This window comes from Actinacidiphila cocklensis (genome assembly GCF_907177275.1).
GTDB classification, from domain to species: domain Bacteria; phylum Actinomycetota; class Actinomycetes; order Streptomycetales; family Streptomycetaceae; genus Actinacidiphila; species Actinacidiphila cocklensis.
The window spans coordinates 56,704-113,462 of sequence record NZ_CAJSLV010000050.1 but is presented as its reverse complement, the minus strand read 5'-3'; the positions used below and the strand labels follow the sequence as shown (position 1 = coordinate 113,462).

50 protein-coding genes, 1 tRNA gene and 8 pseudogenes (2 of these 59 only partly in view) are annotated in these 56,759 nt (G+C 70.6%); 30 read left to right on the top strand and 29 right to left on the bottom strand.

Annotated elements, in window-relative coordinates:
• Positions 1-629 carry the 5' portion of an MFS transporter gene (locus NFU81_RS14290; protein WP_251489569.1) on the bottom strand. It extends 844 nt beyond the left edge of the window, so 629 of the gene's 1,473 nt are visible here — the first part of the coding sequence; it begins with the start codon at positions 627-629; its stop codon lies off the left edge, out of view.
• 454 nt (positions 630-1,083) lie between these two features.
• Between NFU81_RS14290 and NFU81_RS14285 the strand changes: the two genes are divergently transcribed.
• The 5 genes from NFU81_RS14285 (at position 1,084) to NFU81_RS14265 (ending at position 6,663) form a co-directional block, all read left to right on the top strand.
• Positions 1,084-2,577 carry a glycoside hydrolase family 6 protein gene (locus tag NFU81_RS14285; protein ID WP_251489568.1) on the top strand — a complete coding sequence of 498 codons (1,494 nt, stop codon included), beginning with the start codon at positions 1,084-1,086 and terminating at the stop codon, positions 2,575-2,577.
• A gap of 209 nt (positions 2,578-2,786) precedes the next feature.
• Positions 2,787-3,929: a hypothetical protein gene (locus tag NFU81_RS14280; RefSeq protein WP_251489567.1), complete on the top strand. Its 1,143-nt coding sequence runs from the start codon at positions 2,787-2,789 to the stop codon at positions 3,927-3,929.
• A 91-nt stretch (positions 3,930-4,020) separates the two neighbouring features.
• Positions 4,021-4,698 (top strand): NAD(P)-dependent oxidoreductase, encoded by a 678-nt coding sequence (locus NFU81_RS14275; RefSeq protein WP_251489566.1) that lies wholly within the window; start codon positions 4,021-4,023, stop codon positions 4,696-4,698.
• A gap of 254 nt (positions 4,699-4,952) precedes the next feature.
• Positions 4,953-5,810, top strand: coding sequence for an SAM-dependent methyltransferase (locus NFU81_RS14270; protein ID WP_274038146.1), 858 nt, complete (start codon positions 4,953-4,955; stop codon positions 5,808-5,810).
• Between the two features lie 124 nt (positions 5,811-5,934).
• Positions 5,935-6,663, top strand: a complete 729-nt coding sequence (locus NFU81_RS14265; RefSeq protein WP_251489565.1) for an SDR family NAD(P)-dependent oxidoreductase — start codon at positions 5,935-5,937, stop codon at positions 6,661-6,663.
• Positions 6,664-6,696: 33 nt separating this feature from the next.
• On the opposite strand, the gene NFU81_RS14260 is transcribed toward NFU81_RS14265, so the two are convergent.
• A complete protein-coding gene (locus tag NFU81_RS14260) occupies positions 6,697-7,314 on the bottom strand; it encodes a TetR/AcrR family transcriptional regulator (protein WP_251489564.1) in 618 nt (205 codons plus the stop codon).
• 121 nt (positions 7,315-7,435) lie between these two features.
• On the opposite strand from NFU81_RS14260, the gene NFU81_RS14255 reads away from it, so the two are divergent.
• Together NFU81_RS14255 and NFU81_RS14250 are read left to right on the top strand one after the other, a co-directional pair.
• On the top strand, positions 7,436-8,317 hold the full coding sequence (locus tag NFU81_RS14255) for an NmrA family NAD(P)-binding protein (protein WP_251489563.1): 882 nt from the start codon (positions 7,436-7,438) through the stop codon (positions 8,315-8,317).
• 51 nt (positions 8,318-8,368) lie between these two features.
• On the top strand, positions 8,369-8,878 hold the full coding sequence (locus tag NFU81_RS14250; protein WP_251489562.1) for an FBP domain-containing protein: 510 nt from the start codon (positions 8,369-8,371) through the stop codon (positions 8,876-8,878).
• 22 nt (positions 8,879-8,900) lie between these two features.
• On the opposite strand, the gene NFU81_RS14245 is transcribed toward NFU81_RS14250, so the two are convergent.
• Complete coding sequence (locus NFU81_RS14245; protein WP_251489561.1) at positions 8,901-9,821, bottom strand: alpha/beta fold hydrolase; 921 nt, start codon at positions 9,819-9,821, stop codon at positions 8,901-8,903.
• A gap of 158 nt (positions 9,822-9,979) precedes the next feature.
• On the opposite strand from NFU81_RS14245, the gene NFU81_RS14240 reads away from it, so the two are divergent.
• Positions 9,980-10,471, top strand: a complete 492-nt coding sequence (locus NFU81_RS14240; RefSeq protein WP_251489560.1) for a hypothetical protein — start codon at positions 9,980-9,982, stop codon at positions 10,469-10,471.
• A gap of 16 nt (positions 10,472-10,487) precedes the next feature.
• Here the strand turns inward: NFU81_RS14240 and NFU81_RS14235 are convergent, their stop codons facing one another.
• Complete coding sequence (locus NFU81_RS14235) at positions 10,488-11,393, bottom strand: aldo/keto reductase (protein ID WP_251489559.1); 906 nt, start codon at positions 11,391-11,393, stop codon at positions 10,488-10,490.
• A 109-nt stretch (positions 11,394-11,502) separates the two neighbouring features.
• Positions 11,503-12,273, bottom strand: a complete 771-nt coding sequence (locus tag NFU81_RS14230) for an MBL fold metallo-hydrolase (protein ID WP_251489558.1) — start codon at positions 12,271-12,273, stop codon at positions 11,503-11,505.
• A gap of 472 nt (positions 12,274-12,745) precedes the next feature.
• Here NFU81_RS14230 and NFU81_RS14225 point away from each other — a divergent pair, with 472 nt between their 5' ends.
• Complete coding sequence (locus tag NFU81_RS14225) at positions 12,746-13,201, top strand: lamin tail domain-containing protein (protein WP_308208285.1); 456 nt, start codon at positions 12,746-12,748, stop codon at positions 13,199-13,201.
• Between the two features lie 1,106 nt (positions 13,202-14,307).
• Here the strand turns inward: NFU81_RS14225 and NFU81_RS14220 are convergent.
• Positions 14,308-15,417, bottom strand: a complete 1,110-nt coding sequence (locus NFU81_RS14220; RefSeq protein ID WP_251489556.1) for an amidohydrolase family protein — start codon at positions 15,415-15,417, stop codon at positions 14,308-14,310.
• Positions 15,418-15,849: 432 nt separating this feature from the next.
• Here NFU81_RS14220 and NFU81_RS14215 point away from each other — a divergent pair, with 432 nt between their 5' ends.
• From NFU81_RS14215 to NFU81_RS14190, 6 genes are all read left to right on the top strand, one after another.
• On the top strand, positions 15,850-16,062 hold the full coding sequence (locus tag NFU81_RS14215; RefSeq protein ID WP_251489555.1) for a DUF4287 domain-containing protein: 213 nt from the start codon (positions 15,850-15,852) through the stop codon (positions 16,060-16,062).
• Between the two features lie 117 nt (positions 16,063-16,179).
• Positions 16,180-16,422, top strand: a complete 243-nt coding sequence (locus NFU81_RS14210; protein WP_251489554.1) for a hypothetical protein — start codon at positions 16,180-16,182, stop codon at positions 16,420-16,422.
• Positions 16,423-16,628: 206 nt separating this feature from the next.
• Positions 16,629-17,063 carry a VOC family protein gene (locus NFU81_RS14205; RefSeq protein WP_251489553.1) on the top strand — a complete coding sequence of 145 codons (435 nt, stop codon included), beginning with the start codon at positions 16,629-16,631 and terminating at the stop codon, positions 17,061-17,063.
• A 234-nt stretch (positions 17,064-17,297) separates the two neighbouring features.
• Complete coding sequence (locus NFU81_RS14200; RefSeq protein WP_251489552.1) at positions 17,298-17,774, top strand: RICIN domain-containing protein; 477 nt, start codon at positions 17,298-17,300, stop codon at positions 17,772-17,774.
• Between the two features lie 512 nt (positions 17,775-18,286).
• Positions 18,287-25,111 (top strand): glycoside hydrolase domain-containing protein, encoded by a 6,825-nt coding sequence (locus NFU81_RS14195; protein WP_422665201.1) that lies wholly within the window; start codon positions 18,287-18,289, stop codon positions 25,109-25,111.
• 164 nt (positions 25,112-25,275) lie between these two features.
• Complete coding sequence (locus tag NFU81_RS14190; protein WP_251489551.1) at positions 25,276-26,346, top strand: BUD32 family EKC/KEOPS complex subunit; 1,071 nt, start codon at positions 25,276-25,278, stop codon at positions 26,344-26,346.
• A gap of 39 nt (positions 26,347-26,385) precedes the next feature.
• Here the strand turns inward: NFU81_RS14190 and NFU81_RS14185 are convergent, their stop codons facing one another.
• Complete coding sequence (locus tag NFU81_RS14185; RefSeq protein WP_251489549.1) at positions 26,386-27,642, bottom strand: MFS transporter; 1,257 nt, start codon at positions 27,640-27,642, stop codon at positions 26,386-26,388.
• A 206-nt stretch (positions 27,643-27,848) separates the two neighbouring features.
• Between NFU81_RS14185 and NFU81_RS14180 the strand changes: the two genes are divergently transcribed.
• Entirely contained in the window at positions 27,849-28,052 is a 204-nt protein-coding gene (locus NFU81_RS14180) for a hypothetical protein (protein ID WP_251489548.1), read from the top strand.
• A 214-nt stretch (positions 28,053-28,266) separates the two neighbouring features.
• Here the strand turns inward: NFU81_RS14180 and NFU81_RS14175 are convergent, their stop codons facing one another.
• Complete coding sequence (locus NFU81_RS14175) at positions 28,267-28,788, bottom strand: GNAT family N-acetyltransferase (RefSeq protein ID WP_251489547.1); 522 nt, start codon at positions 28,786-28,788, stop codon at positions 28,267-28,269.
• 32 nt (positions 28,789-28,820) lie between these two features.
• Here NFU81_RS14175 and NFU81_RS14170 point away from each other — a divergent pair, with 32 nt between their 5' ends.
• Positions 28,821-29,315 (top strand): C45 family peptidase, encoded by a 495-nt coding sequence (locus NFU81_RS14170; RefSeq protein ID WP_251489526.1) that lies wholly within the window; start codon positions 28,821-28,823, stop codon positions 29,313-29,315.
• Positions 29,316-29,552: 237 nt separating this feature from the next.
• A complete protein-coding gene (locus NFU81_RS14165; RefSeq protein ID WP_251489524.1) occupies positions 29,553-30,479 on the top strand; it encodes a phage baseplate protein in 927 nt (308 codons plus the stop codon).
• 33 nt (positions 30,480-30,512) lie between these two features.
• Here the strand turns inward: NFU81_RS14165 and NFU81_RS14160 are convergent, their stop codons facing one another.
• From NFU81_RS14160 to NFU81_RS14150, 3 genes are all read right to left on the bottom strand, one after another.
• Entirely contained in the window at positions 30,513-31,529 is a 1,017-nt protein-coding gene (locus tag NFU81_RS14160) for a YihY/virulence factor BrkB family protein (protein ID WP_251489523.1), read from the bottom strand.
• 322 nt (positions 31,530-31,851) lie between these two features.
• On the bottom strand, positions 31,852-33,480 hold the full coding sequence (locus NFU81_RS14155; RefSeq protein ID WP_251489521.1) for an extracellular catalytic domain type 1 short-chain-length polyhydroxyalkanoate depolymerase: 1,629 nt from the start codon (positions 33,478-33,480) through the stop codon (positions 31,852-31,854).
• 411 nt (positions 33,481-33,891) lie between these two features.
• Positions 33,892-34,302 (bottom strand): winged helix-turn-helix transcriptional regulator, encoded by a 411-nt coding sequence (locus NFU81_RS14150; RefSeq protein ID WP_251489519.1) that lies wholly within the window; start codon positions 34,300-34,302, stop codon positions 33,892-33,894.
• Positions 34,303-34,403: 101 nt separating this feature from the next.
• Between NFU81_RS14150 and NFU81_RS14145 the strand changes: the two genes are divergently transcribed.
• Positions 34,404-35,273 carry an alpha/beta fold hydrolase gene (locus NFU81_RS14145; RefSeq protein ID WP_251489517.1) on the top strand — a complete coding sequence of 290 codons (870 nt, stop codon included), beginning with the start codon at positions 34,404-34,406 and terminating at the stop codon, positions 35,271-35,273.
• Positions 35,274-35,277: 4 nt separating this feature from the next.
• Here the strand turns inward: NFU81_RS14145 and NFU81_RS41295 are convergent.
• The 3 pseudogenes from NFU81_RS41295 to NFU81_RS41285 all read right to left on the bottom strand — a co-directional run.
• Positions 35,278-35,841: pseudogene (locus tag NFU81_RS41295) on the bottom strand (DDE-type integrase/transposase/recombinase); the annotation flags it as partial.
• Between the two features lie 10 nt (positions 35,842-35,851).
• Positions 35,852-36,009, bottom strand: a pseudogene (locus NFU81_RS41290) (IS3-like element ISRhosp5 family transposase); the annotation flags it as partial.
• Between the two features lie 30 nt (positions 36,010-36,039).
• Positions 36,040-36,273, bottom strand: a pseudogene (locus tag NFU81_RS41285) (transposase); the annotation flags it as partial.
• Between the two features lie 225 nt (positions 36,274-36,498).
• Here NFU81_RS41285 and NFU81_RS14130 point away from each other — a divergent pair.
• From NFU81_RS14130 to NFU81_RS14115, 4 genes and pseudogenes are all read left to right on the top strand, one after another.
• A complete protein-coding gene (locus NFU81_RS14130) occupies positions 36,499-36,804 on the top strand; it encodes a hypothetical protein (protein WP_251489515.1) in 306 nt (101 codons plus the stop codon).
• An 80-nt stretch (positions 36,805-36,884) separates the two neighbouring features.
• Positions 36,885-37,115, top strand: coding sequence for a hypothetical protein (locus tag NFU81_RS14125; RefSeq protein WP_251489513.1), 231 nt, complete (start codon positions 36,885-36,887; stop codon positions 37,113-37,115).
• Positions 37,112-38,443 (top strand): DUF6262 family protein, encoded by a 1,332-nt coding sequence (locus tag NFU81_RS14120; RefSeq protein WP_251489511.1) that lies wholly within the window; start codon positions 37,112-37,114, stop codon positions 38,441-38,443. Before NFU81_RS14125 ends, NFU81_RS14120 begins: the two co-directional genes overlap by 4 nt.
• 103 nt (positions 38,444-38,546) lie before the next feature.
• Positions 38,547-38,995: pseudogene (locus NFU81_RS14115) on the top strand (NAD(P)H-dependent glycerol-3-phosphate dehydrogenase); the annotation flags it as partial.
• 347 nt (positions 38,996-39,342) lie between these two features.
• Here the strand turns inward: NFU81_RS14115 and NFU81_RS14110 are convergent.
• Positions 39,343-41,691 (bottom strand): hypothetical protein, encoded by a 2,349-nt coding sequence (locus NFU81_RS14110; protein WP_251489510.1) that lies wholly within the window; start codon positions 41,689-41,691, stop codon positions 39,343-39,345.
• A 2-nt stretch (positions 41,692-41,693) separates the two neighbouring features.
• Positions 41,694-41,766 (bottom strand) — tRNA-Lys (locus NFU81_RS14105).
• A gap of 746 nt (positions 41,767-42,512) precedes the next feature.
• Here NFU81_RS14105 and NFU81_RS14100 point away from each other — a divergent pair.
• Both NFU81_RS14100 and NFU81_RS14095 read left to right on the top strand, forming a co-directional pair.
• Positions 42,513-43,391, top strand: a complete 879-nt coding sequence (locus NFU81_RS14100) for a sigma-70 family RNA polymerase sigma factor (RefSeq protein WP_251489507.1) — start codon at positions 42,513-42,515, stop codon at positions 43,389-43,391.
• An 85-nt stretch (positions 43,392-43,476) separates the two neighbouring features.
• Positions 43,477-43,947, top strand: a complete 471-nt coding sequence (locus tag NFU81_RS14095; RefSeq protein WP_251489505.1) for a carboxymuconolactone decarboxylase family protein — start codon at positions 43,477-43,479, stop codon at positions 43,945-43,947.
• Between the two features lie 384 nt (positions 43,948-44,331).
• Here the strand turns inward: NFU81_RS14095 and NFU81_RS14090 are convergent, their stop codons facing one another.
• The 9 genes and pseudogenes from NFU81_RS14090 to NFU81_RS14050 all read right to left on the bottom strand — a co-directional run bounded on the left by NFU81_RS14090 (position 44,332) and on the right by NFU81_RS14050 (position 50,824).
• Entirely contained in the window at positions 44,332-44,625 is a 294-nt protein-coding gene (locus NFU81_RS14090; protein WP_251489503.1) for a DUF1330 domain-containing protein, read from the bottom strand.
• A gap of 112 nt (positions 44,626-44,737) precedes the next feature.
• The gene (locus NFU81_RS14085; RefSeq protein ID WP_251489501.1) at positions 44,738-46,192 is read right to left on the bottom strand and encodes an MFS transporter; all 1,455 of its coding nucleotides are present in this window, start codon (positions 46,190-46,192) and stop codon (positions 44,738-44,740) included.
• 26 nt (positions 46,193-46,218) lie between these two features.
• A complete protein-coding gene (locus NFU81_RS14080) occupies positions 46,219-46,677 on the bottom strand; it encodes a MarR family winged helix-turn-helix transcriptional regulator (protein ID WP_251489499.1) in 459 nt (152 codons plus the stop codon).
• A 472-nt stretch (positions 46,678-47,149) separates the two neighbouring features.
• Positions 47,150-47,323: pseudogene (locus NFU81_RS14075) on the bottom strand (thioredoxin-disulfide reductase); the annotation flags it as partial.
• 58 nt (positions 47,324-47,381) lie between these two features.
• Positions 47,382-47,528 carry a hypothetical protein gene (locus NFU81_RS14070; RefSeq protein ID WP_251489497.1) on the bottom strand — a complete coding sequence of 49 codons (147 nt, stop codon included), beginning with the start codon at positions 47,526-47,528 and terminating at the stop codon, positions 47,382-47,384.
• A 5-nt stretch (positions 47,529-47,533) separates the two neighbouring features.
• Positions 47,534-48,205: an HAD family hydrolase gene (locus NFU81_RS14065; RefSeq protein WP_251489495.1), complete on the bottom strand. Its 672-nt coding sequence runs from the start codon at positions 48,203-48,205 to the stop codon at positions 47,534-47,536.
• The gene (locus NFU81_RS14060; RefSeq protein WP_251489493.1) at positions 48,202-48,840 is read right to left on the bottom strand and encodes a hypothetical protein; all 639 of its coding nucleotides are present in this window, start codon (positions 48,838-48,840) and stop codon (positions 48,202-48,204) included. Before NFU81_RS14060 ends, NFU81_RS14065 begins: the two co-directional genes overlap by 4 nt.
• Before the next feature lie 565 nt (positions 48,841-49,405).
• Positions 49,406-49,912, bottom strand: a complete 507-nt coding sequence (locus tag NFU81_RS14055) for a DUF6233 domain-containing protein (protein ID WP_251489491.1) — start codon at positions 49,910-49,912, stop codon at positions 49,406-49,408.
• Positions 49,913-50,092: 180 nt separating this feature from the next.
• Positions 50,093-50,824 (bottom strand): phosphotransferase family protein, encoded by a 732-nt coding sequence (locus NFU81_RS14050; RefSeq protein WP_251489490.1) that lies wholly within the window; start codon positions 50,822-50,824, stop codon positions 50,093-50,095.
• Between the two features lie 57 nt (positions 50,825-50,881).
• On the opposite strand from NFU81_RS14050, the pseudogene NFU81_RS14045 reads away from it, so the two are divergent.
• Positions 50,882-51,355: pseudogene (locus NFU81_RS14045) on the top strand (transposase); the annotation flags it as partial.
• Between the two features lie 732 nt (positions 51,356-52,087).
• Here NFU81_RS14045 and NFU81_RS14040 read toward each other — a convergent pair.
• From NFU81_RS14040 to NFU81_RS14030, 3 genes are all read right to left on the bottom strand, one after another.
• Complete coding sequence (locus NFU81_RS14040) at positions 52,088-52,813, bottom strand: DUF2625 family protein (RefSeq protein WP_251489489.1); 726 nt, start codon at positions 52,811-52,813, stop codon at positions 52,088-52,090.
• Between the two features lie 104 nt (positions 52,814-52,917).
• Positions 52,918-53,352, bottom strand: a complete 435-nt coding sequence (locus NFU81_RS14035; protein WP_251489487.1) for a hypothetical protein — start codon at positions 53,350-53,352, stop codon at positions 52,918-52,920.
• 54 nt (positions 53,353-53,406) lie between these two features.
• Positions 53,407-53,853 (bottom strand): hypothetical protein, encoded by a 447-nt coding sequence (locus tag NFU81_RS14030; RefSeq protein WP_251489485.1) that lies wholly within the window; start codon positions 53,851-53,853, stop codon positions 53,407-53,409.
• A 51-nt stretch (positions 53,854-53,904) separates the two neighbouring features.
• Between NFU81_RS14030 and NFU81_RS14025 the strand changes: the two are divergent.
• A pseudogene (locus NFU81_RS14025) lies at positions 53,905-54,084 on the top strand (transposase); the annotation flags it as partial.
• A 306-nt stretch (positions 54,085-54,390) separates the two neighbouring features.
• Here NFU81_RS14025 and NFU81_RS14020 read toward each other — a convergent pair.
• Positions 54,391-54,651, bottom strand: a complete 261-nt coding sequence (locus tag NFU81_RS14020; protein WP_251489483.1) for a helicase associated domain-containing protein — start codon at positions 54,649-54,651, stop codon at positions 54,391-54,393.
• Positions 54,652-54,726: 75 nt separating this feature from the next.
• Between NFU81_RS14020 and NFU81_RS14015 the strand changes: the two are divergent.
• The 3 genes and pseudogenes from NFU81_RS14015 to NFU81_RS40825 form a co-directional block, all read left to right on the top strand.
• Positions 54,727-55,140 (top strand): annotated as a pseudogene (locus tag NFU81_RS14015) (SDR family NAD(P)-dependent oxidoreductase); the annotation flags it as partial.
• A 481-nt stretch (positions 55,141-55,621) separates the two neighbouring features.
• Positions 55,622-56,449, top strand: coding sequence for an alpha/beta fold hydrolase (locus NFU81_RS14010; protein ID WP_251489481.1), 828 nt, complete (start codon positions 55,622-55,624; stop codon positions 56,447-56,449).
• Positions 56,450-56,525: 76 nt separating this feature from the next.
• A protein-coding gene (locus NFU81_RS40825; RefSeq protein WP_308208288.1) for a fluoride efflux transporter FluC crosses the window boundary here: on the top strand, positions 56,526-56,759 show its beginning. 237 nt of this gene lie beyond the right edge of the window; 234 of the gene's 471 nt are visible here — the first part of the coding sequence; it begins with the start codon at positions 56,526-56,528; its stop codon lies off the right edge, out of view.

Here is a 56,759-nt window from a genome sequence, read left to right as displayed (position 1 = left end):
CCGACGGTGGCCAGGCCCAGCGCGATGAAGTCGATGGGGGTGCCGGGGTTGGCCGGCGGGGTGTCGCGGAAGGTCAGGAGGGACAGTACGAGCGCCGCCACGGCGATTCCCGCGATGATCCAGAACAGCGGGCGCCAGCCGTGGGAGGAGGCCTGGGCGCCGCCGACGACAGGCCCGAGCGCGACCGCGCCGAAGATGCACACGTTGAGGATCACGACGGTCTCGCGCAGCCTGGCCGCGGGATAGTCGATGATCAGCGGTGGTACCGCGGCGATGAGCAGCAGGCTGGTGCACAGTCCCTGCAGGACGTGCCCGACGATGAACATCGCCGGGTCGACCGCCGCCGCGGTGAGCACCGAGCCGATCACGAGCAGAACGCCGTAGACGATCAGCATCCGCCGCTGCGGCAGGTGCTGGGCGAACTGCACCGCCAGGACCGTGCCCACCGCGTAGCCGGCGTTGGCCATGCCCGACGTCACGTTCATCGCCTGCAGGCTCATGCCGAGCTCCCGGGCGATGAGCGGCGTGAGGGGCCCCAGCGCGGCGGACAGCGCCAGGTACGGCACCAGGGCGAAGACGACCATCGCCGCCACCACCGGATAGCGGCCGGCCAGCGGACCTCGTGCCATCCGTCGACTTCTCCTTGTTCGGGCTGAACACCGCGGGGTACACGGCGTGCGTGTGATCCCCATGGTGGTCCGCCGGCTGCCCTCTTCGGCCGAACGCAGCCGTACGTGTCACCCGATCGGAGCGCACGCCCGTCCGGCCCACCGCGCCGGCGGAAGCGTCACCGTCCCGCCGAGGGCGAACAGCGCGGCGGGCACCGCCGAGCCGACCCGGCCGGTGGCGCCGAGGATTTAGCGGGCCGGCCGCAAGGATTTCGTGGATCGGCGGCGAGGCGATCGAGGCTCGGGATGGGAGCGCTCCCATTTTCATGAAATTGCGTTCCCCGCAAGGGATGACGCACCTCCGTCCCGCTGGCTAGGCTCAGCCAGAATGCGCGGGAGCGCTCCCACAACTCCCGCCGCATTCAGCCCTCATCACCGAGGGCACTCTCCCCCCACGAGAGCACGGAGGACGACTGTGACACCCCCCGACCGCACCCCGCCTCCCACCGGGGCGGCCGCGCCCCCCGCGCGCGGGTCGCGACTGCGCAAGGCCATGGCGCTCGGCCTGGCCACAGGCCTCGCCGCCGCCGGTATCGCGCTGAGCACCCAGATCACCGCGGGCGCCGCGGTGCAGGGCAGCCTCCCCACCGGCACCCAGCTCTTCAAGGACCCCAACTCCCAGGTCGCCCGCTGGGTCGCCGCCAATCCCGGAGACTCCCGCCAGCCGGTCATCTCCCGGCGGATCGCCTCCCAGCCGCAGGCGATCTGGTTCTCCAACTACAGCCCCTCCACCGTCACCAACGACGTCAGGACGGTCACCTCGGCCGCGGCCACCGCGGGACAGGTGCCGGTACTGGCCGTGTACGAGATCCCCAACCGTGACTGCGGCGGCGCCTCCGCCGGTGGTGCGCCGGACCTGGCCTCGTACGACGCCTGGGTGCGCAGCTTCGCCGCGGGGCTGGGCAGCGGCCAGTCGATCATCATCCTGGAGCCCGACTCCATCGCACTGACGACCTGCCTGTCCGGGCAGCAGCAGGCCGACCGGTTCGCCTCGCTCTCCCGGGCGGGCGCCGCCATCCACGCGGCCTCGCCCAACGCCAAGGTCTACCTGGACGGCGGCCACTCGGCCTGGAACAGCGCCTCGGAACAGGCCAACAGGCTGCGCAGTGCCGGCATCCTGACCAACGCCGACGGCCTCTTCACCAACGTCTCCAACTTCAACACCACGTCGAACGAGGTCAACTTCGCCAAGAACGTGCTGGGCGCGCTGGGCAACCCGGCCAACCTGCACGCTGTGGTGGACACCAGCCGCAACGGCAACGGTCCGGCCGGCGGCGGGGCGTGGTGCGATCCGTCCGGCCGGGCGATCGGCGCCTACCCCACCACCAACACCGGCGACCCGGCGATCGACGCCTTCCTCTGGGTGAAGCCGCCCGGTGAGGCGGACGGCTGCGCCGGCGCCGCGGGTACCTTCCTGCCGGACGTGGCCTACGCGCTGGCCTCCGCCGGAGCGTCGGACCCGACCACCCCGCCCACGACCCCGCCGACCACCCCGCCCACGACTCCTCCGACCACCCCGCCGACGACTCCTCCCACGACGCCGCCCACGACACCTCCCACGACCCCGCCCACCAGCACTCCGCCCGCCGTCGCGGCCTGCTCCGTCAGCTACAAGGTCGCCAGCGCCTGGACGGGCGGCTTCACCGCGGACGTGACCCTGCGCAACACCGGCAGCAGCGCCGTCAACGGCTGGTCGCTCAAGTGGACGTTCCCGGCCGACCAGCAGATCACCAGCGCCTGGAACGCCAAGACCACCCAGTCCGGCGCGACCGTGACGGCCACCGACCTGGGCTACAACGGGACCGTCCCGGCGGGCGGCTCCACCGGCTTCGGGTTCCAGGGGACGGGCACCGGAACCTCCTCGCCCACCGCCTTCACCCTCAACGGTGCCGTCTGCACCGTGTCCTGACGCACTGCCCGCTCCACGCGGCGGCCGGCCCGGATCCGTCCGGGCCGGCGCGCTGCACACCCACGGCGAGCACGCCGCCCGCCGCCTCGGCCGCCGAGCAGCCCGATTTTCCTGCCGCACCCCCGTCGGCCGGGGCAACCGGCTTGTTCGGCTGCTCCAGGCAGAGCAATTCTGCAAGGAAGTGGTGCGCTCCAGGGAAGTACCAAGGCATGAGCCGACTGGCGGGGATGATCAAAGATCGGGTGAGTGAGTGGCGGCAGGAGCGGCGCTCTTGGGAACTCAGAGAAGAGGGTCACGCGAATGTGAGCAAGTTCCGGGCACTCGTGGAGGCGAGAGAGAAAATCCCCTCTCTCGACGAAGACGCCCGAGAAATGTTGAAAGCAGCTGAAGTGGAGCTGGCGTCGGCCGATCAGTTGCTCGATTTCGGTGATCACCGCAGGGCGTCCCTGGGGTCGCATGTGACTGCTGCTCAGATTCATGTCAATGCCGCCAGGCTGTTCTGGGTGAAATCATTTTTCGCGACCCCGGAGAAAATTTCCCCCTATCTTCCGAGTCTGCAAGAGGTCGTCAGAGAGCACCTTCCTGCCCGTGATGGGCGCAGGAAGTCCGTCGAGGGAATCGACGTCGTTTCGACTCCGGATCAGCTGGTCAAGCTCACGGAGGCGGTGGAAGCCGCCAACTCGGTCGCCCTTCACGAGAAGCTGCGTGCTGCCAGCTTCGTACGCCTCGTTTGGCGGGTGGCCGGTTCCCTGTTCTTCCTTGCGGTCGCGGTCGCCGTACTCACCGCTCACTGGTCGAACGTGGTACCTCTCTGCTTCAACCCCGCCAAGTCGGTCGGCATGGTCCAGGCGCTCCCGAACCCCAAATCACCTGTCGTCGACTACACGGTGGTCTGTCCGACGGGAAGTGACGAATTTCCCCGTACCCGGGACCTTGACGACAATTTCGCGGCTGTCGCATCCTGGGGCGATTACCTCGTGGTCGAAGTGGTCGGACTTGTGGCCGCCGGGCTCGCCGCAGCCGCATCTCTGCGGAATATCAGAGGAACGGCTACTCCGTTCCGGCTGCCCGTGGCCTTGGCCATGCTGAAACTGCCGGCCGGTGCGCTCACCGCGGTGCTGGGGATCCTCCTCATGCGAGGTGCGTTCGTGCCGGGACTCAGCGCGCTGGACTCCTCGGCGCAAATCATCGCCTGGGCCGTCATTTTCGGTTACTCGCAGGAGCTGTTCACCAAGTTCGTGGACAGGCGGGGCCAGATGGTGCTGGACGCGGTGCGTGGCCCCACCAGCCCGCCGCTGGTGAACTCCGGTTCCGGAGGCACTCGCCCGGCAGCCGGCGGAGCCGGTACCTGACGCCCCGGATGTCACATCCTCGGGGCCGGGAGCACTCCTGGTCGCAGTGGGTCTCGACCAGCGAGACCGTGGACAGAGAGTCGGAGCGCACATGAACCTCACCATTTTCGCCGCGACAGGCGGCGTCGGCAGGAACCTGCTCGCGCAGGCCCTCGCGGCCGGCCACGAGGTGACCGCCGTGGTCCGCGACCCCGGCAAGCTCGGGGAGCGGGCAGGTCCGAAGGTCCGCGTCGTCACCGCCGACCTGTCATCGCCCGACCCGGACGCGCTGCGGACCGCCGTCGACGGCGCCGACGCCGTACTGTCCGGCTTCGGCCCGCACGGGCAGGCGGACGCCGGGCACACCGGATCCGGTACCCGGGCGATCGTGGCGGCGATGCGGGCGACCGGGGTGCGGCGGATCGTCGCCGTCAGCGCGGCGCCCGTCTCGACGACCCCCTCTCCCGGCCGCCCGCGCCCGCCCCGGCACGACCCGGGTGACAGCGCGGCGATGCGCTACGTCGCCGCCCCGCTCGGCCGCCTCTTCCTCGGCAAGGTCTTCGCGGACCTCGCGGTCATGGAGGACGTCCTGCGTGCCAGCGGACTCGACTGGACGGTGGTCCGCCCGCCCCGCCTCACGGACAAACCCCTGACCGCCGGCTACCGCACCGCCGTCGACCGCAATCTCAAGGGCGGTTCCACCGTGCCGCGCGCCGACGTCGCCCACCTGATGCTCCACTGCCTCACCGACCCCGCGACCGTCCACCACGCCCTCGGCATCGCCACCTGAGCGACTGAGCGACTGAGCGGCGGCCCGCCCGGCACTCGGCGGCGACCGAGGGCTGACGCCCCGGCAGCAAAGAACGCGACAGGCGGGTCATGTTGCCCGCAAAACGGGTTTTTCGAGGTCAACAGCCCTTGCGCGTCGGGGTGTTGGGCGGGTCGACGTGCAGATCCGCCCGCGGCCGGGCCTATGATGGGCCGCGAGAATACCGGTGGTTACCGGGGGTCGGCCCCGGGTCCGAGTGGCGACGGGTTGTGGACATGGCAGACGGGACAGCGCTCGACGACTCCGAGTCGGAGTCGGCAGCAGACATACAGGCCAGCATCCGTACCGACATTCCGCACAGCGCACGGATGTACGACTACTACCTCGGCGGGCGCACCAACTACCGCCCCGACCGCGAGGCCGCGGACGAGGTCGCGACGGTCTTCCCGAGCGTCTTCCACACCGCGCTCGAGAACCGCGACTTCATGCACCGCGCCACCCGCGTGCTGGCCCGCTCGTACGGCATCCGCCAGTGGCTGGACATCGGTACCGGGATCCCCACCTCGCCGAACCTGCACGAGGTGGCCCAGTCCGTCGCCGCGGACGCCCGCGTCGTCTACGTCGACTACGACCCCATCGTGCTGAACTACGCCCGCGCCCTGCTGCGCAGCACCCCGACCGGGCGCACCGCGTACGTACAGGCCGACGCGACCGACCCCGACTCGATCCTGGCCGACCAGACGCTGGCAGCCACCCTCGACCTGTCGCGCCCGGTGGCGCTCAGCCTCAACGCGCTGCTGCACTTCATCCCCGACGACCGCGACCCGTACGGCATCGTCGACCGCCTGATGTCGGAACTGCCGTCGGGCTCCGCACTGGCGATCAGCCACTGCACCCCGGACTTCGACCCCGAGTCGTGGGCGGAGGTGGTGAGCGTCTACCGCAACTCCGGCACCCCCGCGCAGGTCCGCACCCGCAAGGAGGTCGAGCGCTTCTTCGAGGGCTACGACCTGATCGAGCCGGGTATCTCCGTCGGCCACCGCTGGCGCCCTGAGGAGACCGCGCGCACCGAACTCCCGAGAGTGTCGGACGCCGACGTGAGCCTGTGGGTGGGCGTCGCCATCAAGCCGTAGCCTTTCCGCGGAGGGGGCCGTCGCGGCACCCTCCGCGGAAAGGGGGCACCTCCATGCCACGAGCAGTCGTGCACGTTGCCGACGGCGGCAGCGCCGACGCACCCGTCCGAGGGCGGGTGGCGGCATGAGCCGGATCCTGGTGACCGGTTCCGCGGACGGCCTGGGACGCCTCGCGGCGGACGCACTGCTGTCCGCGGGACACGGCGTCGTGGTGCACGCCAGGAACCCGGAGCGCGCGGCGGCCCTCGGCCCGCTGGTCGACCGCGGCGCGGACATCGTCGTGGGCGACCTCGTCGAACGCGACGCCGTTCGCGGCATCGCCGCGGATCTGAACGGCCGCGAGCCGCTCGACGCGGTCATCCACAACGCCGGGGTGTGGCGGGGCAACGCGGTCATGCCCGTCAACATCATCGCGCCCTACCTGCTCACGGCCCTGCTGCGCGCCCCGCGCCGCCTGGTGTACGTGACCAGCGGCTCGCACTACGACGGGCAGCCCTCGCTCGCCCGGGTCGACTGGCTGGGCGGGCGCTCCGGCTCGTACGCCGACAGCAAGCTGTTCGTCACCGCGCTCGCGGCCGCGATGGGCCGCCTGCGCCCCGGGGTGCTGAGCAACGCCGTGGACCCGGGCTGGGTACCGACGAAGATGGGCGGCCCGTACGCGAGCGACGACCTCGAAATGGGGCACAGGACCCAGGAGTGGCTCGCTTCCAGCGACGACCCCGAGGCCCTGACCAGCGGCGGCTACTGGTACCACCAGCGGCGGGCCGAGCCGCACCCGGCCGTCCACGACACGGCGTTCCAGGACTCCCTGCTCAAGGCGCTGGCCGAGGAGACCGGCACCCCCCTCGACTGAGCCGCGCCGAGGGCCGGGCCGTGTGACGCCGGGTCACCGCGCCGACGGCAGCAGAGCGGCGACCGCCGCCCGGATCGGCGCGAGGTCCACGTCGGCGGCGATCGTCTCCTTCTCCGGCCGCTGGGTGAGCAGCTCCTCCGTGCCGAAGAGCGCCCGCAGGAAGCGCGGGTGCAGGGTGCGCCCGATCAGCTCGTGGGCGATCCGGGCACAGTCCGCGGGCGGCAGCCCGAGCCGCCGGCCGAGATGGTCCGCGAGCCGCTGGTGAGCGGAGTGGAAGATCGCGTCGTAGTAGCGGGCCGACGCCTCCGGCAGCCGTTCCGCCTCGGCGATCCCGAGGCGGCACATGCGCAGGGTCGGCTCCCACAGCAGCATCTGCAGGAAGCGTCCGCAGTAGAGCACGACGGCCTCGGCGTCGTCGCCGGCGTACTCGCCGGGCGTGCGCAGCCGGTCGAGGTACAGCTCGCGGACCAGGTCGACGACGGCCAGGAAGAGCTTGTCCTTGCTCTCGAAGTGCGCGTAGAGCGTCCGCTTCGAGGTCGCCGCGCGCGCGGCCAGCGTGTCCATCGAGGCGCGCTCGAAGCCGGTCTCCAGGAAGACGTCCTTCGCGGTGAACAGGATGTGCTCCCGCAGTTCCTCGCCCCGCCTCGCCATACGTCGGCCTCTCTCGTGCAGCGAAGTAAACGGTACGGTAGAGTTTACTTCTGTTCGGCTGTTGAGCTCGTGGAGCTTGCCGGGCCAGTGGAGCCTGTCGAGCTTCGGTCAGGAGAGACCCGTGATCGTCGTCACCACACCCACCGGAAGTATCGGCCACCAGACCCTCGCACGCGTCATCGACGCCGGTGCCCCGGTCCGGGTCATCGCCCGAGACCCGTCCCGGCTGACCCCCGAGGTCCGCGAACGGACAGAAGTGGTCAAGGGGTCGATGGACGACCCCGGCGCCGTCGCCGAGGCCTGCACCGGCGCCGACGCCGTGCTGTGGGTGCTGCCGCCCGACCCGCGCGCCACCAGCGTGCACGGCCACGTCATCGACTTCACCCGGCCGCTGTGCGACGCCGTCATCGCCCAGGGCGTGCAGCGCGTCGTCGGCGTCTCCAGCCTGGGCCGGGGCACGGCCAGGAAGGCCGGGCAGATCTCCGCGGTCTTCGCGATGGACCACCTGATCGAGAGCACCGGCGTGCACTACCGCTCCCTCGGCATGCCCGGCTTCATGGAGAACATCCTCTGGCAGCTCCAACCCCTCACCCGCCAGGGCATGTTCTTCGGCCTGCTGCCCGGCGACCGCAAAGGCCCCGCCTGCGCCACCCGCGACATCGCCGCCACCGCGGCCGGCCTGCTCCTCGACGACACCTGGACCGGCCAGGACGACATCGCGCTCCCCGGCCCCGAGGACCTTTCCCCCGACGACATGGCCGCCGTCATGAGCGAGGTGCTCGGCCGCCCCGTCACCTACCGCCAGGTCCCCGCCGACGCCTACCGCGCGGACCTGATCAGCCACGGCATGAGCGAGCCGTGGGCGCAGGGCCTCGTCGACATGGCCGCCGCGGTCGGCGCCGGCATCTACGGGACCGGCCGGTACCCGTCGCGAACCGCCTCCCCGACCACCTTCCGGCAGTGGTGCGAGGACGTCCTGCGGCCGGCCGCGGCCGCCGCGTAACCGCGGGAAAACCGGTCGAGGCCGCAGGCGGGGGAGAGGTAGCTTCGGCCCATGGACGCCCTGACCGACGCCGAGATCCGCGCCAGCTTCGTCAACTGCAGCAAGGGAGAGGCCAAGCGGATCAGCCTGCCCCGCGACCTGCCGGAGATGCCGTGGGCCGACCTGGACTTCGTCGGCTGGCGCGACCCCGGGGCGCCGGACCGCGCCTACCTGGTCAGCCCGGCCCCCGGCGGCGACCCGGTCGGCCTGACGCTGCGGGTCGCCCCCGGCGCCCGGCGCAACCTGCTCCGCAGCAGCCTGTGCGGTCTCTGCCTGACCGGCCACGGCGGTGGCGGCGTCGACCTGCTCGCCGCCCCGCTGGCCGGCCCGGCGGGCCGCCAGGGCAACACCGTCGCCCTGTACATGTGCGCCGACCTCGCCTGCTCCCTCTACATCCGCGGCAAGAAGACCACCCCGCTGGTCCGCCGCATGGAGGAGACCCTCACGCTGGACGAGCGCGTCGCCCGCACCCGGCGCAACCTCGACGCCTTCCTCGGCAAGGTCACCGCCTCCGCCGCCTGACGCCGAGGTCGCCCGCGGCGGTTCAGCCGGCGAGCAGGTCGCCGCAGAACGAGCGGATGGCGCGGTTGACCGTCTCGGGCCGCTCCCAGGGCATGAAGTGGCCGGCGCCCTTGACCCAGAACGGGCCGACCGCCTCGGGGAAGGCGATCGCGCACCGCTCCTCGACGTGGTTGCGCAGGGTCACCTGGTCGGTGCCGATCAGCAGCAGCGCCTGCTGCCGCACCGGCCGGTCGGTCATCTCCGGTGCCGACAGCGGCCGGATGCCCATGACGACCTCGTAGTCGGCGAATGAGGCGCGCAGCCGGGCCGCGTCCCCGTACGGCTCGGTGAGGAAGGCCAGGTCGTCCTCGCCGAAGGCGTCGGGCGGACACCACAGGCGGTGTCCGTAGAACTCGCCTATATAACGCCGCCGCTGCTCGGGGGTGTCCAACTCGGCGACCAGGACGTCGGCGTGGAGCCCCTGGCGGCGCTGGTAGTCGTAGACCGCACGCTTGGGAGGGATCGGCGGGATGCCCGCGGCGGCGAACGCCTCGGCCAGGTCGGGCATGGAGTCGTCCAGGATCACCAGGCGGTCCACCCGGTCCGGGTGGCGGTTGGCCATGTCGATGGCGATCATCGCGCCCAGATCGTGCCCGGCGACGACCGCGCGGTCCCAGCCGAGCCGGTCGAACAGCCCGGTCAGGTCGGCGTTGAACGCGCGGAAGTCGTAGAAGCCGTCCGGCGCGAAATCGGAGTCGCCGTAGCCGCGCAGGTCAGGCGCCACGACGTCGAACCCCGCCGCGGCCAGCGGGGCGAGATTGTGCGACCAGATACGGCTCGTGCAGGGGAACCCGTGGACGAGCAGCAGCGGCACACCGCCCTCCCCGCGCCGCCGCACGGCCAGCCGGTGCCCCTGCCGGACGTCGATCAGTACGGGCGCGATCACTTCCGCGGGAAGAGCCATACCCCTGTCTACCCGATCACCCCCGAGCCGGCGACGCCGCAGCCGAATTCGCCGCCCGGAACCCGCGGATCACCGAAGTCCGGGCCGGTGTGGGGGTGTGGCGCCGGCGGTCCTGCGGACTGGATACGGTCGTCGCCGAGAACCATCGAGGGGGGCGGATGTCCGAACTGCCGCACAGGCCCATCGCCTGGGCCGCCTTCGTGCTGGCCGGGGCTGTGGCCGCGGCCGGCGCACTGATCACGGGCTGCTCGCAGTCGCAGGTGTCCGGTTGTACGGATGTGTCGTTGGCCGTGCGGGACACGCACGTCCGGCAGGTCACCGACGACCTGGCGCTGACGGCCACGCTCACTGCGGACGGCAAGCCCGTGGCGGGGCAGCGGGTCAACTTCTGGCTGTACGACAAGGGGCCGGGGCTGCCGCCCGGGTCCGGGGTCTTCGTCGGCACCACATCCACCGGGGCGGCGGGGCAGGCCCGGCTGAACGTGGTCGGCGGACCGGCCCGCGCCCTGACCGCGGGCAGCACGCCGACCGGCTTCGGCGCGGAGATACCCCAGAGCAAGGACTACTGCGCCGCGAACACCAAGGCCGCACTCGTCTGCGGCTCGTCGGCCTCAGCCCTGTGCCCCGCCGTCCGCCGACCCGTCCCCTGAGCCGCGGCCGTCCACCTCAAGTCCATGGAAGGGCCGACCGCCGGGACCAGTACGCCCGGGGGTCCTCGGCCAGCGCGGCGCAGAGGTCGGGCGGGGGCGCCGGTGCGCTTGTGGCGGTGAGGTTGGACCGCAGCTGCCCGACGGTCACCGCGCCGGACAGGACGACATCGGCCCACGGCTGGGCCAGGGCCGCGGCCAGGGCGGTGGCGTCCGGGCGCTCGCCCAGCGCTCCGATGCCGGGTCCTGGTTCGGCCAGCCGCCCGTTCGCGAGCGCCTCCTTGACGATCACGGTCCATCCCGCGGCCTTGGCCTCCGCGAGGGCCGGCCCGGCCGACGGCTCCAGCACGTTCCAGGTGGCCTGCACCGCGGAGAAGACGGGCTGCCCGTCGACGCGGGCGGCGAGCGCCCTGCGGAGCGTGAAGGACTGACCGGGTCCGCTCAGGCTCAGCCCGACGGGAACGCCGAGCCCGGCAAGCGCGCGCAGGACCTTCTCGTCGTCGAGGATCCCCGACTCCTCGGTCGCGGAATGCACCTGGTAGAGGTCCAGCCACGGCCCGAGCAGCGCCCTGCTCTGCGGCCACTGCCGGGCCAGCGCGGTGGCGGAGTGGTCCTTGACCTCCTGGACCTGCGCGTGTTCCTGCCAGCCGGCGGTGTAGGCGTACCCCCACTTCGACGACACGGTGACCTCACGGGTCCCGATCGTGCGGTCGGCCAGCCACCCCGACAGGAACTGCTCGGCCAGCCCGTAGGAGCGAGCGGCGTCGAACCACCGCACCCCCGCGGCCCAGGCGGCGTCGAGAACCTCCTCGCACCGCCTGCGCAGGCCCTCCACGGAGCGGGCGGTACCGAGCCACGCGCCGTGACCGGCCGTCAGGTACTCCGGACGTCCCAACGCGGCCAGGCCCAGCCCGAGTACGGCCATGGGGTGCCCCTTCCCCTCGTGTCGGTGGCTCTGTGCGGGATTCTCCCGGATCGGCCGCGCCGGGCAGCGCCGCCTCGCGGGACTGCCGCGAACGAGGGGAGGCCGTGGCCTAACCGAACGAGAAGGTGGCGCCCGGCGCGGCATGGTCGACGGGGCCGTCGAACCGGGTGGCGGCGCGCTCCACCGCCTGCTGCGGCGTGAGGGACCTGCCGACGTGCGTGACGATCAACCGGGCCGCCCGCGCCGCACCGGCCGTCTCACCGGAGTCCTCGGGCGTGTGGTGCACCTTCTCCTCACCCACCGGAGCCTGCACGCTCTCGGCCTCGCACAGCAGCGCATCGCACCCCTCGGCCAGCTCCGTGAGGCTCGCGCACGGCGCCGTGTCCCCCGAGTAGACAAGTGACGTGCCCCCGGCCTCGACACGTACGGCGAAGGCAGGGATGCCGTGCGCCACCGCCCGGCTGGTCAGCGTGAGCGCGCCGACCTGCACCTGGTGCCCGTCGTGCAGCTCGTGGACGGCGAAGGCGGATTCGACCGGGCTGCGGGTCGAGGTGTTGGTGAGGAAGTGGGCCAGCCGGTCCGCGGTGCCCGCAGGGCCGTACAGCGGGATCGGCGCGGCGAGCCGCACATCCGCGAAGAGGGCGCCGTAATACGCGGTGAGCAGGTCCGCGCTGTGATCGGCGTGCAGGTGCGAGATCCAGATCGCGTCCAGTTCGTCCAGCCTGGCGTACCGCTGCAGCTGGGCCAGCGTCCCGGTGCCGGCGTCCATCCACACCCGTGTCCCGCCGCTGGAGAGCAGGTAGCCGGAACACGGATTGTCGACAGTCGGATAGGGCGTCGCGCTACCGAGAACGGTGAGGCGGAGACGTTCGCTGTTCATCCCGGGAGTCTAGAACGCCTGTTCTCCAGGAGGCGGAGGTGCGTGCGCGGCCTGTTCGCCGCCCGCGTGAAGTCCGGAGCGCGGCAGGTCGCCGCGGCTCGGCGGAGAAGTGTCGTGGCTGTGGAGGTCGGTTGTTACCTTTCCGGGTTCGGTGTGGGCGGTGTGTCGTTCGGGTGTTTGGGGTGGCGTGATGGGTGGTGTGTGTTACCGGGAGCCGTGGTTGCTGGGCGAGGCGGGTGCGGAGTGTGCTCGCCACGCCCGGGCGTGGGATTGCGCGCACGACGCATCCGACAGTTGCCGTTATGTCCGGAATTCGTAACGTGAGGAGAGTTGGCAGGTGTGAGCGGGGCGTGCCCGGTGACAGTGGTCTTCCTCGGCGCTGCCGGGGCGTGCATTCCGAGGTCACGGCGGTGCCGTGCCTGCACGTAGCCCACACGAAGGGGAAACGTACGTGTCCCGTTTTGCTTTGCGTTTGGCGTCGACCGTGATGGCTGCCGGTGCGGTCGTGGCGGTCGCGGCTCTGCCGGCGTCCGCGGCGGCGCCGGTGAATGACCACGGCTGGGGCCGCCACGCGCGTTCGCAGGTCGTCCTGGGGGAGGTCCACCACGCGGGCCGTGGTTCCGACGTCCGGTCGGGCCGCGCGCTGAACCAGGAGTGGGTGACCGTCACCAATGAGGGGCGCCGGCCGGTGAGCCTGGACCGCTGGACCCTGACCGACTCCGACCACCACGTGTACCGCTTCGAGGATGTGACCCTGCGCGGCCACCAGTCGGTGCGCATCCGCACCGGCTACGGGCGGGACACCAGCCGCGACCTCTACCAGGACCGCCGTACGTCGGTGTGGGACGCCCGCCGTGACACCGCGACGCTGCGCGACAGCCGCGGCCACGTCGTGGACACCGAGTCGTGGGGCCGCGGCCGCCGCTGATCCCCCTCCAACGTGCCGGCCTTCGCGGTCGGCACGCGGTGCCCCGCCGCCCTGCCAGGTCGGCGGGGCACCGCCTTGACGTGGCCCCCCGGCCGGCCCGCTGCCTTGGCCCTCTCGGCTCATGCCCCAACTCGCGCTGTATATAAGCCGTATGACGACGTGCCACCACCCAGACCCGGCTGCGGAGGCGTAGCAGGTGTCTGCGAGGATGCGCGGATGAGTGGTGACACGCAGGCCGACACGCCAGGGGACACGCCGGAGGACACGCAGACCGTACAGGTCCGGCGCCGCTGGATCGTATGGGCCGTGGCGGCCGTCGTGGCCGTGGCGGTGGCCTTCGGCGGCGGGGCGACATGGGCGAAGGGCCGGCTGCCCTTCACCTCGGCCGCGCCCTCGTGCTGGGGTGTCGACCTGTCGGCTCTCTTCCCGCACCGGGCCACGTCCACGCAGGACATCGCGCCGTACGGCGACACGACCCCCGAGTGCCGGATCATGGTGGGCGTCGACCGGGGCCGCAGCGTCGATGCCACCTCGGACGTCTTCTACGCCGACCTCGACGAGCTGGACTCGGACAGCGCCGGCGGCGGATGGTCGCACGACGGACTGAGGGGCGGCCTGTATCCGCTGGGGCCGGGGCTGACGGGCATGGCCGACGACCAGGACGCCTGGGTGGAGTTGCCGCGCGCGTGCTTCGCGACGGACCCCTACGACGACAGCGCGCCGTACGTGGTGCGGCTGTCGTACCGGCCCCGGGCAGCGATCCTGCCGGTGGACGACGACGGCGCGAGCAGTGACGGCGCGCTCCAGATGGCCAAGGCCGCGGTCGCACTGGCCAACCGTGCCGCCTCGTCCCTTGACTGCGCGGGCACGCTGCCGAGCCCGACGCTGCCGGCCTCCGAGCACTTCTCGTCCCCGACCTCGCCCCGCGACAGCTGTGGCCTGCCGGCCTCGGCGCTGCCCGCGAAGGTGGACGTGCGCTCGGAGTACCGGGCGACCGGCCGCTCGGTGAGCGTGTGCACGCTGGTCAGCGACGTGGGCGACCTGGACCTGATCACCCTGTCCGGCGACCTCGGCCTGTCGCGGACCTTCCACGGCCTGGCGCGCACCTACGGTCCGGGCCGCCTGCTGACCCCGCACGGGGCCGGATACGCCGGCACGAACCTGGCGACGGCCGACCTGAGATGCGGCAAGCAGGACGTGACCTTCGTGATCCGCGACCAGGACGACATCGGCGGCTTCGACGCGGCCCATGTCCTCGCCGCGTACGCCGCGGCCCAAGGCCCGCACTTCGGCTGCGACAAGGACCCGGTACGGGTCTCCGGTTGAGGGCGAGGCGCGGACGGCAGGCGACCCGCGCGCTGAGGACGTCCAGGGGAAGGCACGCGAGTGGGGTGCGCCCGCCGGCGCCGTGTCGTAGTGGAGGCCGCGCCGGACCTCGGTGACGTGTCCCGGGTCGACATCGGCGTCGTCCGGTCCCCTTCCCATGGTGGTGTTTCGGCGATCCGCCAGCCCATCGACGGCAGGGCGCCGCAGTGGGCCAGGATCAGCCGCAGCCCGGGATGGCGGCGGAAGACCCCGCTGCAGATCGCGTCGACGATCGTGCGGGCGGTGTCGAAGGGGTACTCGCACACCGAGCTGGGACGGCCCATGCCCAGCACATCCACGTGCGGGCTGTCGGTCGGGTGGACCAGGACCGGTGTCCCGCGGCGGTCGAGGTCGGCGAGGACGGGCGCGTAGAAGGGCCGGCCGAGGTAGTGGCCCAGCCCGTTGAAGTTCAACAGCACACCGCCGAGCCCCAGCTCGTCAAGCGGGTAGGCGATCTCGGTGAGCATCGCCTCGGGGCTGTCGAGCGGCACCGCGGCGAAGGCGCCGAAGCGGTCGGGGTGCTTGCCGATCAGGTCGGCGTACTCGCGGTTGACGGACCGGCAGAAGCGGGTGGCGAAGACCGGATCGTCGGCGGTGCCCGCGAAGGGCCAGGGTGCGGACAGCAGTTGGGCGCGGATCTCGTGCCCGTCCATGAAGGCCAGCGCGGTCTGCGCGGTCCACCCGGCGGGGATCCGGTATCCGCCGGGCAGGGTGAACCCGTGCCCGCGGGGAGCCGGACATGAACCGCGCGCGGGATACGGCGCCGGGTCGCGCGGGCGGCCGTCGCCCTGCTCGGGCTGGTGCTGCTGTCCTGACCCCTGCCTGACCCGCCTGTCCGGTCCGCGGCGCACCACACCGGTGAGCCGCGGGCCGGACCTGCTTGTTTCCCGTGCTCCCCACGCGGCTGGTTCCTCTGGAGCGCGTCGAGCGTGTTGACGATCCAGGTCCCGGTGTCCTGGGGCCGGGGGAGCTGTGGGCGAAGGCGCCGGCCTGTTCGAGGCTGATGTAGCCGTGGAAGGTGCTCCAGCGCCAGCAGCGCGATCCGGGTCTCGCCTGACCTGGCTCCGACGTGCCCGCGGCCGGCGACAAGAGGCCGTCGACCTGCACCGGTTCGCAACCGTCCGGCTCGCTCGCCACTGAACGGCTGTGCGGCGGAAGAATTTTCGGGAATCCCCGCCCGGCAGCGATGAGTTCCGTGGCGCCGCCCGGTCTGACCTGGTGGAGCGGGACCCGGGCGGTGCGCCCGGGTCGCCTTGCGACGACACGACAGGCAGGACATCGACATGACAGCGCCAGTGAAGGGCCCCGCCAGCTACTTCCCCTCGATCGAGAAGAAGTACGGCCGTCCGATCGCGGAGTGGAAGGACCTCATCCGTGCCTCGCCGCTGACCAGGCACATGGAGCTGGTCGCCTGGCTCAAGACCGACCACGGGCTCGGCCACGGCCACGCCAACGCCCTCGTCGCCCACACCCTCGCCGAGGGCATCGGGAACTGATGCGTGTGGGCGGCCATCGGGCAGTCTGCGACCGGGGGTCCGCGGGAGGGTGGACGAGCAGTCCCCACTCCCGCTCGTCCGCGGTTTGCCGAATTCACCCAGGGGCACGCGGCAACCATGACCGACGAGACCACTGCGACACCCGCAGAAGAACACCTGCTCCTCAGCGCCGACACCAACGGTGACGGGAAGCCTGACGTGTGGATGAGCGACACCACAGGCGACGGGAAGGCCGACCTCTACCAGTTCGACACCACCGGGGACGGCACGGTGGACGTCACCATCGTCGAGGAGGCCGACCACGGCGAAACCCAGCGTGCCGTCGTGGAAGGCGACGGCGGCCACCCCCTTCCCTCCTGAGGGCAGCCCATCCGGGTGTGCACGGGCGGGTCGCTGCTCAGCCGCGACAGCCCTGCGGAGACTCGCAGCATCGCGCCCCGTGTCCGGCCGACGGATGGCCGGGCCACGGTGCCTGGGGTGGGCGTGACGTACGTCCGGCGCCTGCGGTCGCGCCTCGCGACGCTGACAGCTTCACGGCGAGCGGTACGTGCCGTTACGGTGGGCGGATGGGGACGATCAAGCATTTCCAGGTCACTTTCGACTGCGCGGAACCCGAGCGCGTCGCCCGCTTCTGGTGCGACGTGCTGGGGTACGTCGTACCGCCGCCACCGGAAGGGTTCGCCACGTGGGACGTTTTCGACCGCGCGCTACCGCCCGAGCGGCAGGGCGCGGCGTTCGCATGCGTGGATCCCTCGGGTGTGGGCCCGCGGATGTTCTTCCAGCGCGTTCCCGAAGGGAAGATCGTCAAGAACCGGGTGCATCTTGACGTGCGGGTCGCCAGCGGGCTCGTGGGTGAAGAGCGCCTGGCCGCACTGGAGGCCGAGTGCGCACGACTGGTCGCGCTCGGTGCGGTACGCGTGCGACTGCTGCGCGCCGATGAGTACAACGAGTCGTGCATCGTGATGCAGGACGTCGAGGGCAACGAGTTCTGCCTCGACTGAGGAGCCGGAAACGTGTCCATGGGCCGGCGGCGAGATGTGACGACACAACCCGTCGTCGATGCGAACGCGGTGATGGGCGGATCCCGACGTCAGGCGGAGCGCTGCGGCAGGAGTGCTTGATGCGCAGCGGCCGGCGGACGGCACTTCGACAATGTTGATCTTGTTCACGCGTGCGTCAGCCAGTGGACATGACAAATGCGCCAGCGATTTCCCCCCGCCCGCAAGTCTCCGTGCATGGGATTCACTTCACTGCGCAAGCGCGCCGTATCCGCAGCATCCGTTGCCGTCCTCGGCGCCGCCGTCGCGTCGGTCATGGCGGCCTCGCCCGCCCAGGCGGCCGCCGTCTACTGGCAGTTCAAGAGCATCGAGACAGGGACGTGCCTGACGGGAGGCACGAGCGGCGTGGCCTGGGCGTCCAGCTGCACCGGCAGCAGCAACCAGCAGTGGGACTGGGTCGGCGACAGCGGCGGTGCGGACTTCCCGCAGCTCAAGAACCGGGCCACCGGGCAGTGCCTGGCCACCGACGACAAGAGCAACGTCAATGCGGTCTGGACGAGTTCCTGCACGTGGACCGACGGCCAGCGCTGGGGCTACAACGCCACCACGCAGCAGTTCGGCTCGGCGCTCGGAGAGGCGCTCAAGGCGTACTCCGACGGCTCGCTGCACACCGTCCCCGGCAGCTACCAGGCCTGGGTGGGCTGGCACAACTGACCACGGGACGACGGGGGTCGTCGCGCGACTGAGGGCGGCCGGCGCACCGGCCGCCCTCGGCCGCTGGCGGCGACGCGGCGGCAGGGCCGCCGATCTCCGCCCGGTCACGTCGGGCGGACCACCGGGTGCAAGGAGGAGAGGCAGCCGACGCGCCGAAAACCGTTGGATGTACGGCGACGGGGGTGGCGCTGCAAGGGGAACTCGAACCAGCGGTTCAACGTGTTCGGCACACCGTCCACGGCGGGAAGTACTTCATCCAGCTTCGCCGCAACCGGCGTCATCGCCCCGAGCGCCTCGTGCGCCGCACCGCCCCGATCCGCGCGCACCTCCCGTCCGACTTCCGTTGGTCCGCCGTACGCCTGACCCGTGTCTGATGGTGGACGTCCGTGGACGCAGCGGGTTAAATCCTGTGTGCCCACCCCATCTCGCCCCGCACACCCCCGTCTTGGGATTGACAACGTTGTCCTTCCGACGCGGGCCGTGCACACGCAGCGCCACGCCGGAGAGGTCACGTGTCCAGCAGATCCCATGTCCCCCTGCCCCCCGCGGTTCCGCCGGGAACCGCCCGCGGCAACCGCCGTCCCCTACGCGCGACGGTCGCCGTGCTGCTCACCGGGGCGCTCGGCCTCGCAGGTCTGGCGGGTGCCGGCGGTGCCGCGGCCTCGCCCGCGGCGGCCACCGGCGGTACGGACTACACCAGCCTCGTCGACCCGTTCGTGTCGACGGCCGGCGACGACGGCAACGACCTGCCGGGGGCCGAGGCGCCCCACAGCCTGGCGAAGGTCAACCCGATGACCACGCCGAACCGCAACCACTCCGGGTACGACTACAACGAGGACCACATCGCCGGCTTCACGGCCACGGACCTCGACGGCGTCGGCGGATCGGGCGGGGGCGGCGACCTGCTGGTCGTCCCGACGTCCGTGCGGTACGACAAACGCCCCGCGCCGAGCACGTACGCGCACTCGTACAGCCACGACGACGAGAGCGCGGCGCCCGGCGACTACCGGGTGGGGCTCGGGGCGCTCTCCGGCACCGCCTCGTCGGTGACGCAGGGACCCGGGACCGTGCAGGCCGAGATGACCGCGACGACGCGCACCGCGCTGGAGCGCTACCGCTTCCCCTCGGGCGCCAACCCCCAGCTCGTCCTGGACCTGGCGAACAACTTCACCAGCCGCAGCCGCGCGACGATGAAGGCGGCGACGCTCCCTGACGGGACCACCTCGATCACCGGGCTCATCGCGGGATCGTTCAACGGCGCTTCGTACCAGCTGTATTACGACGCCACCACCAACGTCCCGGTGACCTCCCTGAAGACCTGGGGCAACGACGGCGTGCTGGGCGACGCCACCGCGCAGGACGGCGCCGACGCCGGCGCGGTCCTCGGCTTCGACACCTCCGCGGGCGACGACGTCGAACTGCGCATCACCCTCTCGCCGATCAGCGCCGAACAGGCCGCGACCGACCAGCGCAACGAGGTGGGCGGCCTCACCTTCGACCAGGCGCGGGCCCGCACGAAGGCGGAGTGGAACAGCACGCTCGGCGCCGTCGACGTGCGCTCCTCGGCGACGTCCGACCCCGGGTCGACGCTGACCAAGGAGTTCTACACGCACCTGTACCGCATGTACGGGCTGCCGGTGAACGCCACCAGCACCAGCGGGACGTACCGCGGTGTCGACGGAGCGGTCCACAAGGCCAACGACTCCACGTACTACGACGGTTGGTCGACCTGGGACGACTTCCGCAAGTACTCGGTCGACGCCTACATCGACCCGGCCGGCTACCGCGACATGGTGCAGTCGCTCATCGAGCTGTTCGCCGACGCGCACACCTCGGGCAAGAGCCTGGGCAGCCTCACCCACTCGGTCCCGACCGTGCGCTGGGAGCGCTCCGCCGTCGTCATCGCCGACGCGCTGTCGAAGGGCTACAAGAACTTCGACCGGCTGGACGAGGCCTACCCGGCGCTGATGTCCTACGCCGGGTACTACACGGGCACGCAGCTGCGGCTGGGATACGTCGCGGGTGACCCCGGCACGACCGTCCAGCGCGGCTACGACCAGTGGGCGCTGTCCGTCATCGCCGGCGCGCTCGGCAGGACGGCCGACGCGCAGAAGCTCCGCACCCAGTCGACGATGGCGATCGACAACCTCGTGAAGTCCGGCGCCTGGACCGCGGCCGACGGCACCGAGGTCGGGCTGCTCACCCCGCGCACGTCCGGCGGCGACTGGCAGAGCACCGACTACGAGAAGTTCGAGGCCGCCGGCCTCTACCAGGGCACGCTCTGGCAGTACAACTGGTACGACGCCTACGACATGGGCGGCCTCATCAAGGCCATGGGCGGCGCGAAGGCCGGAAAAGCCGCCGTGGAGCACATGTTCGGCGTGGACTCCGCTGCCGCCGACGGCTCGACCATGCTGCACTCCAACGCCAACGAGATCGACCTGCAGGCGCCCTACCTCTTCAACTACGTCGGCGAGCCGAGCCTGACGCAGAAGTGGGTGCGCGCGATCTACACCGGCACGACCTGGAACCGCTACATAGCGACCGGCTCCACCAACGAAGCCCCCAGCTCCGGCGGCCAGTTCACCCCGCCGATCGACACCCGGGTCTACAAGCTGTCCCCGAACGGCTTCCTGCCGACCATGGACAACGACGCCGGCACCATGTCGACCATGTTCGTCGCGGCCGCCCTGGGGCTCTTCCCGGTGACCGCCGGCTCCAGCCAGTTCCAGATCGGCAGCCCGTTCTTCGACTCCACGACGATCACCTACCCCAACGGCACCCACTTCACGGTGAAGGCCGACGGGGTCTCGCCGAGCAACTACTACGTGCAGAGCGCGACCCTCAACGGCTCGCGGTTCACGGACACCTGGCTCGACTACTCGCAGATCCTCCACGGCGGGACGCTGGACTTCACGATGGGCGTCACGCCCTCGCAGTGGGGCGCCCACACCAGGCCCGCCTACTCGCTGGACACCGACCCCGGCACCGGCGGCGGCACCGGGGCGGCCACGGGCGACACCACCGTCGCCGCCCGCCCGGCCGCCGTCGCCACCGCCGCCGACGGCGGCGTCCACAGCAGCGTGCAGCTCACCCTGTCGGGACCGGCGTCCTTCGCCGCCCGCAAGGGGACCAGCCTGACCGGGTCAGGCGCGGCGAGCGTGACCGGCCTGCCCGCCGGCGTCACGGCCGACCTCCGCATCAGCGGTTCGCGGACGGCGACGCTGTCGCTCACCGGCACCACGACGGTCGACGCGCGCTTCGGCGTCACCTTCCGCGACGCGGCCTTCGCCCACGGCGTGCCGGCCTCGACCGTGCACGGCACGGGGACGTCCCCGACCGACCCGCTGGTGATCTCCGCCGCCGCGGTGCAGCGCAAGGCGCTCGCCGCGTACGTCGGCCAGGCGTCCCTGGTGCGCAGCGGCAACTACTCCGACGGCTCCTGGAACCTGTTCCGCTCGGCGCTCGAACACGCGCGGACCGTCCTGGCGGACACCGCCGCGGGCACCGGCACGATCATGGCCGCGGACGACGCGCTGCACTCCGCCGTCGACGCGCTCACCATCGACGAGGGCGGCTACGCCGTCCTGCAGGCCGAGACCCCCGACCAGAAGGAGGGTCCGAGCCTCGTGAGCGAGGCCTACTACTCCGACGGCGACCTCGGCGGCGTCACCGACGGGGCGTGGGAGCGGTACGCCAAGCTGGACTTCGGCGGGGTCGCCCCGCGGAGCGTCTCGGTCCGCTACGCGAACGCGCAGCCGGCGACCGCGAAGCCGAGCAGCGTCGACGTCCACGCGGGCGGCGCCGACGGACCCGTCGTCGCCACCGTCCAGCTGCCGGGAACCGGCAGCTGGCAGAACTACAGCACGGTGCAGGCCGCCGTCACCGACCCCTCCGCACTGCTGGCGGCGTCGGGCGCGACGTTCGTCTTCCACGCCCCGTCCGGCCAGCAGTGGGTGTCCAACTTCGACTGGTACCAGTTCTCGCCGAACGCGGTCTCCTCCTCGCCCACGACCACCGTGGCCACGCTCAGCGCGGCCAACAGCACCACGACCGGCGGTGGTTCGCTCCCGCTCAAGGTCTCGGGCGGCATCTTCGAGAACGTCACGGACGGCGCCTGGGCGCAGTGGCAGGGCACCGACCTGCACGGCGGCGCCGACACCGTGACGGTGCGCTACGACAAGCCCCAGTCGCGGGCCGCGGCGGACTCGCACATCGAACTGCACCTCGGCGCCAAGGACGGGCCGAAGAAGGTCGACATCCCGCTGGACTACACCGGTTCCGGCTGGGGGACGATCGGCACCGCGACCGTGCAGCTCGACCCGGCCGTCTTCACCGGAGTCCAGGACGCCTGGGCCGACTTCGCCTCCAGCACGCAGACCTCCACCCTGCCCTACGTGGGCAACGTCTACTCGCTGACCCTGACGCGCGCCGCCGCCGCCCCGGTGGGCTTCGACGCCACGGCGTGGCGCTCCAACAGCGGCGGCGGGCTCAAGAGCGAGCCGGTCGGCTGGAGCGGCGCGGGCTCGGCCACCGACCTCGGCGGCACGTACAACGGGGCCTGGCTCGACTACGGGGACGTCGACTTCGGCGACTCGCAGAAGACCACCGTCACCCTCACCTACGCCAACAACTCCGCACGCTGCGGCACCGGTTCTGCCGTCCAGATCTACCTGGACTCCTTCGACGCGACCAACCCCGGCACGCCGTACGCGACCGTCCCGCTGCCGGTCACCGGAAGCGCGTGGTCCACAGGAGGGACGACGAGCGTGACGCTGCCGAAGGCGGTCACCGGCACGCACGGCGTCCACCTGCGGCTGACGACGACCCCGGACTCCTCCCACCCGTACGTGGCGAACCTGGGCCGGATCACCTTCAGCCACGTCGACACCCCGGCTGCCACCGACAAGTCCGGCCTGCTCAAGGCGATCGACCAGTACGCGGGACTCGCCGACCAGGCGCAGCGCTACGACACCGTCGACTTCGGTGTCTACCAGCGCGAACTGGCCGCCGCACGCGACCTCGCCGCCGCGGACGGCGCCACCCAGCTCGAAGTCGACAACCAGACCCGCAGCCTCACCCTGGCCGCCGGCCAGCTGATCCCGCTGCCGAGGCTGGAGCTGGAGAACCTGGTCACCACAGCGTCGGCCCTCGACAACGCGCGGTACACCGACGCCTCGTGGGCGGCGTTCACCACGGCGCTGGCCGCGGCGAAGACCGCGCTGGCCGACGGCACGGCCACCGACGAGACCCTCACCGCACGGGACACGGCCCTCGACCACGCCATGTCCGCACTCACCACCAAGCCCAGGACGGTGCCTGCCGCCCCCGGCGCCGTGTCGGCGACGTCGTCCGGCACGAGCGTGACCGTCGCCTGGTCCGCCCCCGCGGACGCCGGCGGCTCCCCGGTCACCGGCTACAAGGTCGCCCTCAGCGACGGACACCAGGTCGCGATCAGCGACCCCGGCAGCCGGAGCACGACCTTCACCTGGCTGCCGGACGGCAGGTCCTACACCGCGCGCGTCCAGGCCGTGAACGCCGTCGGCACCTCGCGCTCCAGCGCCGCCACCGCACCCGTGGTGACCGGCGGCAGGCCGCAGAAGCCGGCCGTCACCGGCGTGGTCACCGACGGCCGGCAGACCCGGGTGACCTGGGACGCGGCGGGCGACGGCGGATTCCCGATCATCGCCTACACCGTGGCCCTCGACGACGGAACCACCGCGCACCTCCCCGCCACCTCCGAGACCGCGCTGCTCACCACGAGCGGCAAGGCCACGGCGCACACGGCGACCGTGACCGCGGTCACCCTGGCCGGCACCTCGGACGACACCCCAGCGACCGCCCCGGCGGACGCCTCCGACCCGGGGTACGTCTCCTCGCCCTTCCCCGACGACACCCTCAACGCGACCTACGCGTCGGACGCGTGGCCGGCCACCGGTGACACGGCGGGCTACTTCAACGACCTGCTCAGCGGCATCGGCGACCTCCACTCCGACATCCTCGGCGCCGACACCAAGGTGCCCGCGGGCACCGCGCCCACCGCCCAGAACGACACGATCGCCCTGCGCATCAACAACGCGGCCACGCAGAAGGAGGTGGACCGGGCCGAGGTCGACGCGACCAACAGCCCCACCGTCACGATGGCCGACGGTCTCGGGTCCCGGCTCGGCCAGATCTACCGCGACGCCCTGAACGGCGGCGCCCTGCCGAAGACCAGCGCGCTGTTCTCCCGGGTGACGAAGAACCTCGACACCCACGACGCTGCGAAGGACCACTACGGCTACCTGCGCCCGTACGTACGGCTCGGCTTCGTCGGCGACGGCGGCGACGTCTATGAGTCGCAGGACGGCTCGTACAGCGGCCTGGCCACCAGCGGTTCGTACCCCAGCGGCCACACCTACGGCGGTTACGAGGCCGGCACCGTGCTGGCCACGCTGCTGCCGGAGGTGGCGCCGTCGATCCTCGCGCGCACCTCGGAGTACGGCGACAACCGCATCGTCCTCGGGTTCCACTACCCGCTCGACGTCATGGGCGGCCGCATCACCGGACAGGCCACCGTGGCCCACCGGTGGGCCGACCCCGAGTTCGCCGGGCTGCTGCTGCAGGCCCACACCGAGATCGAGAACGTGCTGCTCGCGCAGTGCCAGAAGGAGGGTTACGGCGACACGCTCGCGGCCTGCGAGGGCGACGCCTACGACGGCCTGAGCACCGCCCAGGACGTCGACGTCTACACGCAGCGCCTGGCGTACGGCTTCTCGCAGGTGGGCAAGGCGGGACAGCCCCTCACCGCGCCGTCCGACGCGGCGGCCCTGCTGATCACGGCCTTCCCCGACCTCACCACCGCGCAGCGCACGCAGGTCCTCCAGCAGACCGCGACGGACTCCGGCTACCCGCTGGACCTCACCTCGGACGGCGGGGCCGGCTGGGAGCGGATCAACCTGGCCGCCGCGATGTCGGCGCACGTGGCCGTCAACCCCGACGGGTCGGTGACGGTGACGAACGTCCCCGACGCCACCAAGGCAAGCGTCGCGGACGTCGACGCGATCCGGGTGGGCGGCGCCGCGATCGACGGCTTCGACCCGGCCGTGTCCACGTACGTCGTCGACTGGCCGAAGAACGCCAAGGTCCCGTCCGTCACCGCGGTGCCGGCCGAGCCCGGCGAGCTGGTGAGGGTCACCGACGGCAGCCCGATCCTGTCCTCGACCGGCTCGCGCCTCACCACCCGCATCATCACGGTGACATCCGCCAACGGCTCGGTCACCCGCACCTACACCGTCGGCTTCCAGCAGACCGACCACGACCACCGCCCGGCCACAGCCGGCGGCAACGGGAGGTAGCACCAGCGCAGTTCGCCACCGGCCCCGCCGGGTGGACCACCACGGTCCACCCGGCGGGGCCGTCGGCGTACGCAGCGGCGCGCTTGTGGTCGCCGATCACAGTCATGTGCGGTTTCCTGGCAGGATCAACCGCAGTCGGTGGTGAACTCAGGCTGGAGCCGCTCATGGACGTGACCGAGTCGGTGCATGCCACGCGGGTCTCCGCGTACGCGACCGTGGGCACGCACCTGTCCCTGCTCAGCGACCGGCGGCTCGCGGATGCGGTATCCGCCGCGGAGAGCCTCGGTTCCGGCATCGGCGGCAGGTCGGCGGAGATGCGGGTGGCGGGGACACGCGTCTTCGTCAAGCGGGTCCCGCTGACGGACATCGAGCTGCAGCCCGCGCACGTGCGGTCGACCGCCAACGTGTTCGATCTTCCCCTCTTCTACCAGTACGGGGTGGGATCGGCGGGGTTCGGCGCCTGGCGTGAGCTGGCCGCGCACATCATGACCACCGGCTGGGTACTGAAGGGCGAACATGCCGGGTTCCCGCTGCTGTACCACTGGCGGGTCCTGCCCGACAGCCCCCCCGCCGGCTTCGCCGACGGCTTCGGGGGAGTGGAAGGTGCTGTGGCCCATTGGGACGGGTCGCCGGCCGTGCGCCGCCGGCTGGAAGCCATCGGGCGGTCGTCATCCAGCCTGGTGCTCTTCATGGAGCATGTTCCCCGGACGCTCGGCGCGTGGCTCGCCGAGGCCCGGGACGCGACCCCGGGAGGTCACTCGCCCTGTCTGTGGGTTGAGGACGCGGTGGTGCGGGGGACGGAGTTCATGAGCGCGCGCGGACTGGTCCATTTCGACGCGCACTTCTCCAACCTGCTCACCGACGGCCGGCAGGTCTACTTCGCCGACTTCGGTCTGGCCCTGAGCCGCGGCTTCGACCTCTCGGCGGAAGAGCGCGCCTTCCTCACCGATCACCTCGTGTACGACCGCTGCTACGCGCCAAGCCACCTGCTGCGCCATCACCTTCCCGACAGCGTGCGTACCGGCGCCGACCACGGGACCTTCCTGCGCGAATGGGTCGCGGGCCGCCGCCCCTCCGGCGTTCCGAACGACATCAGCGCGATCATCGACCGCCACGCACGTCACGCGATCATCCTGGACGACTTCCACCACCGCCTGATGACACAGAGCAAGCGCACTCCCTTCCCCACCGCCGATGTCCAGCGAGCACTGGGGTCCGTCCGGCCGAGCATGTGACCACCTCACGGCCGGGTCCGACCGGTCACGCCGTCCGGCTCAGGGTGCGGCCGGAGCCTCGACGGGAGGATCCGACGGCTTCTTCTCCGCCGCGGCGGCCGAGCCGTCGGTGTACCGGGCCACCACCAGGTGGACAGCCAGCCCCGAGCCGAGGAAGAGCCCGCCCAGGACGAGCCAGCCTCCGCTTCCCCAGCCGATGAGCAGGGTGGTCATCACGGTGGGGCCGAGCATCCTGGCGATCTGCGGAGCCATGCCGAAGAAGCCCTGGTACTGGCCCTGTTTGCCGTCCGGGGCGAGGCCGAAGCCGATCTCCCAGGCGCCGGCGCCCTGCATCATCTCGCCGAAGACCTGGACGAAGGCCCCCGCCAGAAGCACGCAGACCGCCCAGAACGCACCGAGCGAGGTACCGGTCACGGCGTAGACCAGGCACGCGGCGAACAGCAGGAGGCCTGCCTTGGCGGTGGTGCGTGACGCGGTGGGCAGGCTGGTGACCTGGCGGGCCACCCGGACCTGGAAGGCGACGACGCTGAGCATGTTGACGACCAGGACGGCGGCGGCCATCGGCTTGGGCGCGTCGGTGCGTTCCGCGATCCACAGCGGCAGGCCGAGGCTGAGCAGCGGCATGTTCAGGTACAGGATCGCGTTGAGGAAGGTCAGCAGCGTGTAGGGGCGGTCGCGCAGGACGGTCAGCCGGGGCTCGCCCGCCGCCGGAGCGGCCGCCGGCGGGACTTCGGGGAGGCGGCCGAGTACGAGGGCCGCGGTGAGGAACATGAGGGCGTCGACCGCGAAGACGGTGAGATACGCCGACTCGGTGTCCACGCTCAGGGCGACGCCGCCGACTCCGGCGCCGAGGGCGAGCCCGCCGTTGAGGGTGGACTGCAACTGGGCTCGCACCCGGGTCCGTTCGTCCGCGTCGACCAGACCCGCCAGCAGGGTCTGCCGGGCCGAGGTCAGCCCTCCCTGGCAGCAGGCGTAGAGGCAGAACATCAGGACGAACAGCGGGAAGGAGCGGATCACCAGGAAGGCGAGCAGCGTTGCCGAGGTGTAGATCGCCAGCACCCGTGCGGTACGCCGTGGCCCCCAGCGGTCGGCGAGGGCGCCCAGCGGCACCCCGGCGAGCATGCCGGTGCACCAGCCGACGGTGAGCGCGACGCCGACACGGGTGGCGGACAGGCCCACGATCTGCGTGAAGAACAGCGCGGAGGTGGCGTAGAAGGCGCCGTCGCCAATGGAGTTGGCGAGCTGCGCCTGCGCCAGGACACGAGGTGGCCCCGGCCGCGGAAGGATCTTGGGCATGGTGCTCCTGGGAGGGCGGGAAAGATCGCGCCGCCAGTCAAGCATCGGCCACCTGGGCGGGGAAGGGTGTTTGCGCCCGCGAAGGGGCAGGCGTGCCCCGCCGGCAGGCTTGAAGCTCGACAAGACCGCAGGGATCGAGTGGATGGGGCGGCGTTTCCGGGGCATGCGGAGAGCGGGACGAGTCCGGGCGAGGGTGAGGATCTCTGGTGACGAGCAGCGACGGCGGGCTGATCGAGCGGGCGGTGGGAGGACGTGGGGCCGACCGCGCAACTGTCCCTGCGCAGGCAGCGAGCTCGGGTGCGGTGGCCGACGCCGGGCAGGCGCCCGGCCGCCCTCGGCCGCTGGCGGCGCTGGCGATGGCCTGGCTGACGGTGCTGCAGCTCCGGCTCCGCGGTGGAAGGCGGAGCTGAAGGCCGCCGGTCTCGCGTCCAGCCGGTCGGCATCAGCGGAGTGACGGCTGATCACACCTCAGCGTGCGCGGCGGCGCACGTCTCGACAACGACTTCTCCTGCGGGGTCGTAGGCGAGCGCTGCCCTCCGGGGCGTCGGGCCGCCACCGTCAGCGGGCGTCCGCTCGTGCCCGCCGTCGGCGAACCGGGACGCTCGTGCAAGGTCCGCGTCCGGCTCAGTCCAGGTCGAGGTCCAGGTCCAGCCGCCAGTCGTTGCTGCGCATCATGGTGCCGCTGCCCCGCGGGTACTCGAAGTCGCACGGGCCGGCCAGGCGGAAGCCCAGGCGGCGGCACAGGGCGTTCGACGGCTCGTTGTCGACCGAGGGGAAGGCGTGCAGGCGGCGCGGGGCACGGGGTGCGCGAGCGGCCTCCCGCACGACGCCGACGAGCGCGGCGCCGGCCGCGGCCGCGATGCCTCTGCCCTGGTAGGTCGGCAGGACGTTCCAGCCCGTCTCGTAGATCTGCTCGCCCGCCCAATCCCGCTGGTGGTAGGCGATGCTGCCGACCATCTCCTCCCCGAGCAGCACGGCGAACATGCAGCCCTCCCCGGCCGCCGGCATGGCCAGGTAGCGGCGGTGCCGGGCGAGCAGCTCGTCCTCCGACTCGGGACCCCCGACGTGGTGGCGCATCTGCGGGGTGTTGATCCTGCGGAGGAGCGCGAGCGCGGGCTCCGACCAGGGTTCGAGACGAACGTCCATGCGGCGCAGTCTGGCAGAGTGCCCAGGTCGGTGTGCTGCGGTCCCTGCCCATCGCCGTCCCACAGAACCTCACCCTTGTCGATCCCGCGAAAGCGGTGACGGTGTTCGTCGGGCCTGACATGCCGCCGACGGTGGCGCCGGACGCCTGCGCCGCCAATCACCAGCACCTGCCGGTGACCGACGAGCAGGAGCGAGCCTTGCAGACGCAGAAGCGGCTGCGCGCCATTCGCGCCGCGGGTGCGGACGTGGCGGCGATGCTCAAGCCCCCGCTGTATCGATCCGTCGACGAGCAGGGGTCGAGAACGCTCTACTTCCGGACTCCTGCTCACCCCCGCACGAAGATCTCGCAGAGCGCCGCCTACGCCGCGGCGCCGCAGCGGCCGGTCGGGGCGGCGCACCAGGCACGGTGCGGCGTCGTGCCGTACGGCGTGGTGCTGGTCACCAGGGCGCCGCGGGCGTCGCCCGGAGGTTCCCGCATCACCGGCCCGGCCGAATACCACGGCAGCGTCGAACACCTCAGCGGCTAATTCCTCGTCGGCGCCGACGGGAAACCCACGACGATCGTGGCCGAGGCGGACTACCGCATCGAGGGCGGTTTCGTACACGTGCGGATCGCCGGCACCGACCAGGTCCAGGTGGTCTCCGCCCGGCCGTCAGGCGGCGGCGGAGTGCCGTCAGACCTTGACGCAGACATTGCAAGGATGCCGGGCCGGTGTCAGGGTGGGCCGATGTCGACTCCACTGCCGCGCCGCGCGGCGTTAAAGATGACCGGTGCCGGTCTGCTCGGCCTCGGCGCGAGCCTCGCACTGCCCGTCCCACCGGCGTCAGCCGACGTTCCGACCTCCCAGCGGTTCGACCTGTCGCAACCGTCCTACGAGCGGTTCCGCAGCGTCTCGTTGTACGCGACACACCATGCGATGCAGGGCATGGCCTACGACAACGTCAACCGGCGCCTGTACATCGCACAGATCCAGAACGGCAGCGACGGCGACGACCTGTGCATCAACGAGCTGACCATCGAGGGCGTGCTGACCGGCCACATGCTCGTCAGCAACGCGGGGCACGGTGTGTCGATCGGTGTGGAACCGGTCGGCACCTCGTCCTACATCTGGATGGAGTGCGACTCCGACGAGCACAGTGATGCCGGCCGCGGTACCGCGCTCGCCCGTTTCAAGTTCGTCAACGGCGGTACCCCGTCCTCCGTGCAGAAGTTCCTCACCGGCAGCAGGACGATCACCTGCGCGACCGACCCGGACAACAAGCGGCTGCTGGTTCGGCGCAACGAGAACGGCAGCATGTACTACAGCCTGTTCCCGCTTGCCGACGCTGCCGCGGGCAGGTTCTCCAGCCCACTGGCCCACTTCGCGCAGCCGACGCTGGGCAGCGGTTCGGTGACCTTCCAGGGCTACACCGTCCTCGGCAACTACCTGTACACCCTGGACGGGACAGGGCACGAGGACCCCGCCGACATCAACTCCTACGTCACGGCCGTCGACATGAACACCGGCAAGGTCGTGCAACGCTCCTTCACCCAGGCCGGCAAGACGCTCTTCTACCGCGAGCCCGAAGGCATGATGGTCTACCGGACCGTCGGCGGAAACCTGCGCCTGTGCTTCGGCTTCGCCTCCCGGCCTGACATGTCGAGTCTGAGCCGCTACGCGAGCGTGTACTACAAGGATGTCCTGATCTGACTCCCCCGCAACGGTTGGGGGACTGCGGCGGGCTTACGCGCCGGGCGGGGCGGCAGGCTGCTTGCGGGCGGTGCGCCAGCGGGAGCGGGTCTGCTCGACGACGCGGTTCCACTGGCGGCGCACCTGGTCGTCGGAGGGGCGGCGGCCCGTGCGGATGCGGGTGAGTTCGTCGTGGATCTCACGGCCCAGCACGGCCGACACCACGACCACGAGCATGGCGCCGAACAGCGCGGAAACCGTTCCGAAGACCGCGCCGGCGGCGCCGTAACGTGACGCCTGGGAGTTGAACAGCCGCGGCAGGTAGACCGTCGCGCCCACCGAGTACACCGCGGTCAGCGCGGCCGCGGTGAGGCCGAAAGGCATCAGGGCGCGCCAGGTGAGCCGCCACGCGGAGAGGACGCGGCCGCTCCAGATCAGGAAGGCCCCGGTGATCGGGGCTTCGCACGCCGCGGACGCCAGACCCAGCGTGCCCTGGTCGACGGCCGCGTGGACGGCGCCGAGGACGGCTGTGTAGCAGCCGAGCGAGACAATCCACCAAAGGTTGTTCCGGGTGTTGCGCACGCTCAGCGGCTTGAGTTCCCACGTCTGCTCGAACAGCCGTTGGGTGGAGCGCGCGAAGCTCAGCGTCGAGATGGCCAGGAAGGTCGCGCCGAGGACACTGACCCCGGCGCTCGTCGATTCGCCGGCGAACACCGACCTGACGGCGTCCGCGCCTCCTCCGGTGAGGCGGTAGCGCGAGATGATCCGGTCGGCGACGTCGTTGCCGAAGACGGCACTGCTCAGGACCAGCAGCGGGACCAGCCCGGTGAGCGCGCTGGACGCCAGCGCCATCGAGCGGTCGAAGCCCACGATCTTCTGGAACCGGTTGACGACGCGCAGCACGAAGGAGGGCCGCAGCCAGAACGTCAGCAGCCTGACGAGGCGTTCGCGCGAGATGCCCGGCGTCTTGTCCTCCGCTCGTCCTTCGCTCGTCCGCCGCGCCCTGCGGCACTGCGGGTCCTCGTGGCCGGTCAGCCTAGGAGAGACCGGACCGTGTCGCCGACGCGACACGGGGGAACGGCGTGCGGCCTGCACCCTGTCGGCGGCGCCGGAGCGGAGCGCTGTACTCCGAACGCGTGATGCCAGGGCGTCACTGGGGTGGCTGCTGCGGCGGCCTGAGTACGGGGGCACGATGTCGGTGGGTACAGGGCGGCCGACCGGTTCGTGTCCGAGCGGAGGTCCCGCCGGTGACGGGTGGGCGCCGGGCGGTGCGCGCGGTGCGGAGCCCGAGGGCGACGGAGTACCCCTGCCGGGACCCGGGCAGCCGCTGGTGCTGCAGGCGCTGCGCGAGTCCCGCCTGGTGCGCCACACCGCTGCGTACGGCAGAGGCCGACTATCCGAGGGTCCACTGCTGGTTGCTGCCGCCGTTGCACGACCAGAGTTCGACAAGAGCTCCGTTGGCGGTGGAAGCTCCGGTCACGTCCAGGCACAGGCCGGACAGGACGCTGGTGACCGTGCCGTTGGAGTTGACGTTCCACTGCTGGTTGGCCTGACCATTGCAGGACCAGACGATCGCCTTGGTGCCGTTGGTGGTGCCCTTGGCATTGGCGTCCAGGCAGAGGCTTCCCCCACCGACCGTGACCGCCAGCTCGTTCGACGGGTTGTGCGTCCAGGTCTGGTTGGCCCCGCCGGAGCAGCTGTATATCTGCTGCTGGGTGCCCAGCGTCGTGGTCGAGTTCGGGTCGTCCAGGCACTTGCCCGCACCCACCGCGTGCAGCGCACCGGTGGTGCCGGTAATGGTGCCGCTGACGGTCCAGGTGAAGCGGGTGCTGCCGGTGGCGCCGGTGGTGTCGGTGGCGCTCACGACGGCGGTGAACGTGCCGCCGCTGCTGGGGGTGCCGGAGATCAGGCCGCTGGCCGAGATCGACAAACCTGGGGGCAGACCTGTGGCGCTGTAGGTCAGGGTCTGTCCGGATGCCGAGTCGGTGGCGTTGACCTGTAGCGCGTGGATCGGGGTGCCGGATGCGGCGGTCTGGTCGCCGGGGTTGGTGACGGCGACCGTGTTGCCGCCTGTGGTGCTGCCGTCCAGCCCCATGAAGTGAATGGCGTAGGCGGCCATCTGCGTGCCCTGGATCGGCAGCTGGTGCCCGGCGCCGACGATGCTGTACGTCTCGACCTGCGTGCTGCCTGCGCTGCTGTTGTACCGGTTCCGGTTCCAGTTGGTGACCGGGGTGTCACTCGACGAAGGAGTCTGACTCACCCCGAGTACGTTCGTCCACTGTTTGGTCTCTTCGCCGAGATTGTTGTAGTTCAGGGTGGTGTCGGCGGTGCCGTGCCACAACTGCACGCGCGGGCGCGGCCCGGTATAGCCGGGGTCGGCGTCATTGCGCACCAGGTCGCCCCACTGCTGCGGGGTCATGGAAACCTGGCCCCCGGCGCAGGGCCCGTTCCAGCCGCGCACCGTGCCCGTGTAGAAGCAGTGGTAGGGCACGCCCATGAACGCCGCGCCCGCCTTGAACACGTCCGGGTAGTCCGCGAGCATGACGTTGGTCATCATCCCGCCTGACGACTCGCCGGTGACGTACACGGCGTTGGGGTTCCCGCCGTAGTGCTGTTCGGTGTACGTGATCATCGACATCAGCCCGACCGGGTCACTGCCGCCGTTGCGCTTCAGTGCCTGGTCGGACGAGACGTCCCAGCAACTGCCGCCCGGGTTTGTCGATGGGTAGATGACGATGAACCCGTCCTGGTCGGCCAGCGACCCGAAGTCGGTGCTGGAGTACAGGTAGGGTCCGGAACCCTGGCACCCGTGCAGTGCCAGCAGGATCGACGGGTTGGGCTTGACGCTGTTCGGCACGTACACGTACATCTGCAGGTTGGTCGGGTTGGTGCCGAAGTTCGTGACCTGGGTCAGCGAGGCCGCGGCAGCCCGGGGTGCGGCGGGCAGAGCCACCCCGATCACAGCGGCGACCGCCAGGAGCACCCCGAGCAAGCGGAACTTCAGGTACCAGGATCGCAGCATGGGATCTCTTCCTCCACGGACTGTCGTCGGGGCTAGCGGTGAGTAGGTATGGCCTCGGTCGCGTACGGGCACAGCGAGAGCACCTTCACGACTGAGAGCAGGAGAACTGCCGTAGTCCAGACGTTGCGCGCTCTCGCGGGTGCGTCTCGATGCAGGTGTAAAAACTGTCATTTCGTTGCGTACCGCTGCTCGCTGTTGGCTTGCAAACCGATGTGAGCGCTCACATCTGCGATACCACTTCCGGCGCTGCCAGGCTCGTGGCCCAGGTGCGTTCGGGCATTGACGGTGCCTCAGTGTCTGCGACATGTCAAGGAGGCATGGGATGTCTTCCTTGATCCGTCCCGGTTCGGCGGAGCCACGAAGGGGGAGGGGGGAGCCGGTGCGAATGTACTGAGCACGGAACCGGCCTGCCTACCCCTCTTCGGCGTCCTGGTCGGCGGCTTCGTTGGCACGGTCGATCTCGGCCATGTGCTCCTCCGCCCAGGTCCGCAGCCCCGCAAGCGCGGCTTCCAGAGACAGCCCGAGTCCGGTGAGTCGGTAGAAGACCCGTGGCGGCACGGCCGGTTCGACCCGGCGCGACACCAGCCCGTCACGGGTCAGGCTTCGCAGCGTCACGGACAGCATCTTCTGCGAGACGCCGGGCATCCGGCGTCTCAGCTCCGCGAAGCGCACCTCGTCCGGTGCGGCATCGGCGAGCGTCTTGACGGCCATGGACGTCCACTTCGTACCGATGCGGTCCAGCAACTGCCGCGTCGGGCACCGAGGATCGAACAGATCGCCGCGCACCCCGCGACCGCCGGTCCGGGCTTCTTGGGTGGTCACCTGTGGCTCACCACCTTCCCTGAAAGTGCCGTCTGGGCAGCGGTCAGACGGTTACCTATCGTTCTGTGGTCACCAATGGTAACCATCCGGAAGGAGCCGTCATGCCCGCCACCACCGCACACCACCTGCGCCGCGTCGCGACGAACGGCGTCCAACTCAACGTCGCAATCGCCGGGGAGGGACCTGCGGTTCTCCTGCTGCACGGCTTCCCGCACACCTGGCAGCTCTGGAGCGGCATCATGGGCCGACTGGCCGGGCAGTACCGGGTCATCGCCCCGGACCTGCGAGGCTTCGGTGCCAGTACACGAGCCGTCGAGGGCTACGACGCAGGGACCCTCGCCACCGACGCCGAAGGGCTGCTCGACGCACTCGGCGAGCCCTCGGCCGCAGTGGTCGGCATCGACGCGGGCACCGCCCCCGCCGTCCTGCTCGCGCTGCGCCGCCCCGGCCTCGTCCGGCGCCTGGTCGTGATGGAGGCGCTGCTAGGCCGCCTGCCCGGAGCAGAACACGTCATGGCGGGCGGCGCCCCGTGGTGGTTCGGCTTCCACGCCGTCCCCGGCCTCGCCGAGACCGTCCTGGCCGGCAACGAAGCCCCGTACATCGACTGGTTCCTCGACTCGGGGACGCTCGGGCGAGGAGTACCCGACGACATCCGTGCGGCTTTCGTCCACGCGTACACCGGGAGCGATGCCCTGCGCTGCGCGTTCTCCTATTACCGGGCACTGCCCACCAGCGCGCAGCAGATACAGGACGCCGTCGCGACGGCTCGTCTGACGATGCCCACCATGACCGTCGGCTCTCACCCCGTCGGCACCGGGCTCGAACGCCAACTCCGTCCCATCGCTGATGACCTGGTCGGACACCATCTCCAGGACTGCGGCCACATCATCCCCCTCGACCGCCCCGACGCATTGTTCGCGCTTCTTGCTCCCTTCCTCTCCGCCGATCTGCCAAAGGCGGAGCGGGGCTGAAGGATCACGGTCGTCGGTTCAGGCGTTCGTCCCAGCGGTGAGTTGTCCAGGACCGGCGTATCAGGCTGCGCACGGTGATGATTGTGTCGGCGAGGTCGAAGGTGGCCGCCGGCGAAGTGCCGGGGCGGGTGTCGGCGTCGCTGTAGTCGTGGGCGCCCTGGAGGGTCTCGCGTTTCAGGGAGGCGTGGAAGCTTTCGCAGGCCGCGTTGTCGGCGCTGGTGCCGACCGCGCCCAGCGACCGTGTGACCCCGAGCTGGTCGCAGAGGCCGGCGAAGGCCCTGGAGCCGTACTGGGCTCCGTGGTCGGAGTGGAATACCGCGCCGTCCAGGCGGCCGCGGGTCGCGGCGGCCATCCGCAGTGCGTCGGTGACCAGGCAGGTGCGCATGGGGCTGGCGATGGACCAGCCGACGACGTTGCGGCTGAAGCAGCCCAGCCGGGTCGCGAGGTAGAGGAACTCTCCATGTTCCAGGGGGAGATAGGTGATGTCGCCCATGTATTTGCGCCCGGGCTCGGTGGCGGTGAAGTCCCGTTGGAACAGGTCCGGGACAGGTGTGGCTGCCGGGTCCGGTGTAGTAGCTGGACCGGTTCACGTCCAGGACCTCGCAGAGCCGCTTCACCTCGTAGGTGTTCCGGTGGTCGTCAACGAACTGGAAGCGACTCCTCACCAGTTCGACTCTCCGGCGAAATACTTGGCCGCCTTGCGGAGGATGTCCCCCTCGGTGGCGAGATTGCGCTCACTCGCCTCGCGTTCGGCCACCCTCGCCTCCAGCTGCCGGATCCGTTCGTCTGGAGCGTCGGACAGCACCGCCGTCCCCGATTGGACGTCCGGCTTTGCAGCCGTGGCGGTGACGCCGCGGCGTTCGCGGTCCCGCAGCACCCACTCACGCAGGGTCGCCCGGTTGACGCCCAGGTCAGCAGCGATGCTCTTGTAGATCGCCCCGGGTGTGGACTCGTACAGAGCCACGGCATCGGCCTTGAACTCGTCCGAGTAGTCCTTCATCGCCATCGGCGGTCTTCTCGCTTCCTCCGGATCAAGCAGATCCAGTATCAGCGTGTCCACCACTCAGGGGGAGGCCCCTACCTCGCCCCGGCCCTGTCCGGCCATCCTGTCTCCGTGGTGGCCGGATCAAACGGGTGCTCGGTGGCCGTTCGCCTCGCATCGGCCATCCCGGACCGGATCGAAAGACTGTTGCTGGCATGGCCCGCAACCGCAGGCGACCCCGCAGTGGACTCCCGCACCCGCATCGGCCTGACCGGCCTCGGCGCCTCCGACCAGATCATCCGGGCACTGCTGGACGGGCAGACCCTGCGAGGCGTCACCGACGCCGAACTGGCGACGCTCAAGATGCCGATCAGCGTGCTCCCCTCAGTCCCGGAGAACCCGATCCATCAACGACACACTGTCGATCGGTTCCGACGACTCCAGCCCGACAGCGACGAACTCCCCGGCTGCCCAGAGCCACCCCGTCCAGACTTCGGACCCCACCTGGCCCAGTTCCTGGCCTCGGTCACCAAGTTCACCGACCGCTGAGCTCCGACCCATTCGGAGGGTTCCCGTACCCGACTGCACCATTAAACGACCTGCGGGCCGACCGCGAGACCGGCAAGGCCATGGACGCCGACGACTTCGTCGTCCGCAACCTCGCCGACCAGATCACCGCGTTCACGAACGTCGCCGACACCATGCGCGACCGGCTCGGCAGCCTCCCCAAGGACGAACGCCAGGAAATCGAGGAAGCCAGCGCGGTCCTACGCAACGTCCGCGCAACCCGGGACCACAAGTTGCTGCCCCTGATCGCGACCCCGGAGGGAGACCCCGGATGCCTGCTGAGACGTCCGTGAAGCTCTCCAGGACGCCCGTAGAGGTCCTCAATGCCGCACGTCAGCGGGACAGCACCGAGAAACGCGGACGCGTCCTCAAGGCCGTCCAGGACATGCTCCGCGACAGCCGACGCATCACCTTCGCGATGGTCGCCCGCGAGGCAGGCGTCTCCAACTGGCTCGTCTATGCGCCCGGCCCGCGCGAACGCATCGACCAGGCGCGGGCTCGCCAGGCGGCCCAGGGCCACCAGGACCAGCAGAGCGGACGGAAGGTCTCCACTGCCAGCGAGCAGACCGGTCTGCTTCTCGCTCGCCAGGAGATCAAGCGGCTCCGAACCGAGAGCGGCCAGCTGCGGGAACAGGCCCGTATTTATCTCGGACAGCAGGTTCAACAGCTCGGCAACCACGACCTGGTCGACCGCGTCAACGAGCTCACCGAGGAGAACATGCGACTGTCCGCGGCGGAACGGCAAGCGACCACGGGAGTACGCGGAGCTCCGGCAGCGAGTCACCGGGTTGGAGGACGACCTCGCCGCCGCCCGCACCAGCCTCCGCCGCATGATCCGCAACGAGAACCGGCTTCAATCCAGCCCCTGGGACCTCGGCCGACAGCGGCCATGGAAATATGCCCCAGGCGGGGCGGTGCTGACCTCCTCGGACGAACCAGGCGAAGGGGTGCTCACATGGGGGACATATCGGAGGAGCGGCGTCGCATCCTGCAGTCGCCTCCGCCCGAGCTCGTTGCGGAGGCGGCTGCGAACCCGGGCGGGTCGGTTGCGGAGATCGATCCTGACCTCATCGGCGACCCCAACGGCTACGTCCCCGGGGAAGCCGTCCAGGGTGTCTGGCGGGTTGGCGAGGACGGGAAGCTGACTGGCGAGTTCGTGGAGAATCCGAACTACGGCCCGCCCAAGGACGACTTCGCCAAGCTCACAGATTCCGAGCACTGGCTGGACTGGCTCGATGAACAGCCCGCCGTCGCAGTGCGCGACTCCATCGCGCGGATCTTGGACGAACAGGTCCCGGGAGCGGTTCTGGAGTGGATCAAGGTCCTCGACGTTCCTCGCTACCTCACCGGAGGCCGCCCCCAACCGGACGATGAGCGCCACATGATCGTCACCCGGGCCGGCATCGCCCTGTCCTTCGCGCTCTCCGTGACCAGTCCCGGTGGCAAACGGGAGATCCTCCAGGGCGCGTTCACCTGGGTCGCCGTCAGACTCGACCAGCCCGACAAACGCAAGGACCAGGTGTGGCTCGACCTACGAGTTGACCTGGACTGGGCCGAGACGGAACTCCGCAACCGGATCTACCTCGTCGGCCAGGCCCCAGCCCCCGGCACCGCCACCTGAAACCCGCCACGTCCGGATCTTGGGCCTACACAACGTGCCTCACGTCCCTCAGACTGCTGCACAAGCTTGACCTGCAGAGACGTTGCGGCGACCCGAGATAAGCGAGCTTGGCGGCGCTGTGAAGAACGTCATCGCCCTGGCCGTCGGCATTGCCACCGGCAGGGGCCTGGGGTCCAACACTTCGGCGATGCTCATCACCCGCCGCGGCCTGGCCGAGACCACCCGCCTGGCCACCGCCCTGGGTGCCGGTCCCGCCACCCTCGCCGGCCTGTCCGGCCTCGGCGACCTGGTCGCCACCTGTACCTCGCCGCTGTCCCGCAACCGCACCTTCGGCTGGTACCCCGGCGACGGCCGGACCGTGGCACAGGCTGCTGCCGCCACCCGCACCACCGCCGAAGGCGTCAAGTCCGCTGAGGCGATCCTCGAACGCGCCAGCGTTCACAACGTCGAGATGCCATCACCGCCGTCGTCACCGCCGTCCTGCACCAGGGCATCAGCCTCGACGCGGCCGCGGCGCAGCTCATGCAGCGCCCCCCGAAGACCGAGCGCTGACCCCACCCCGCCCACCGCGGCGGCACCCCGCACCCTTCACCCCTGTCCTTATACGGACTACCGACGGAATGGGCTGCGTCGGGGGGACGACCCCCCGCCGCGAAGTCACCCGCACCTGATCCGTCGGCATTCCCCCAAGTACGCTCTCAAGGACTGGCGTGCCTGAGCGGCTTGTGAAAATGCGAGGGCGGGCGGCGACGGTCACAGGGCATTCGGCCACCGCGTCGGTCAGATCCACGTCGGCGTACCGCAGCCACACCATGGCTGGCTGCGTCCACCGCGTCCGCCGGAAGACCATATGCCGTCGGGCGCGGTCCCCGGGGCGGCGGGATGGTCCCGGGCGCGGGTTACTGTTTGAGCGCTGGGCCGGGCTGGGCCTGGAGCCAGTGCCGACCGTTGGGTGTCCAGCCGAGGAGTCGGCGTGCGCGGCCCTCGCTCGTGTCGCCGTCGGGGTCTAGGTCGCCGCCGGCGTGGACTAGGCGCAGGCCGGCTAGGACGGGCGCGAGGCGCGCGCGGGTGTGGTCGGGATACCGGGCGGTGTCCTCGTCGAACTGCGCGAGGGCGGTGTCCTGTTCGGCGGGGGCGGCCATGGACAGGTAGAACAGGGTCTGGCGCCAGGCGTAGGCCATGTCCTTGATGGTCGTCAGTGGCCGCGGGTTGCCGTGGATACGTGCGGCAAGGCGGCAGGTGGTGGCGAACGCGCTGCGGGCCAGCGCCGTCCAGCCGGATGGCGGGATCACCCCGACCGGTCCGGCGAGGAGGGCGAGGTTGTGGGTGGTGAGGATCTGGGACTGCTCGATCACCGCGCCGCCCTGGGCGACCGACAGCCACGTCGTGCTGTCGAGGCCGGCGCGTTCGTGGCACAGCGCCACGAATTGCGGAGCACCCCGGCGTCTCCCGCTCTGGGAGGCGGGTTCGTCGAGGCCGGCGACGGCCGCGTAGTCGATGCCGTAGTAGGCCGCGTACAGGGTGCCGTCGAGAAGCTCCGCCGCGACCCGGGCCGCGGCGGGGAACTTGGCAGTGAAGGTGCCCATGAAGATGTCCGCCGCGAGTTCCTCCGTCAGTGGCAGCGTGAGCCCCGCGGTCCGGGCGAGCGTGGCGAGCTGGCTCACCAGCGGGTTGGGCAGCACAGTGCCGGGCCAGGCGTGCAGGGCGAGTTCGCCGAGGTTGGCGAGGGTGCGTGCTGCCGTCGCGCGCACCGGATCGGTGGACCGGCGGTGCTCCTCGACGGCACGAACCCAGGGCAGTTCCTCGAAGCGGACCTGGTGCTGGAGGTCGACCAGGAGCAGCGAGCGCCGGTTGCGGAATGCCGCGTAGGAGGCAGCCATCAGGCGGCGCAGCCGGAGGTCGGGGTAGGCGGCGGCGCTCGTGGCCGCGACGAGCTGAGGCGTGAGGGCGGCCAGTACCTCAGCGGACGGCACGACACCGGCTGAGATGAGCGTCGGGACGTCGGCGGCCAGCGCCCGGTTCACCAGACGGGCGATGGGTTCGGGCACGCTGGCGCCGGTGGGCATACCAGTTGCCTCGTGCTCGGCGGAGGTGACCGGCGTGGTGAAGGTGAGGGCCTGCGGTGTGCCGGTGTCGGGCGGCAGGTCCGCGAGGCGCTCGATGACCAGTTGGGCGATGGCGTGGTGGGTCGGGCGGGCGGCGTCCGCGGCCTGGCGTGCCCGCAGTGCCGCATGCTCGGGGGTACCCGGTGCGCCGCGGCGGCGCACCATCGCGTCGACGGCGTGCTGCACCCTTCCGCGGCGCCGGGCATCCAGGTCGCGTCCGGCGACCAGGTCTTCCAGTGCGCTCCGAAGGACGAACACGTTCTCTTTCGGCCGGCGGTGCTTGCCGCAGCGGGTGTGTTCGGCAGCCAGTGCGTGGTAGCGCTCCAGCAGCGCGGCAGCGTGCTCCTTCCACTCCGGCTCGGGGGGTGTGGCCAGTACGCGGCCGTTGCGTACGGTCTTCAGCCAGTGGTCGAGCAGTTCGTCGGCGAAGGGGTTCCAGACCGCCAGCGCCTCGTTCATCGCCTCGACGCCGGTGTGCGGGCGCCGCTCCTGCAACCGTCGGCGCACCTCTGCGGACGTCCAGCGGAACACGACGCCGCTGTCGGATCGTGGCACGGCAGATACCGGGCGCGGTCGGAACCGCAGGCGGTCGGCGAACGGCTCCAGGACATCGAGGAGTTCCAGCGCGGCGGCGGTCTCCCCGCGACCGGCGAGCCAGGCAACGGTCAGCAGGGCGGCCTCTTCGGGGAGTTCGACGGCGTAACAGCCTGATTCCAGCAGGTCCGTCAACTCGGCGAGGCCCGGCGTGGTCAGGGCGTGCGCGAACAGGGCACGGCGCTCGGCCGGCAGACCCGCTCGATGCGCGGCATCAGTCTCGTGCGCAAGCAGCGGTCCACTCGCGGCCGGTGTGCCCGTGGCGAAGCCGCCACGGACCACCTGCGGGGTGACCCAAGCGGGCAAGCCGGCCACAGGAGTGCGCGACCCGACGGTAAGAGTGCCGTCGGCCATGCCCGCCAGGACCTTCCGCCAGCGGTCCACACGCTCCTCGGCACTGGCGCGCACCCGCCGGTCGTGATGGGTCAGGGCAGTGCTGAAGGCCCTGGCCAGCTCGCCCAGCGGGTAGGCCTGGTGAACTTCCGCTGCTCCCTGACTGGGCGCGGTCGCGTCATGGCCGTCGTTGCGGCCGGAGTCGTTCGTGTCCATAGCCAGCGTGGCGGGCTCTGCCCCCGCGCCCTCCGGGTTAAGAGCCCGGTGCTCTTCTGACTGAGCTACACGCCGCTGCGCCTTGCGAGACTACGGGCTCAGCACGTACCTGGCCAGCGGTTTCCCTGCCCCTGCCGGCCGAGCGCAGGAGTCTGAGGTTCGCCCTGTCGCTGCCCACCCATCGCGGGCGGGCAGCAGCCGGACCGCAACGGCTCCTCCCCACACCACAGCCCCGGTGAGCACTGCTGGCGCATGCCGTCAGTGTCTTGACCGCCGGCGCCCTCATCACGAGCGGAGCCCTGTTAGCTGGGCGAGACCCCTGCGGCCCGGGGTGGTGCCCCATCGTCGGTCGCGCGGGCCGTCGAAGGTGTCACGGGGACGCCTCAGGCTGCCGGCCGGCGCAGTCGAGGCCGAGCACGCCGGCCATCTGAGCGCGCGGGCCGTCGCAGCGCGCGGACGCCGCCGATGAAGCTGCCAGGGGGGAGGCCGCGATCGCGGCCGCGCTGGCTTACGGGGACAAGCTGCGGGGGCAGATCACCGAGGAGAGCGCCGCCTGGCTGCCTGACCACGACGTCGCGATGCTGCTGCGCGAACTCGTCCATCCGGCGTGTCGTCGCGCATCCGGCCCATGGCGGGGGCGCTGCGGCGGGTGCGGCCGTCGATGCACGGAGGCCGCCCGCCGGTCCGGTGCGACCCCGGGGCGCCCGCGCGCATCCGGCTTGCGGGCAGCGTGATTCCATCGGGGTGCCCGTCCTGCGGTTACCTCGGCGTTCTTCGGACCGTCACACCCTTGACGGAAATCGCACGAGGAAGGTGACACTATGACCGGAACGGGTGTCGGCGACGTGCTGGCGGGGGCCTTCGAGCAACAGCGCGGGCGCCTGGTGGCGGTGGCCTACCGGATGCTGGGGTCGCGTGCGGACGCCGAGGACGCGGTCCAGGAGGCGTGGCTGCGGCTGGGGCGTCAGGACCCGGACGCGATCGGCAACCTCGCCGGCTGGCTGACCACCGTGGTCGGCCGGGTCTGCATCGACGTGCTGCGCTCGCGCAAGGCCCGCCCTGAGGTGCCCTACGACGAGCAGCTGCCCGAGTTCGTGGTGGCGGAGGACGACGGCGCGCCGCCGGAGGAGGATGCGGTGCTCGCCGAGTCCGTCGGCCTGGCGCTGCTGGTGGTGCTGGACACTCTCCGTCCCGCCGAGCGGCTGGCGTTCGTGCTGCACGACATGTTCGCGGTGCCTTTCGACGAGATCGGCTTGATCCTTGGCAGGACCCCGGACGCGGCCAAGATGCTCGCCAGCCGGGCGCGCAGGAAGGTGCACGACGCCCACCGTCCCCCTGACGAGCGGCAGCAGCAGCGCGCGGTGGTCGATGCGTTTCTCGCGGCGGCGCGGAGCGGCGACTTCGAGGGGCTGCTGCGGGTGCTCGACCCCGAGGTGGTCTGGCGCTCGTACTCCGCGCACGGGGTCGTCGTCAGGCTGGGCGCGGCCGAGGTGGCCGCCCGTGCGCAGCGCGGGGTCCGCGCGGTGGTGACCGCGCGCCCGGTGCTGGTCAACGGGGATTCCGGGATCGTGGTGCGGGACGCGCACGGCAGGCTGCTCGGGGTGATGGCGTGCACGGTGGCCGGCGGCCGCATCGTCGGGATGCTGTCGGTGAGCGACCCTGGGCGGCTCGCCGCCATGGGCGTACCGGCCCGTCCCTGACGCGGCGGCCCGCGAGGTGTTACGTGTCGTGCGGCTGATTCGTCCAAGGGGGTGAGATCGCAACCCAGCGACGAAGGAGAGCGTCATGCAGCCTCGGATCGAGCCGTTCGGCACCGAGATCGGGCCGAAGTTCGCCCGGCACATCATCGCGGCGAGCAAGGCTGCGGCGGCGTCGGCGGTGCCCGCCGCGACCCTGGAGCTGGTGAACATCCGCGCCAGCCAGATCAACGGCTGCGGGGGCTGCCTGGACATGCACACCAAGGAGGCCGCGCGGGCCGGTGAGACGACGCTGCGGCTGAGCCTGGTCGCGGCCTGGCGGGACACCACGGTCTTCACCGGTGCGGAGCGAGCCGCGCTGGAATTGACCGAGCAGGGCACCCGTCTCGCCGACGGCGGCGGGGTTACCGACGAGGCGTGGGCAAAGGCAGCGGAACACTACGACGACGAGGCGCTCATGGCCCTGGTGTCGCAGATTGCCGTCATCAATGCCTTCAACCGGATGAACGTGATGACCCGGCAGCAGGGTGGCGGCTACGAGCCGGGGCAGCACATCTGACGGGGGCGGCGCCCTTCCGAGGCGCCGGCCCCCGGCTGCGGCGAGGCGGACAGCTGGTTCCGCCTCCCGTAGCCGGTACCTGCCGGGGGCCGGTGAGCCGTCACCGGCCGGGTATCAAGCGGATGCTCCGTGCACGGCGACCAGTTCGCATCCCGTAGAGCCAGAAGCTGACGCGTTCGGCGTGGCGGTGGGCGGATGCGGTGCAATCGTCGCCCAGGTACAGACCGACGGCGGGTGCCCGAGATCGCGGGCAGTGCACCGCTGGAACCATCTCGATCACCATGGTCGACTGGCCTGACGCTGTTCGCGACGGTGCGGCGCGCTGACGAGCCGGGGTGATCCCCGCAGTCGGCTTCGTGTTCGTCGCCGACGCGGCCTCGATCGTCAGTCGAGGCCTTCGATGATGCGGAAGTCGCGCTCGACGCCGTCAGCAAGTGCGGCCAGCGCCTCCTGGTAGGCCGCACTCGCATGTGCGGCGACCGCCTGTTCGAAGCTGTCGAACTCGATCAGGACGGTGCGCTCGGCGATTCCGGCGTCGTGTGCGACGACCCGGCCGCCGCGGGCGAGCAGCCGCCCGCCTGCGGCCTTGACGGCTGGACCAGCCAGCTTGTTGTAGGCAGCCAGCTTCTCGGGGTCCGCAATGGTGCGGTAGGCGCTGACCCAATAGCCCTTGGCCACGGTACCTCCTGTGTTCGGAATTGATGCTCAGAAGCATGCTCAGATCCATGGCCGGCGCGCTGTGGGTCAGCGAGCCGACGGAGACGGCGTCGACGTCGGACAGCTTCGATCCTCAGCTTCCGGTTCGGCTCGACCGGCCCAGGCCCGGCACACCGACTGGGGCTGTGATCGGATTGGTCTCGGGCGAGCGTCGACGGGCGAGGGCGAGGCCGGCCATCGTCGTGATCGCCATCGCGGCGACGCCGACCAGCGCCGCGGTCGTGTAGGCGTCGTTGTTCGGGAAGAGGCGGCCCGTGGCGGTGCCGGCGGCCAGGACCAGACCGCCGATGGCGCTGCCCAGGGAGTACCCGACGCTGCGGACGACGTAGTTGAAGCTCATGGCGCTCGACGTCTCGCTCTTGGGGGTGACGGCCAGGATGACGCCGGGCATGGCGGCCGAGAAGCTGCCGACGCCGAAGCCCAGCACGCCCATGGCCGCGAGCAGTTCGGCCAGGTTGGACCGGGCGGTGGCGAACAGGACGAACCCGCCGCCGACGATGGCGGCGCTGCCGGCCAGGAGCAGGGGGCCGTCGATCCGCATCCGGACCCGCGGCGTGAGCTTGCCGGCGACGAACCCCAGCACGGAGAACGGGATGAGGACCAGCCCCGCCACGAAGGTGGTCAGTCCGAAGCCGTAGCCGGCGCTGTGCGGCGTCTGCGCGTAGCGGGTGATGAGCGTGAGCAGGAGGTACATGCCGCTCCCGCCGACGAACATGGCGATGTTCGCCCCGGCGACCGCCGGGTGCCGTACCGCCCGGACGTCGACCAGGGGCGTCTTGGTTCGCAGTTCGGAAACGGTCCAGACGCAGAGCAGGAGTACGGCGGCGACGGCAAGGGTCACCGCCACGGCGAGGTGTCGGCTCCACAGGCTCCTCTCGCCGGCCAGGAACAGGACGAGGAGCAGTCCACCCGCCAGGACGAGCGCACCGGCCACGTTCACGTGAGCGGAGCGGCCTTCGGGAGCTGCGGGCATGGAGCGCCACGCGGTCACGAAAGCGATGGCGGTGACGAGCAGGCCGAGGCCGTAGGCGGCCCGCAGTCCGCCGAACTCGGCGAGCAGCGCGGCCAGCGGGTAGCCGACGCCGGCTCCGATGATGGAGACCACTGAGATCAGGGCGATCACGGCCGCGCTGCGCTCCTCGGGAAGATGGTCGCGGGCCACGCCCATCATCAGCGCCGTGAGACCGAGTCCGACGCCTTGGGCCGCTCTGCCCACGAGCAGCCAGGCGAACGGCAGCGGCAGCACGGTGAGCGCGCTGCCGACGACGACGATCGCCAGCGTGGCGAGAATCGTGGCCCGCCGGTGCGGACCGGCTCCGAGCCGGCCGAGGACGGGTGTGGCGACGGCGCCGCTGAGCAGGGCGATGGTCAGCGTCCACTGCGCGCTGTCGAGGGAGACGTGGAACGTGGTCGCCACGCTGGTGATGAGCGGCGTCCCGAGGCTGGCGACCGCCGCCACGACCAAGGCGATGAACATCAGGGCGGGGACCAGCAGACGTGCCTCGGAACGTACCAGGGCAGTGCTCATGGGCTGGTCATGAGCCTGGGCCGCGGTCACCGGTCCGACTCCTCACGGGCCTGGCTTTCGAGCTCCGCCAGATGCGCCAGTGCCGGAAGGGCTGCTGCCAAGGCCTCGACCTCGTCACCGGTGAGTTCGTCGATCAACCGCGCGTACGCGTCGACGCCCGCCTGGCGTCGCGTCCGGACGTACGACGCGCCGGCCTCGGTCAGGCACACCAGCGTGACCCGCTTGTCGGACGGATCGCCCTTCCGCTCGACCAGCCCGGATTCCTCCATCACCCGGACCAGGACGGTCATCGCGGGCTGGGTGACGCCCTCGGCCACCGCCAGATCGGTGATCCGTCGCGGGCCGGTCTTGTCCAGGGTGGCCAAGGTGGCGGCGGACGTCAGGCTCATGTCGCGGGGAAGGCGTCTCACGGCCCTGGTGGCCAGACCGTAGAGGGCTGACCCGATGGCATCGGAAGCGCCGTGCGCGGCGTCTTGGCGACTCATGCCTGAAGCATAGCAGCTTTATATGAATCCTTTATGTATCTTCCGATCAGGGTTCGGCGACACTTGACTTACAACGCCGTGGGCGGCCGGACCGCTGACGTGCTCGCCATTGCGAAGGGCTTCTTCGTCCTCGGCGAGGATCTCGACTGGTGGAGCCGGTGCTGATGGCGGAGGTGGCCGCGGACGTGTGCTGGATCCGGCGGGCCGGTAGCGGCATCCGGTGCGGTGGTTGCGACTGCGGACTGACGTGGCGCCGGGTGACGTGCCGTTGTTCGGTGCGGGCAACGAACCGGCTGCTGGCTGAGCGCATCGTTGCGGCAAGGGGGCGCCCGGCCGCCGGGGGGGTTGACGGCCGGGCGCTTGCCGGGCGGCAGCACCGCCAGTCCCCGAGGGGACGTTGACCCCCTTGGGGGCCAACAGTTCGCGTGCCCGCGATCGGGCCGGCCACACCTCGCGGCTGCGCGCGCAGGGTTCAGAGGGTGGCGGCGAGTACCGGATCTTCCTGGCCGGGCACGGTGGCCGGTGTCTGGTCGGCGAGCGAGGCGAGGTGGCGCTCGGTGTCGAGGGCGGCAGCGCAGCCGGTTCCGGTAGCGGTGATGGCCTGGCGGTAGGTGTGGTCGACGACGTCGCCGGCGGCCTCCTCGCCTCCACCGTCTTCGCCCCCGCCACCGCAGCACTCGCATCCCCCTGTCCTGGCGTGCCACCTACGGGTCCTCGCCGGTTTCCTGTTTACGGCCCGGCGCGGATTCCCGCGATGTCTGGCGGCCCTTGACCACGGCGAAGAGGCGCTGCCCGTCAGGGAGCGCGACGTCGGCCAGCGGCCCGTCGGTCTGCTGTTCGGTCGGTGACAAGGCCCTCAGTAGGACGCGGTGGGTGTGGGTGTTGTCGTTGTGGTGGGTGGTTGGTGGATGGTCCAGGTGGTGTTGCGTACGTCGATCACGGGGACGCCGGCTGTGTGTGCGGCGGTGATGCCGTCGTCGGTGTTCTCGAAGGCCAGGCAGTGGTGGGGTGCGGTGGCCAGTTTCGTGGTGGCCAGCAGGTAGGCGTCGGGGGCTGGTCTGAGGCGGGTGACGTGTTCGCGGGCGACGATGGTGGCGAAGAGGCCGGACAGGCCTGCGGCGGTGAGGCCGGCCCGTACGACCGCGCCGTCGTTGGCCGAGGCCACGGCCATGGGTATGGGCACGGACGCCAGATGGCGTGCGAGTGCTGTCACGCGGGCGACGGGACGGAGCAGGCCGGTGCGGGTGAGCCATTGTGCTCGGGCACTGCTGACGAACTCCTCGTCCGTGCAGGGCAGCGTCAGGTCCAGGTCGGCTTTCAGGCGGTCTCGTAGGGCGGTGAGGTCGGCCAGCGGCGCCTGGCGCAGCCAGGGTTCGGGGACGGTTAGGCCGAGGGAGGCCAGGGTGGCGCGGGCGGCGTCGGTGTTGATGGTGCTGGTGTCGACCAGGGTGCCGTCGAAGTCGAAGATGCAGGCAGCGGGCTGGGCGGCGGCCAGAAAGTCGCGGGTGCCGGCGGGCGGCTCGGTCACAACCCCTCCGCAGGTGGGTGTCGGGCGGCGGCCAGGGCGTCGCGCAGTCCTCGTGCGGCCAGGGCGTGGACCTGGGTGGCGGTGATCGTCAGGAGGGTGTTGCCGGTGGTGTCGTTGTCGGAGTCGAGGAGCGCTGCGCAGGCCCAGCCGCCGTCGGGGCGTTGAGCCGAGGCGAGGAAGTCCACGGCGGCGGGCAGGGCGGCCGCCTCGAAGGCGGGGTGCCCGCGCAGCGCTCGGACCATCAGCCCGGTGTCCCAGACCTGGCTGGTCAAAAAGCGCCACGTACCGTCCGGGTGCTGCGCGGCGAGCAGGCTGTCGCAGCGCCTGAGGGTCACCTGATGGCCGGGCGCCACGATCCGCAGCGCGAGATGCACTATGCCCGTGACCAGGGGCATCCCGAAGAACGACCCGTCCGGACCCTGCGCCAGCTCCAGCTCGGGCAGGGTGGATGCGGGCACGGGCAGGCGAAGCGCGGAGCAGGCGATGGCCTCGAAGGCGAGCAGTATCGATCGCTGCCACGGTTTGATCCCGTGTCCGCGGTCTGCCCCCAGCACGGCCCGGGTCCGCTCCAACAGGCGGCGGGCGTCCGCGCCGGAAGCGCCGGTCGCGCACGCCAGTGCGTCGAGGTACAGCACCCGCCGCGCATGGGGCCCGTCCTGGGATGGCGCAGCGGGGAAGGCTGCAGGTGCAGGCGCACGGTGCAGCTCGGCCACCCACCGGTCGGCTGCAGCGGTGAATGCGTCGTGCTGCTGCGGACGAGCCCCTCCAGCCAGTACAACACCCGCTCGCGCGCCGCCCGGGCCTGCTCCATCCTCTTCAGGGAACAGGCCACGACGGCGTTCTCGAGGATCCGCGGCTGCGCCGGGCTGCACCATTCTCCGCCGCCGGCCTGGGTCTCGACAGCGAACTCACCGCGCGCCCCAGAGCATGTGCAGCCCCGTCGACGGCCCCATCCCACTGCCCCGGCCCTGGAACACCGCGCCCGCCTGGCGGAGCAACCGCAAGGGTGCCAACTCGTTCTTCATGACTGCCGTCATCCAAGATCACGTCGTGCACCACGCCAGGCTGCCCCGAGGGCCGCCCACGGAAACGGCCCGGCAGGCGGCCACACCCGTACCGGTGAAGGCCACCACCATGCTGACCCCGCCGGGGCTGGCTGCGGAGGAGGGACCGGCTGGCACCCCCGCGACCCGGCCGCGGCTACGCAACCGCGCGCAGCGGCCGGTCAGGTCGGCACGTCGGGCAGGGTGCGGCGTCGTCGCGATCGAGGGTGGCGCGTGCCTGGGCGGTGCTGGCGGGGCGGGCGAGGTCGCGGGCCGCGTTGCAGTTGCCGCGGTGGACGATGCGGGCCGGGCCGTGCTGGGGTCCGGAGTACATCCTCTCTTCGACCTTCCAGGCCGGGGTGATGCCGGGCCGCTCGGTGGGCACCTGGTCGTAGGGCTGGCCGTCGATCGGTTCGCACAGGGCCGCAGGGGCGCGGAAGTCGACCGCGGCGGGCAGGACCCGGAGCCGGCCCCGTTCGCTGCCTTGGCTGGGCAGGTGGATCTGCAGGTCGTACCACCAAGAGTTATCGGGTTCCCTGCGGCGGCTTTTCACCACCGCGAGCAGGTGCTGCCCGTCCGGGAGGGTCACGTCGACCAGTGGCCCGTCGGCCTGCGGCAGCGCTGCCGGCTGCGGGGGCTGTTCTGGGACCTGGCCGTCGCTCACCCCTCCACCTTAGTTCGATTCTCTGTTCGATTCCACGAGTGGAACGCGGCGCCCCACTGCGCCCGGCTGGTGTCCCGTGCCACCGGGCCTTGACCGCGTGCCATCGAACTTTGACGAACGCGGGTTTGTGTCATCGAAGTTTGATCGCGCAGGTCGGAGGATCGGGCGGGCGATGTCTTGTCAGTACAGGGCTGTGTCGAAGGTCGTGCGGTTGGCCGAGGTGTAGGCGTGCTCACGCTCGGACCACCGGATGCGACCTGTGATGTCGCGGTCGTCGGCGACGCGCGGGGACGGGTGCGCGAGGTGGCTGCGCCACCACAGGGCGTTGCGGGTCTGGCGGTCGAGCGCGGCATCGACGAGGCGGGAGCGGGAGGCGGCGTCGAGCCCGTATGCGTCGGCGAGGACGCGTACCTGTGCGGCTTGGACGGTGGCGGTCGGTGCGTCGGGTTTGGAGGAGATGCACCAGGTCCATGCCATGTAGCCGAGGTCTTCGAGGGGATCTCCGGGGGCGGCGGTGTCGAAGTCGATGAAGGCGACCGGGACGTCGTCAGCGAAGACTGTGTTGTTCGGCCCCGGGTCGTGGTGGCAGACCACGGGATGCCGACCAGCCAGGCGGCTGCGGCGGGTGGCGTCGTGGAAGGCGCTGAGCAGGGAGCCGGCGGCGGCCACCTGGAGGTCGGTCCAGCGCTGGAAGCGGGCGGGCACCCGGCCGGGGAGGTAGCTGAGGATCTCGCGACCGGCCGTGTCGAATCCAAGGTGACGCGGAGCGCCGGTGAAGCCCTGCCGGTGGAGGTCACCAAGCAGCTCGGCGACGAACACCGACGACGCGGTGACCGGTCGCCGGACGGTGCGGCCGACCCTGACCACGCCGGGGGTGATGCGTCCGCCGGACAACGGCACTTCGTTCTCCATGGCTACATCCTCATGCCCTGTTCGTGCACCGAGCGCTCAGCCGACCCGGACAGCCGGGTGGTAGCGCTCAACCAGCAGATCGCTGAGATGGACAAGCTCATCGGCGCCCGATTCCGCGAGCACGGCCACACCGAGATCCGCGCAAGCCTGCCGGGCCTGGGCTGGGCACCATCCTCGGGGCCGGGTTTCTGGCCGCCACCGGCGGCGACATGGACGCCTTCGGAACCCCCCGACCGGCTCGCCGGCTTCGGCGGCGTCGCATCCGCAGCCCGCGACTCAGGCAAGATCAGCGGCAATCTCCACCGGCCGCAACCGACAACCGACGCCTCCAACGGGTGCTCTACACCTCCGCCCTGATCAGCATCCGCGGCTGCGAGGAATCACGGTGCTTCTACGGCCGCAAACGCGCCGAAGGCAAACGCCACGCCCGGGCCGTCCCGTCCTGGCCCGCCGCCACGTCAACATCATCTGGCACTCCTCCGCGACCAACGCTGCTACGAGCTCATACCGCCGGAGCCACCTGCAGCGTGACGGATCTGACCTGCTGCCGGTCTCCCAGTCCAGCGAGAACACGGTCGACTGCGTGCCACGATTACGGAAGGATCCCCTGATCGGCGTCCATAGCGAGGAGCCCAGTGATCACTCAAGGAGTGAAGGTCGCGGCACGATGCGAAGGTTGCGGCGGCGTGCTCATACGCGACGTAGGCCAGTACATCGATCACGGGAAGTTGTGGTGGGGCACCGAAGCAGCATGTGGGACCTGCCCGATCGGGTGGTGTGAGCAGGACACAGGCGGAGCAACTCCCGAGGGGATCCGGAACGCCCTGCTCGCGGAGCATGGCCCCGCTCGGCTTCGACTTGCAGACAACGAACCGAATCTCGTCCCGGTCCTGCGAGTCCTGCGCGAGGTCCTCCACCTGTCCCTGCATCAGGCACGCGCAGCGGCCGCCACACTCAAAGAGACGGGCATGGTCGGCACCCTGGTCGAGATGGAGTTCCTCGCCGCCGGACTGCAAGGCCGATCAGTCGCTACGACGATCGAGACGCGTGAAACGCGGGCTGGCTGAACCCCTTGCGTCTGACCGAACGGCTTGACAACCACCTGAGGAATCACTGGCACCGGACGGCCGCAGTTACCCTTGCCCGGAGTCGCCGCGATCTGACTGTGCGTCATTGAACCTTGGGGGACACGAGTTGGTGTCATCGAATGCTGATCGCGCTGGCCAGGATCTGGCAGAACCTCGGCGGTATGACCGAGGCAGCTCACACCTCGCCGATGAATCCGGGATCGTCCGGGCCCATCCGCTTGGCAAAATCAACTGCCACCCCGAGGACCTCGCGCATTGGCACCGCCCGTCGACTGGTGGCAGCGAGATCTGCATGGGCCTCCTTGGACCACAGGAACGGATAGACCGTGATCCCCTGCGAGGGAACCAGGGCCGCGGCTTCCTCGCGCCAACCGGGCCATCGCAGCCCGTCATAGAACGTCTCCAGGCGGCCCGAGAGCAGCCAGGAAACCCATGCGGAGTGCCCCATCTCCAACGCTTCCCACGCGAGCGTGTCCGGAGCGAAGTAGGTCATCTGCCCGGGTGCCCCTGGGCGGCCCACCGCCGCAGGATCATGACCGTTCAGCGTGAAGACCCCACCCACGACGTCGTGGCCGACGACGAGACCAGCCGCTGGATGCCAAGCGGGATCGAAGGCCGCGGGAAATCCGTTGACCTGCCCCATGCTCGGGAGACTTCCGCCAACTGCTGAGCCTCCGCCGAACACGCGCACCCACCCGTCGTCCACGAGCAATCCGCCAGTGTTCAGCACGAGAGCACCAAGCGTCGACCGCGCGGTGACCTGCATCTGCAAGAGGCATCGACGCCCCTCGTCGCCGTCGGTGCGAAGCACCTGCGCAGGCACGGAACTCGCAGTGAGCTCACCCTGAAGCTGGGGCCACGCCGGATCGTCCACCTCGGTCAGTTCGTCGATCTCTCGCATCCCAGGATGATCGCATTAACCCCCTTGCCCTCGACCGCCAGGCCAGTCCCAAGAGCCTCGAAGGACTCGGCGCCAGAGCGCGCCCGCGTCGTGGTCAAAGTTCCCTACAGGTGCATGCCGCAATACAGGCGTCGTCGTGGCCCGGCGTCGCGGGCGAGTTCGGCGAGGCGTCCGAGGAAGTCGGCCGGGAGCCCTGGGTCCTGCCCGCCACCGTCTTCCGTATGGGTCCATGCGGTGGCGGTTTCCAGCAGGCGCTCCGGGGTAGCCGCTGCGAGAGCGTCACGGAGGGTGTCCGTAAGCGAGACGAGCCAGGGCCCGTCGTGTTCGGGGTCGTTGAGCAGTTCGCAGAAGCGGGGGTCAGCTTCCACTTGCTCCTTGGAGACTCCTGTCAGGTGGGCTTCGACGGTGAGGAGGAGCAGATAGGGGTCTGCCCCTTTGAGGCCGGTTGTGCCGAATGGGTCGCCCATGCAGTCGTCTTCGAACAGCGCAAGGGCTTGCGTGTCGTCGATGGCCGCGTAGTAGTCGTAGATGTTTCCCATGTCTGGATCGTGTCAGCCCGGGGCGGCGTCGTTCAGGGGATCTGTCGGGTCGGATCAGGTGATGTCGAGGGTCGTCAGGGGTCGGGTGGCAGCTCGGCTGTGTTTACGCAGGCGGGCGGCGATGTTGTCGTAGCCTGTGAGGCGGAGGGCGTCGATGGCCAGGTTGCGCAGCGTGGCCATGGCCCGGGGTGCGGTCCCGGTGCGCACACGCGAGGCGTCCTCGGTGAAGGTGGTGTGGCGCACGTGGCGGATCTTGTTCTCGATGCCCCGGTGTTCGCGCACGTGGTGGGCGATCTCGGGAGCGTCGGCCTGGTGGGCGGCAAGGTCGGTGACCGCGTAGACGCGTTCCAGGGTGACCTTGTCGGTGTTGACGGTCCGGCGGCGGCGCACGAGCTGCACGGCCTGAGCAGCGTGGGGGAAGTCCAGGCCGCGGGTGGCAGTGGCGGTCTTGACCCGGCGGATCTCGTCGCGGCCGTGCGCGGTGGCGCGGGTCTTGTCCACTCTAGGCCGTGTGTCGAAAGTGGATCTTGGGGCCGTGAATGATCACGGTTCATGGGTTGGGGAGATCTCACGGACGAGCAATGGGCGGTGCTGGAACCGCTGTTGCCGAAGGGTGCCAGGGCGGGGCGGCCACCCGTCTGGCCACGGCGGCAGCTGATCGAGGGCTTACGATTCCGTGTCCGGACCGGAGTTCCGTGGCGGGACATCCGCGTCGAGTACGGACTGCCTTGGTGAACACATGTCGCATGAGGGTCCTCTACTCGTTCCTGGGTGTCGTGCTCATCACGACTGGCTACAATGTGTATTCAATCAGTAACTAGAAGTGATCAGGTTGATCTCGGTGTCCGAGTCGCCGGGGACGTTCGTCCTCGCAGCGCGTGCCGCCGGTCCTACGGGGGGCTCAGCGGCGGCTGACGTCGGCGGCGAACCCGGCAGCGAGGGCTCCGCTCCCTCGTAAACGCTCCCCAACTCACGTCCAAAGCCGGCCGGGCGCGGACCACCGTCGGGGAGGTCCGTGCCCGGCCATTCGGCGTGCCGCTACCAGCGGATGCCGAGGGCGTCGAGTTCCGCGCGCCGCTCGGGGGTGAGTTTGGTGGCGCGTCTGCGGGCGTTGTCGAGGAACATGCCGAGCTTGTGGTCGATGCCGCCGACGGTCTCGGTGTGCTTGCGCGGGACCTGGAGGTGCCCGTGACGGTTGTGGTATTCCCTGGCGGCCCGCAGGTTGGCTGCCCATTCGTCGGCTTGTGTGCGGGGTGCTGGCGGGTCCTCGCCGGGCTCCATCGGGGTGAGGTGGAGCATGCGCTCGAGCATCCACTGCTGTGCGGGCTGCAGTTGGTCCCAGCTGCTGAGTCTCACTTCGATGTCAAGGCGGAAGCGGTGATCGCGCCCGCCGTGGTGGAGGCCGGCGGCGGGGCGATCATCAACCGGGGCTCCTGAGCCGCGGACCTGGGCCTTCCGGTTGGTGCGCTCTGCAGTTCGGCCAAGGGCGCAGTGGAGACGCTGACCCGGGCTTGGGCGGCGGAGTTCGGACCGCGGGGCGTGCGGGTGAACGCGATCTCCCCGGGAGTGGTGTTCACGCCAGTTCCGGGAGAGGCCCACCCGGCCGAGATCATGATGAAGGGCACACCTGCTGGCAGGATGGGTACCCCTGACGAGATCGCGAGCGCTGCTGCGTGTCTGGCGAGTGATGAGTCCTCGTTCGTGCACGGCATCGTGCTCGACGTCGATGGCGCCCGCACCACGGTCGCTGTCGTCGCTGGTTGGCTCAGGGCAGGTCGGTTTCGCTGACACCGACTGCCGGGGTGTCGGTCCGCGCGCGACCTCTCACGACACGCCCGCTACTCGACACCCGGCAGCAGTTCGTGTCACAGGACCGCTCAATCGCCTCGTGGTGGTCGCCTGCGTCCACTCGCCTGGCTGGTCGGGCATGGACTTTCCCCTTTGCCGTGCGGAGTCCGGGGCACAGTCCGGAGCGGAGTGAAAGACGCTGCAGGAGACTGGCGGCAGCTTCGATCCGGATTGGTCATACCTCCAGCCCAGCGGATGACTGCGGGCGTGGTGCCCTGCCCTACGGATGCGGAATTCCCGACCACCGTGCAGGCTGGCAGGGCAGGGTCTGTATGTGAGGTCCCAGCGCCGTCTCGGTATGGAGGCATGCCCGGCACGGGCATTGCGGCGCGATAGAACCCGGCGGCCGCGGCAAGCGAGCACCGTCGTCGGGAGCCCGGACCCTCTTTCCCACCACGCGCACCAGAGGACGGATTCACTCATGGCAACCTTCACCACCTCTGACGGCACGGAGATCTTCTACAAGGACTGGGGGAGCGGCCGTCCAGTCGTCTTCAGCCACGGCTGGCCGCTGAACGCCGACGCCTGGGACGACCAGCTGAAACTCGTGGCCGACCACGGCTACCGTGCCATCGCGCACGATCGCAGGGGCGGCGGTCGCTCGGACCAGACGTGGGACGGCAACGACCTCGACACCTACGCCGACGACCTGGCGCAGCTGCTGGAGCACCTGGACCTCAACGACGTGGTGCTCGTCGGCCACTCCACCGGTGGCGGCGAGGTGGCGCGGTGCGCCGCGGGGCGCGGGGCACCGCGGGTGTCCAAGCTGCTGATGCTCAGCGCGATCCCGCCGTTGATGCTGAAGACCGAGAGCAACCCCGAGGGCCTGCCCCTGGAGGTGTTCGACGGGATCCGCAAGGGCGTCCTCACCGACCGGTCGCAGTTCTACCAGGACCTCAGTGAGTCCTTCTACGGGGCCAACCGCGACGGCAACAAGGTGTCCGAGGGCGTTCGGGACATGTTCTGGCTGTGGAGCATGACGGTCGGCATCAAGGGGGCGTACGACTGCGTGAAGGCGTTCTCGGAGACCGACCTGACCGAGGACCTCAAGCGCGTCTCCGTCCCCACGCTGATCATCCACGGCGACGACGACCAGATCGTGCCCATCGTCGCGGCCGGCGAGAAGTCTGTGAACCTCGTCAAGGACTCCGTGCTGAAGGTGTACCCGGGCGCGCCGCACGGCCTGATGGCGGTCGCGCCGTTCAAGGAGATGTTCCACAAGGACCTCCTGGAATTCCTCGCGAGCTGACCTTCATAACCGGGCCTGACACCGTCACTGCGCTGGGCCCGACGCAGCCCCTCTTCCGGGCAGCCGGGCTCGTCGGCTGCCCGGCCCGCTGACGAGCCCGGCTGCCACCGTTCTGGCCGTACCGCCGGCCCGGGAGCTGCGACATCCGGACCATCCCCGCCAAGGAAGGCAGCTCGTCGACGGCCGAGGCAGCCGCTGTAGCGGGGGTAGCGGTTCCCGCGCCGGCTCGCAGAGCGCTGTTCCGCGGCTTTTCGCGCACCCCCAGTTTGCAGGTTGTGCTGCTGTGGGCATGCTCATGGCCGCGCTGCAC

Bases quoted from the DNA above. Each gene is read 5' to 3' on its own strand.
- NFU81_RS14280 (WP_251489567.1), top strand. From the start codon at position 2,787: ATGAGCCGACTGGCGGGGATGATCAAAGATCGGGTGAGTGAGTGGCGG.
- NFU81_RS14275 (WP_251489566.1), top strand. From the start codon at position 4,021: ATGAACCTCACCATTTTCGCCGCGACAGGCGGCGTCGGCAGGAACCTG.
- NFU81_RS14270 (WP_274038146.1), top strand. From the start codon at position 4,953: ATGGCAGACGGGACAGCGCTCGACGACTCCGAGTCGGAGTCGGCAGCA.
- NFU81_RS14265 (WP_251489565.1), top strand. From the start codon at position 5,935: ATGAGCCGGATCCTGGTGACCGGTTCCGCGGACGGCCTGGGACGCCTC.
- NFU81_RS14260 (WP_251489564.1), bottom strand. From the start codon at position 7,314: ATGGCGAGGCGGGGCGAGGAACTGCGGGAGCACATCCTGTTCACCGCG.
- NFU81_RS14250 (WP_251489562.1), top strand. From the start codon at position 8,369: ATGGACGCCCTGACCGACGCCGAGATCCGCGCCAGCTTCGTCAACTGC.
- NFU81_RS14245 (WP_251489561.1), bottom strand. From the start codon at position 9,821: ATGGCTCTTCCCGCGGAAGTGATCGCGCCCGTACTGATCGACGTCCGG.
- NFU81_RS14240 (WP_251489560.1), top strand. From the start codon at position 9,980: ATGTCCGAACTGCCGCACAGGCCCATCGCCTGGGCCGCCTTCGTGCTG.
- NFU81_RS14235 (WP_251489559.1), bottom strand. From the start codon at position 11,393: ATGGCCGTACTCGGGCTGGGCCTGGCCGCGTTGGGACGTCCGGAGTAC.
- NFU81_RS14230 (WP_251489558.1), bottom strand. From the start codon at position 12,273: ATGAACAGCGAACGTCTCCGCCTCACCGTTCTCGGTAGCGCGACGCCC.
- NFU81_RS14215 (WP_251489555.1), top strand. From the start codon at position 15,850: ATGACAGCGCCAGTGAAGGGCCCCGCCAGCTACTTCCCCTCGATCGAG.
- NFU81_RS14210 (WP_251489554.1), top strand. From the start codon at position 16,180: ATGACCGACGAGACCACTGCGACACCCGCAGAAGAACACCTGCTCCTC.
- NFU81_RS14205 (WP_251489553.1), top strand. From the start codon at position 16,629: ATGGGGACGATCAAGCATTTCCAGGTCACTTTCGACTGCGCGGAACCC.
- NFU81_RS14200 (WP_251489552.1), top strand. From the start codon at position 17,298: ATGGGATTCACTTCACTGCGCAAGCGCGCCGTATCCGCAGCATCCGTT.
- NFU81_RS14190 (WP_251489551.1), top strand. From the start codon at position 25,276: ATGGACGTGACCGAGTCGGTGCATGCCACGCGGGTCTCCGCGTACGCG.
- NFU81_RS14185 (WP_251489549.1), bottom strand. From the start codon at position 27,642: ATGCCCAAGATCCTTCCGCGGCCGGGGCCACCTCGTGTCCTGGCGCAG.
- NFU81_RS14175 (WP_251489547.1), bottom strand. From the start codon at position 28,788: ATGGACGTTCGTCTCGAACCCTGGTCGGAGCCCGCGCTCGCGCTCCTC.
- NFU81_RS14165 (WP_251489524.1), top strand. From the start codon at position 29,553: ATGACCGGTGCCGGTCTGCTCGGCCTCGGCGCGAGCCTCGCACTGCCC.
- NFU81_RS14155 (WP_251489521.1), bottom strand. From the start codon at position 33,480: ATGCTGCGATCCTGGTACCTGAAGTTCCGCTTGCTCGGGGTGCTCCTG.
- NFU81_RS14145 (WP_251489517.1), top strand. From the start codon at position 34,404: ATGCCCGCCACCACCGCACACCACCTGCGCCGCGTCGCGACGAACGGC.
- NFU81_RS14125 (WP_251489513.1), top strand. From the start codon at position 36,885: ATGGACGCCGACGACTTCGTCGTCCGCAACCTCGCCGACCAGATCACC.
- NFU81_RS14110 (WP_251489510.1), bottom strand. From the start codon at position 41,691: ATGGACACGAACGACTCCGGCCGCAACGACGGCCATGACGCGACCGCG.
- NFU81_RS14100 (WP_251489507.1), top strand. From the start codon at position 42,513: ATGACCGGAACGGGTGTCGGCGACGTGCTGGCGGGGGCCTTCGAGCAA.
- NFU81_RS14095 (WP_251489505.1), top strand. From the start codon at position 43,477: ATGCAGCCTCGGATCGAGCCGTTCGGCACCGAGATCGGGCCGAAGTTC.
- NFU81_RS14085 (WP_251489501.1), bottom strand. From the start codon at position 46,192: ATGAGCACTGCCCTGGTACGTTCCGAGGCACGTCTGCTGGTCCCCGCC.
- NFU81_RS14080 (WP_251489499.1), bottom strand. From the start codon at position 46,677: ATGAGTCGCCAAGACGCCGCGCACGGCGCTTCCGATGCCATCGGGTCA.
- NFU81_RS14050 (WP_251489490.1), bottom strand. From the start codon at position 50,824: ATGGAGAACGAAGTGCCGTTGTCCGGCGGACGCATCACCCCCGGCGTG.
- NFU81_RS14040 (WP_251489489.1), bottom strand. From the start codon at position 52,813: ATGCGAGAGATCGACGAACTGACCGAGGTGGACGATCCGGCGTGGCCC.
- NFU81_RS14035 (WP_251489487.1), bottom strand. From the start codon at position 53,352: ATGGGAAACATCTACGACTACTACGCGGCCATCGACGACACGCAAGCC.
- NFU81_RS14020 (WP_251489483.1), bottom strand. From the start codon at position 54,651: ATGCTCCACCTCACCCCGATGGAGCCCGGCGAGGACCCGCCAGCACCC.
- NFU81_RS14010 (WP_251489481.1), top strand. From the start codon at position 55,622: ATGGCAACCTTCACCACCTCTGACGGCACGGAGATCTTCTACAAGGAC.